This window comes from Pseudomonas fluorescens group sp. (genome assembly GCF_020093335.1).
Lineage (GTDB): Bacteria > Pseudomonadota > Gammaproteobacteria > Pseudomonadales > Pseudomonadaceae > Aquipseudomonas > Aquipseudomonas petroselini.
This window is the reverse complement of the sequence record NZ_JAIOKW010000006.1, coordinates 112,480-169,779: the sequence shown is the minus strand read 5'-3', so window position 1 is coordinate 169,779 and position 57,300 is coordinate 112,480. Positions and strand designations below refer to the sequence as shown.

Sequence of the window (57,300 nt, the reverse complement as noted above, 5' to 3'; positions counted from 1 at the left end):
GTGCTCAAGCAGTCCGGCTGCCAGTGGCTGGTGTGTGCCGGGTCGTTCAAGACTTCCGATTACCACGCGATGCTGCAGGCGCTGAAGCCGGACCTGCGCGGCATGATCAGCCTCGACCCCAACCCGCCACCGGGATTCCTGCCCTGGTCGCAGTTGGCAGCGCGCGGTGCAGGCATCCCGCTCGAGCAACTGCATGCCCGCCAGGCCGCTTTGCATTTCGATCAACCGGTGAATATCCAGTACACCTCCGGCACCACGGGCTTTCCCAAAGGTGCCACCCTCAGCCATCACAACATCCTCAATAACGGCTACATGGTCGGCGAAAGCCTGGGCCTCACCGCGCAGGACCGCCTGGTGATCCCGGTGCCGTTGTATCACTGCTTCGGCATGGTCATGGGCAACCTCGGTTGCATCACCCACGGCACCACCATGATCTACCCGAATGACGGCTTCGACCCGCTGCTGACCCTCGCCGCCGTCGCCGAGGAGCGCGCCACCGGCCTGTACGGCGTGCCCACCATGTTTATCGCCATGCTCGATCACCCCCGCCTGGGCGACTTTGACCTGTCCACCCTGCGCACCGGCATCATGGCCGGCGCCACGTGCCCCATCGAAGTGATGCGCCGGGTCATCAGCGAGATGCACATGAGCGAGGTGCAGATTGCCTACGGCATGACCGAGACCAGCCCGGTGTCCTTGCAAACCGGAGCGGATGACGACTTGGAACGCCGCGTGACCACCGTCGGGCGCACCCAGCCGCAGTTGGAAAACAAGATCATCGACGCCGATGGCAATACGATTGCGCGCGGCGAGATCGGCGAGTTGTGCACCCGTGGCTACAGCGTGATGCTCGGCTACTGGAACAACCCCGACGCCACCCGCGAGGCCATCGACGACGCCGGCTGGATGCACACCGGTGACCTGGCGAGCATGGACGCCCACGGCTACGTGTGCATCGCCGGGCGCAACAAAGACATGATCATTCGCGGCGGCGAGAACGTGTACCCGCGTGAGCTGGAGGAGTTTTTCTTCACCCACCCGGCGGTGGCGGATGTGCAGGTCATCGGCATTCCGGATGAGCGCTACGGTGAAGCCATCGTCGCCTGGATCAAGTTCCATCCCGGCCATGTGGCCAATGAGCTTGAGCTGCAAACTTGGTGCAAGGGCCGCATTGCGCACTTCAAGACGCCCAAGTACTTCAAGTTCGTGGAGGCATTCCCCATGACGGTCACGGGCAAGATCCAGAAATTCCGCATGCGCGAAATCACCATCGAAGAGCTGCGCACGCAGTCTCAATAACACCACAGAACCCATGAGGCAGGGGGCTTGCTCCCTCACATGTTGGCTGCGGTGAATCAACACATGAACGAAACGCAGAAAGCACAAAGGGGACCCGAGGGTCCCCTTTAATTTGTCGTTGCGTGCTCTTTTTTTATTATTGAGGGGCGGTCTATTGTTGTTTTTGGCAACCGTTACCCTTTACCGCTGTTTTGGGCGACCCCCATTCGGGGTCAAGAGCAAACGTATTTTTTTGAGCGCTGATCTGCTTCTTCGTTATCGATCCAACCAGTGGGTAGCTACCTGAGGTAGTTTTATTTTTCTCTAACCGGTTGCGGGTTTCGGCACGCCGTACCCTGCGAAGCACATCTTCTCCAAAAAAATCTGTTAGCTGCGTCTCTGCCGTGTTGTTTTTGTTATGTCAGAGTCGTTTCGTCTTATTTTTATTAGGCTTGGTGCTTTTTATTCTTGTTATGCCATAGAGATAGCAGAAGCCGTGCCAACTTTTAAAAAGCCTTTAAAATCAGTGGCTTGATTTTTTGGTGGGAAATGTCCTGCGGCAAATACGACAAAATATGTTCCCGTGTTACTCGATGTGTAGACGTGCGGTAACACATTGTCACGGCTACGCTACTCAACCGGTGTTACGCGCCTTGGCCACGCGTGACCCGGTGGGTCGGCCCAACACGTTGCTGATTTGCTGGCCCGCGCCAATCAATGCCTGCAGGTCGATTCCGGTCTCGATGCCCAGGCCGTTGAGCAGGTACAGCACATCTTCGGTGGCGACGTTACCGCTGGCGCCCTTGGCGTAGGGGCAGCCGCCGAGGCCCGCGATAGAGCTGTCGAACACCGCGATGCCCTCCAGCAGGCTGGCGTAGATATTCGCGATAGCCTGGCCATACGTATCGTGGAAGTGCCCCGCCAGCTTGTCTCGTGGCACCTGCGCGCCGACCACCTCGAACAGCCGCCGCGTGGCGCCCGCCGTGCCGGTGCCGATGGTGTCGCCCAGGGACACTTCATAGCAGCCCATGGCATACAACTCCCGCGCGACCGCCGCCACTTGCGCCGGCGCAATCTCGCCTTCATACGGGCAGCCCAGCACGCACGACACATAACCACGCACGCTGATTCCGTGCTGCCTGGCCGCCGCCATGATCGGCGCAAAGCGTTCCAGGCTTTCGCTGATGGAACAGTTGATATTGCGCTGGGAAAACGCCTCGGACGCCGCCGCAAACACCGCCACTTCCTTCACGCCGGCTGCCAATGCGTCCTCGAAACCGCGCAGGTTCGGCGCCAGGGCACCGTAGGTCACGCCGGGCCTGCGCTGGATCTGCGCGAATACCTCGGCCGAGCCGGCCATCTGCGGCACCCACTTGGGCGAGACGAAACTGCCGACTTCGATATAGCTCAAGCCGGCAGCGCTGAGTGCGTCCACCAACCGGACTTTGTCCGCCACGCTGATAGGTTGGGCTTCGTTCTGCAGGCCGTCGCGCGGGCCGACTTCCACCAGGCGTACGTGTGAGGGGAGGGACATGGCAGTTACCTTCTGATCAATGGCCGGCCTGGCGCAGGGTGGTGGCCAGGGCTTGGGTGCAGCGCTCTTCGGCGGTGTCCAGTTCCAGCTTCATCTGTTCGATATCCAGCAGTTGCTGTTCCAACTGCTCACGGCGCTCGGCGATTTTTGCCAGCATGCTGTTGAGTTGCACATGGTTGCCGCTGGCGGGGTCGTAGAGTTCGATCAGCTCGCGGCATTCCGCCAGGGAAAAGCCGATGCGTTTGCCGCGCAGGATCAGCTTGAGGCTGACCTTGTCGCGGGCCGAGTAGATACGCTCCTGGCCCCGGCGTTCCGGGGCCAGCAGCCCTTGTTCTTCATAGAAGCGAATGGCGCGCGTGGTGATGTCGAGCTCGCGGGCGAGGTCGGAGATGCTGTAGGTCGTGCTCATGGTAGTGCCCGAGAAGATGTCTTGGGCGCTAAGCTAATGGCTGCTTGACGTTAACGTCAAGGGTCGCGCTCTTGTAGTGAGTGGGCTTGCCCCGCGCTGGGCGGCGAAGCCGCCCCAAACCAGGCGACCTGGGTTTATCTGGGACTCGGTGGTGTCTTTTCTAGGGCGGCTTCGCCACCCAGCGCGGGGCAAGCCCGCTCACTACAAGTTAGGGTTGTTTGCCGTCCAGTTTCTTTTCGTGCGCCGTGACCTGCTGACACAACTCAATCATCTGCTCGCGCATCCAGCGGTTGGCCGGGTCCTGGTCGGTGCTTTCGTGCCAGTACAGGTGGGTTTCCACCGGCGGCACATCGTTGACCGGCAGGTTGAACCAGTGCAGTTCGTGGCGGCGGGCGAAGCGTTCGGGCACGGTCATGACCATGTCGGTCTGCTGCAACACTTGTGAAGCCATCAGGTAATGCTGGGAGCGCAGGGCGATCTTGCGCTGGATGCCCATCTTGCCCAAGGCCAGGTCGACGTGGCCCAAGCCGTTGCGGCGGCTGGAGATATGGATATGGGTCAGCGACAGGTAGTCATCCAGGGTCAGCTTGTCCTTGCCGGCCATGGGATGGCCCTTGCGCATGGCGCACACGTAGCGGTCTTCCATCAGCTTGACGTGGCGCACCTGCGGATCGGTGTTCAACGGCGCATCCACGGCGAAGTCCAGGCGCCCGGCGGCGAGTTCCTTGGTGGTCTCGCGGCGTTTGGACAGGAAACTCTCGATCACCACGGTGGGCGCCAAGCGGCGCAGGCGCTGAAACAGCAGCGGCAGGATCACCGCCTCGGTGAGGTCGGTCATGCTGATGCGGTAGGTCTTGGCCGCCTGCTGTGGGTTGAAAATGCGGCTTTCCTGTACCGACACCCGCAGCAACGACAACGCATTGCGCACCGGGCCGATGATGTTCTGCGCCATCGGCGTGGGCACCATGCCTTGGGCGGTACGCACGAACAGCGGATCGTTGAAGGTCTCACGCAGACGGGCTAGCGCGTTGGACACCGCCGGCTGGGTGATGCCGACAATCTGCCCGGCGCGGGTCAGGTTGGCTTCGGTGTAGATCGCGTCAAAGACGATAAACAGGTTGAGGTCGACCTTGCTCAGATTCATTGCGTAGCGCTCTTATTGTTAGGTGGCCATACGTCGATCATATATCGGTGATGAATGTTAATACACGCCGAGAATAGGCTAGGTAAATTATCAACGCTGTTCTAGCATCGATTGCATGACCTAAACAACCTCTCAGAGAAGGGAGCTGCTCATGGATTTCGCCTATTCGCCCAAGGTTCAGGAACTGCGTGAACGCGTCACTGCGTTCATGGATGCTTACGTTTACCCGGCCGAGCCGGTGTTCGAGCGCCAAGTCAGCGAAGGCGACCGCTGGCAGCCCACCGCAATCATGGAAGAGCTGAAAGCCAAGGCCAAAGCTGAAGGCCTGTGGAACCTGTTCCTGCCGGAATCCGAATTGGGCGCCGGGCTGACCAACCTTGAATATGCGCCACTCGCCGAAATCATGGGCCGCTCCCTGCTGGGCCCGGAGCCGTTCAACTGCTCCGCCCCCGACACCGGCAACATGGAAGTGCTGGTGCGCTACGCCAACGAAGAGCAGAGACAACGCTGGCTGGAACCGCTGCTGCGCGGCGAGATCCGCTCGGCGTTCGCCATGACCGAGCCGGACGTGGCGTCCTCGGACGCAACCAACATGGCCGCCCGCGCCGAACGCCAGGGCGACGAATGGGTGATCAACGGCAAAAAATGGTGGACCTCCGGCGCCTGCGACCCGCGCTGCAAGATCCTGATCTTCATGGGCCTGAGCAACCCCGATGCACCGCGCCACCAGCAGCATTCGATGATCCTGGTGCCAGTGGACACGCCTGGCGTGAAAATCGTGCGCCCCCTGCCGGTGTTCGGCTACGACGATGCCCCCCACGGCCACGCCGAAGTGCTGTTCGACAACGTACGCGTGCCTTATGAGAACGTTCTGCTCGGCGAAGGCCGCGGCTTTGAAATCGCCCAAGGCCGTCTGGGCCCTGGCCGTATCCACCACTGCATGCGCTCCATCGGCATGGCCGAGCGCGCATTGGAATTGATGTGCAAGCGTTCCGTCAGCCGTACCGCGTTTGGCAAACCGCTGGCCCGCCTGGGCGGCAATATCGACAAGATCGCCGACTCACGGATGGAGATCGACATGGCGCGCCTGCTGACCCTGAAGGCGGCGTACATGATGGACACCGTGGGTAACAAAGTGGCGAAAAGTGAAATCGCCCAGATCAAGGTGGTGGCGCCGAACGTAGCGTTGAAGGTGATCGACCGCGCGATCCAGATCCATGGCGGAGCCGGGGTTTCCAACGACTTCCCGCTGGCCTACATGTATGCCATGCAACGCACCCTGCGCTTGGCCGATGGCCCGGACGAAGTGCATCGGGCGGCGATCGGCAAGTTCGAGATTGGCAAGTACGTGCCTAAAGAGCTGATGCGCAGCGGGCAGTAACGCGCGTCGCCTGCATCGGGGGCAAGCCCCCTCCCACACTTGGATGTGTTCACAGATCAAAATGTGGGAGGGGGCTTGCCCCCGATGAGGCCGGATCAGGCAATGAAGATCCATCAGTCCTCAGTAAACCCACACCTCCACCCGCCGATTCTTGATCCGGCCCTCATCCGCCGTATTCGCCGCCACCGGCATCTGCGCGCCAAACCCGCGAATCTCCCTCAGTACCACACCGCTCTTGACCAGCTCCCGGCGCACCGCCATCGCCCTGAGCTTGGACAGTAACGCGGCGCGCTGCGGGTCATTCTTCGCGTCACCAAACCCCACCAGCGTCACCTGCTTATCCAGCTTGTCGTGGCTTTTTATATAAGCCACCACCCGCTGCAAATCCTGGCGTGCTTTGTTGTCGAGGCTGGCGCTGCCTTCTTCGAAACGAAAATTCACCGTCAGGCGCTGTGCCTCGCGGGCGATGGTTTGATAGCCCTCGGGCATCGAGGCGCGCGGTTCGACGTCCATCGCCTGCACCTGTTGGGCGATAAACCCGCTCGCCGCGACAATCGCCTGGCCCTTGCTGCTCTGGGTAAAGTCCACTAGCGCCTTGGCCCACGGGTTGTGCCCCGACGGCGGCAGGTAAAAGAACAGCCGACGGGACAACGGGTAATCCTCGGTGGCGATCAGGCTATTGAGCGGCAACATCGGTTGTGAGTCGCCGTCCACAATTGCCACTGCCTTGGCCTGGCGCACGTAGGGCAAGCCGATAAAGCCGATGCCCTGCGGATCCTGGCTGACCGCATCGGACAACTGCTCACTGGACTCGAAACGCTTGGCGGAAGGCACGAGCGGTTTGCCGCGCAGGCGCAGTACCAGGTCCTTGAACGTGTCGTAGGTGCCGGACTGATCATCGCGCGCGTACACATGAATCGGCCCGCCGACGCCGCCCACGGTCTCCCAGGTACTGATCTCACCATTGAAGAGCTGCGCCAGTTGCTCGGTATTCAGGGTGTTCAACGGGTTTTGCGGGTGGAGGATGATGGCCAAGCCGTCGATGGCGATCACCTGTTCGGCTTCAGGGCTTTTCAGGTCGCCGAGGGGTTCGAGATCGACCAGTTCACTGTCCTTGATCGGACGGGAGGAGGCCGCCAGGTTGGCAGAGAGTTTTTTAAGCGCAGTGAAACCGGTGCTGGAACCGTGGGCGGCGACCTCAATGGTCACGGTCTTGCCCTGACGCGTCTTGCCGATCACGCGCTGTTCATTGGCACCTTCGGCCGGTTCAGTGTGCACTGCCTGCAGGCCCTGATGCTCCATCAAGCCCTTGACCAGCGCCGGGCCCAACGCAGCGCCAATGGTATTGGAACCCTGGATGCGCAGTGCAGGGCCTTGGTCGGGAACGGGAAGGGGAGCGCAAACAGCGAAGACGGGAAACAGGGTCAGCAGGAACAGAACGCGCAGCCTCATGCCGGCACCTTCTCAAGCCAAAGGGAGTGCCGCGAGAATAAGTCAGGCAGGTTGCATAAATATGACTGGCGCGCCGCAAGGCTAAATGTGTGAGGGGGCAAGCCCCCTGGCACATTTTGACCGAGTACGGTCCTTAGATCAGCTCAGTTCCAGCCAGATCGGCGCATGGTCCGACGGCTTTTCCAACCCGCGCAGGTCGTAGTCCACCCCGGCGTCCTTGACCCGCGGCAGCAGGCCATTGGACGCCATGATCACGTCAATCCGCAGGCCGCGCTTGGGCTCATCTTCGAACCCACGGCTACGGTAGTCGAACCAGCTGAAGCGGTCCACCACGTCCGGGTTCAAGTGGCGGAAGCTGTCCACCAGGCCCCAGTTTTTCAGGCGCGCCATCCATTCGCGTTCTTCCGGCAGGAAGCTGCACTTGCCGGTTTTCAGCCAACGCTTGGCGTTGTCGGCGCCGATGCCGATGTCGCAGTCTTCCGGGGAAATGTTCACGTCGCCCATCACCACCAGCGCCTGGTCATTGCTGAACTGGCTTTCCAGCAACTGTTGCAGGTCTTCGTAAAAGCGCTGCTTGGCCGGGAATTTGGTGGGGTGGTCGCGGCTTTCGCCTTGTGGGAAATAGCCGTTCATGATGGTCACTGGCTGGCCATGTTCGTCGGCGAAAGTGCCCCAGATAAACCGGCGCTGGGCGTCTTCTTCGTCACTGGCAAAGCCTTTGTGCAGGCTTAGCGCCGGCTGGCGCGAGAGCAGGGCCACACCGTAGTGGCCTTTCTGCCCGTGGTAGTACACGTGATAGCCCAGGGCTTGTACTTCGGCGAGGGGGAATTGGTCATCGTGGACCTTGGTTTCCTGCAGGCCGATCACGTCGGGCTGGTGCTTTTCAATCAGCGCCGCCAGCTGATGAGGGCGGGCGCGCAGCCCGTTGATATTGAAGGAGACGATTTTCATGGTCGGCAGTCCAGTCTGGCAAAAGGGCGATGCTAGCGGACAAGTCGGACGGGGGCCAGCATGGCGGTAGGGCAGATGCGCTGCTAATGTCTGGGAACGACTCGTGCTGCGTGGGTTCGTACCCATAAGAACGTCGCCTCCTGAGCGGCGCCCAGGGAGATTGACTGTATGCCGGACACTTCGATTGCCATTGCTGAAATTCGCCTGCTCAACAGCGGCTATTCCCGCGAGGCCCGTTCCCTGCTGTATCAGGCCTATCGTCATGAGCCGACCTTTGCCTATATCTTCGAAGCCGAGCGTCCGGGCTACGAGCAGCGCGTACGGGCCACCGTGCGCGAGTTGGTCAAACAGCATTTCTTTCAGAAACTGCCGGCGATTGGCCTGTTCGTCAACGACCGGCTGATCGGCATCGCCCTGATCGCGCCACCGCAACGGCGCCTGGGCATCACCGAGAGCTGGGCCTGGCAATTGCGCATGTGGTTGAGCACGGGTGTGCGCGGTACCCGGCGTTATCTCGACTACCACCACGCCGTGCTGGCGTGCCTGCCCAATGAGTCGGTGCACGTGTTACCGCTGCTGGGGATCCACCCGCAATTCCAGGGCAAACATTATGGCGAGCAGTTGCTGGAGGCCGTGCACAACTGGTGCGCCGAAGACCCGCATTCGTCCGGTGTGGTGCTCGACACGGGCAATTCACGCTACCTGGATTTCTATAAGCGTCAGGGCTATGAGGAAATTGGTGAGGTCGCTGTAGGACCGATCCTGGAGCACGTTTTTTTCCATCCCAACCCCCAGGCCTTACAGGCCGTAACGGTTTAGCACAGAATTTTTCAGAATTGTCTGAGTTCTAAGTTTCTCCCCAGCTCGTGTAGCATCCGCGCCTATGAAGTTTCCAGGAAGATTTACCAGCGGCTTGGTTCTGCTGTTCACAAGCTGCGGCGCCTTGGCGCAGAGCGAATTGGACGTGCGGATCAAGCCCTCAAACGACGCGTTGAAAGCCAACATCGAAGGCTATATCGGCGGGGTGGGCGATCGTGATGAAGAGGCCTTGCTGCGGTTCAGCCGCGGCGCCGAGGAGCAGGCGCGCAAGGCCGCCCAGGCGCTGGGTTTCTATCAGCCACAGATCGAAAGCGATGTGAAGGGCGGCAAGAATCCGCGCCTGATCCTCACCATCGACCCCGGCGAGCCGGTGCATCTGCGTAACGTGACCATTCGGGTCGACGGCCCTGCCGCCGACCTCAAGGCCTTTCGCGTGCCCGTCAGCGACGACCTCACCTCCGGCGCCGTGCTCAACCACGGCCATTACGAAGACGCCAAGCGTCTGATCCAGAACCAGGCGTCGCGCTACGGCTTTTTCAGCGGGCGCTTCACCCAACAGCAACTCGCGGTGGACCCGAAGGCGGGTGTCGCCGATATCGAACTCGTTTACGACAGCGGCCCGCGCTACACCCTGGGCAAGGTCAGCTTCGCCGGCGATACGCCGTTTGACGAAGAGCTGCTGCAACGCATGGTGCCGTTCAAAAGTGGCACGCCCTACGATTCCGAACTGATCGCCGAACTCAACCAGAACCTGCAAGCCAGCGGTTTTTTCGAAGGCGTGCGCGTGGACGCGGCCCCGGCCGCCTCGGCCAACGACATCATCCCGGTCGCCGTGCGCCTGGAGACCCGCAAGCCGCGCACCATGGGCCTGGGCCTGGGGTTCTCCACTGACGTCGGCCCACGCGGCAAAGCCAACTGGACCCGGCACTGGGTCAACCCCCAGGGTCATAGCTATGGCTGGGAAGCCGAGCTGTCGGCGCCACGCCAGAACGTCGGCCTGTGGTATGACATCCCGCTCGACCCTCCGCTCACCGACAAGCTGCGTTTCGCCGGTGGCTATCAGAATGAAGAAATCGCCAACACCGACACCCTGAGTAAATTGCTCACCCTCGGCCCCGAGTGGCACAGCAAATTGCCCAGCGGTTGGACCCGAGTGATCTCGCTCAAGTACCAGCGCGAAGAGTATCGCCTGGGTAATGACTCCGGCCTGAGCAACCTGGTGATGCCGGGGATCAGCTATTCCTACCTGCGCAGTGACAACCGCATCGACCCGCACCACGGCTATCGCCTGCAATTCGATAGCAAGGTGGCGAAAGAGGGCTTGGGCTCCGACACCAACCTGCTCTACGGCACGGCCATGGTCAAAGGCCTGACCACCTTGTGGGACAACCATCGCTTCCTGGCGCGTGCCCAGGTAGGCGGCAGTGCCACCAATGGCTACAAGTCGGTGCCGCCGTCGCTGCGCTTCTTTGCCGGTGGCGACCAGAGCGTGCGCGGCTACGAGTACCAGACGCTGTCACCCGAGAACGACCGTGGCGACCGCATCGGTGGCCGCTACATGGTGGCCCTGAGCGCCGAGTACCAGTATTCCATCGCCGAGAAATGGCGGGTCGCGACCTTTATCGACCAGGGCAACTCTTTCAATTCCCTGGAAATGCCCAGCCTCAAGACCGGCGTGGGCGTGGGTATCCGCTGGGTTTCGCCGGTCGGCCCGATCCGCCTTGACCTGGCCCATGCCCTCGAAGATCCGGGCGGCGTTCGATTGCACTTTTCCATGGGGCCTGAGCTGTGATGCGTGGTGTGAAAATAGCAGGGTTGGCCGTGATGGCCCTCCTTGGGGGGCTGTTGCTGGCACTGTGGGCGGTACTTGGCACTCAGGCGGGCAGCCGCTGGGCGTTGGGGCGTGTACCGGGGTTGAGCGTAGAGCATTTCCAGGGGCATCTGGGCGGCCAATGGAGCGCCGACCATGTGTTGTGGCAGCAGGACAGCAGTCGCGTCGAACTCCAGGCCCCCCAATGGGATTGGTCGCCGGCGTGCCTATTGCGCATGACCTTGTGTATCGACCGCTTGGACGTGGAACAGGTCAGCCTGCAATTCCCGCCAAGCACCGAGGAAAGCAGCGGGCCGATCGCACTGCCTGAGTTGAAACTGCCGCTGGCCATCCAGCTGGGCGACGTTCGCGTCGGTAGCCTGCTGTTTAACGGCAGCGAAGAACTCAAAGGCTTGCAACTGGCGGCGCATTGGACCGCCGCCGGCCTGCAGATCGACTCGGTGCATGTGCAGCGCGATGGCCTGGTGCTGGACCTCGCCGGCCTGCTGCAACCCATTGGCGACTGGCCGTTGAGCGCCAGCGGTAACCTGAGCCTGCCCTACGCGCCGGGCGGCGCACCGTGGCAGGTCGCTCTCAACGTCGACGGCGACCTGCTCAAGACCCTCAAGCTCAATGCTGACAGCAGCGGCTACCTGCCGGCCAAGCTCACCGGCGAGCTGCAACCGCTGGTGGAAAACCTCCCGGCCCAATTGCACCTCACTGCCGACGGCTTCAAGCCCAGCGCCGATCTGCCCGACACCTTGCAACTCAATCAACTCGACCTCACCGCCAAAGGCGACTTGAACAGCGGCTACCAATTACTGGGCAAGGCCGTGCTGCCGGCGGAAAAGGGCCCGGTGGACTTGCTGCTGCAGGGCAAGGTCGACGCCAAAGGCGCGCAGATTGCCGGCCTGGACCTGAATGCCGGTGACAAGCAAAGCCTTAAGCTGACCGCCCAACTCGATTGGCAGCAAGGCTTCAGCGCCGAGGCCAAGATCGATTGGCTGGATTTCCCCTGGCATCGCCTCTATCCGGTGATCGACGAGCCGCAAGTCGCGCTGCGTACGTTCAATGGTGAGATCTCCTACAAGGACGGCAACTACCTGGGCAACCTCAAGGCCGACCTCGATGGCCCGGCGGGCAAGTTCAATGTGGTCACGCCGTTCAGTGGCGACCTTAAACAAATTTTCCTGCCTGAACTGAAACTCACCGCTGGCCAAGGCAGGGCTGAAGGCCACCTGAACCTGCAATTCGCCGACGGCATTGCCTGGGACACGGCCCTCGACCTGTCGGCGCTGAACCCGGCTTACTGGGTGGCTGAATTGCCCGGCACCCTGGCCGGGCCGTTGCGCAGTAAAGGCGAGTTCAAGAACGAGCACCTCAAGCTGAATGCCGACCTCGACCTCAAGGGCCGCCTGCGCGGTCAAACCGCGGTGCTGGCGGCCAAGGCCGACGGGGCGGGCGAACAGTGGACGTTGGCTAACCTGGATATCCGCCTCGGCGACAACCGCATCAACGGCAGTGGCAGCCTGCAACAACGCTTGGCCGGGCAGATTGATATCAAGCTGGCGCGCCTGGCCCAGTTGTGGCCGCAACTGCGCGGGCAGGTCAACGGCCGACTTGACGTGGCCGGCAGTCTCAAGGCGCCCCAAGGCAAACTGGGCCTCAAGGGCCAGCAACTGGCGTTTGCCGACAATCGCCTGCAAAGCCTCACCCTCGATGCCAGCCTGGACAATGCCCAGCGCGCCAAGATCGACCTCAAGGGCAACGGCATCCAGTCCGGCGACACCCAGGTTGGTACCCTGACCGCCAGCGCCCAAGGCGATATCCAGCAGCAGAAGGTCCAGCTGGACTTGGTCGGCCCGCTGGTCAAGCTGGCCCTGGCCTTGGATGGCACTCTCGATAAAGGCAACTGGCGCGGGCGCTTGGCCAGCGGTGATGTACAAGCCGGCGGGCAGGACTGGAAGCTGCAGGCGCCGGCGAAGATCGAGCGCCTGGCCGATGGCAAGCTCACTTTTGCCGCGCACTGCTGGGTGTCCGGGCCCGCCAGCCTGTGCGGCGAAGACCAGCGCCTGATGCCGGAACCGAAACTGCGCTACCACCTCAAGCAATTCCCCATCGACAGCCTGGCGGCGTTCTTGCCCAAGGATTTTGCCTGGCAGGGCAAGCTCAACGCCGACCTGCAACTGGACCTGCCGGACAGCGGCCCTAAAGGCCTGGTCTCGGTGGACGCCAGTGGTGGCATCCTGCGCGTCAAGGACAAGGACCAGTGGCTGGATTTCCCTTACGACACCCTGAAGCTGGAAACCACCCTTAACCCTAAACGCATCGACACGCAGCTGAACTTCCGTGGCGGCAAGCTCGGTGAGTTGATGCTGCAGGCGCAGATCAACCCGTTGCCGAAGAACAAACCGATCATCGGCAACTTCAGCCTCGTCGGGCTGGACTTGGCGGTGGCGCGGCCGTTTGTACCGATGGTGGAAACCCTCAGCGGCAAGCTCAATGGCAATGGTCGTATTTCCGGTGGCTTGCTGGCACCGCAGGTCAACGGCAACGTGAACCTGGTGGGTGGCGAGATTGCCGGGCCGGAACTGCCCATCAGCCTCGAAGGCTTGAATGTGCAAGCGCTGATCGCGGGCGAAAGCGTGCAGCTCAACGGTGGCTGGCGCAGCGGCAAGGCGGGGCAGGGCAGCCTCAAGGGCCAGATCGACTGGGGCCAGGCGCTGGTCGTGGACCTCAGCCTGCAAGGCTCGCAACTGCCGGTCACGGTTGAACCGTACGCCGTGCTGGAGGTGGCGCCCGACCTGAAAATCAGCCTGAAGAACGACAAGCTGGCGGTGGCCGGTAAAGTGCACATCCCGCGTGGCGATATCACCGTGCGTGAGCTGCCGCCGTCCACCGTCAAAGTCTCGGATGACACGGTGATCATCGGCAGCCAGACCGAGGAGGGCAAGCCGCCGATGGCGATGGCCATGGATATCGACGTGGTGGTGGGCGAAGACAAGCTCAACTTCTCGGGCTTCGGCCTCACTGCCAAGGTGCAGGGCCAGGTGCATATCGGCGACAACCTCGACACCCGTGGCGAGCTGTGGCTCAACGATGGCCGCTACCGTGCCTACGGGCAGCGGCTGGATGTGCGACGAGCGCGCTTGTTGTTCGCCGGGCCCCTGGACCAGCCGTACCTGGACATCGAAGCGATCCGCAAGACCGATGATGTGGTCGCCGGTATCCGCCTGAGCGGCAGTGCCGAGCAGCCCACCACGCAAATCTTCTCGGAACCGGCCATGAGCCAGGAACAGGCGCTGTCGTATCTGGTGCTGGGGCGTCCGTTGAGCAGCACCGGCGAAGATAACAATATGCTCGCGCAAGCCGCATTGGGCCTGGGGTTGATGGGCAGCGCCGGGGTCACCTCGGACCTTGCAAACAAGTTGGGTATCCAGGACTTCGACCTCGACACCCAGGGCAGCGGTAACAACACCGCCGTGGTGGCCAGCGGCAAGATCACCGAGAAACTCAGCCTGCGTTACGGCGTGGGCGTGTTCGAGCCCGCCAGCACGATTGCCTTGCGCTACCTGTTGAGCAAGAAGGTGTATCTGGAAGTGGCAAGCGGCGTGGCCAGCTCCCTGGATATCTTCTACAAGCGCGATTTCTAACGCTTACGCGATTAAACATGTGGGAGGGGGCAAGCCCCCTCCCACATTAGCAAGCAAGCTAATTATTCCATTTGACATTTGCTGCCTAAGCAGTAACATCTCGTCACACATTCACTGCCTAGGCAGTAATAAGGTGACTTCCGATGAAACACTTCACCCCGGATAACTTCCACAACTGCCACCTCGGCCTCTTGCTCGGGCGTGCCGCAATCCTCAAAGACCGGATCATCGACACCCACATGGAACCCCACGGCATCACCGCCGCGCAGTTCAAGGTGTTGATCATCATGGCTCAGTTCGGCGTCGACACCCCGGCGGAGCTGTGCCGCAACCTGTCTTTGGACAGCGGTTCAATGACCCGCATGCTCGACCGCCTGGAGCAGAAGGGGCTGCTGGACCGCAAACGTTCAGCGCTGGATCGACGCCAAGTGCAGCTTGTACTCACCCCGGAGGGCCAGCGTCTGGCAGACATGCTGCCGTTCATCGGCGCCGATGCATTGAACCAGCTGGCCGGCGCACTGGAGCCGGGTGAGTTGGAAACCCTGGAAAAGATCCTAAAGAAAATTCTGATAGCTGCGGGTGATCCCATCACTATCCAGCGGGTAGGTAACCAATGAACACACGTGCCCTTTGCCTGGCGCTGGTGGCCATGAGCATGGCCGGTTGCGCCAACTACAGCGGCCTCGACACCCAAGGCAAACGCCTCGACGCGAGCACCCTGCAAAGCGGAAAAACCCTGAGCGGTGCGACCTTGTCGAGCGCCGCCTGGCCCAGCGCCGACTGGTGGAAAAGCCTCGGCGACCCACAACTCGACGGCCTGATCCAGGAAGCCCTGCAAAACAGCCCCGACATGCAAGTGGCCAGCGCCCGTGCCCACCAGGCCGAAGCCGCCGCCTACGCCGCCAACGCCGAGCGCATGCCGACCCTGGATGCCAGCGCCGGCGTGAGCCGTTCGCGCCTGGCCAAAGACCAGGACCCACGCGGCGAAGGCGATGCCTATTCGACCGTGCGCAACATCGGCGCCAGCTTCAATTACAACTTCGACCTCTGGGGCGGCCAGCGCGCTGCCTGGGAAGCCGCGTTGGGCGAGGCGCGTGCCGCCCAAGTCGACCAGCAGGCGGCGCGCCTGACGCTGGCCGCCAATGTGGCCAAGGCTTACAGCGACTTGGGCCAGGCCCATATCGTGCGGGACCTGGCCAATGACGACCTCAAGCGCACCCGGCAGATGCTCGACCTGGGCAAGCGCCGCCTGAACTCGGGCATCGACAGCCAGTACCAGTACCAGCAGACCGAAAGCCTCGAAGCCAGCGCCCAGTCGCAGCTGATCGACGCGGAAAAACAACTGCAGAGCGCCAAGATTGCGTTGGCGGTGTTGCTCGGCAAAGGCCCGGACCGTGGCAGTGAACTGGCCCGGCCCGCCGTGCTGAAACCCAGCGCCGTTGCCGTGCCATCGGTGCTGCCGGCCGAGCTGTTGGGCCGTCGCCCGGACCTGATCGCCGCGCGCTGGCGCGTCGAGGCGGCGGGCAAGAACATCGATGCGAGCAAGACCCGCTTCTACCCCAACCTCAACCTGAGCGCGAGCGCTGGGGCCGAGTCGTTGCTGGGCGATGCGATGTTCGGTTCAGCCAGCCGCTTCTTCAATATTGCACCGACGGTCTCGCTGCCGATCTTCGACGGCGGCCGCCTGCGCGCCGACCTCGATGCCCGCGACGCCGACTACGACCTGGCGGTGGCGCAGTACAACAAGACCCTGGTGCAAGCCCTGGGCGATATCGGTAACACCCTTTCGCAACTGCGCGACACCGGCCGGCAGATCCAGGCCCAGCGACACGCCGCGGACATTGCCCAGCAGTCCTACGACACCGGCGTGCAGCGCTACAGCTCCGGGATCGGTAACTACCTGGATGTACTCAGCATCGAACAGCAATTGCTGCAGGCCCAGCGCCAGTTGGCAACGCTGAATGCTGCGCAGATCGATCTGTCGATTCAATTGATGCAGGCCCTGGGCGGCGGCTACAGCGCCGACAACGTGGCTGCGACCACCCCAGCCACCCGCACGGAATAATTTGAGGTATTTGTCATGGCCACTGCCGAAAACACCCCTGCAAGCGAACAACCCAAGCAAGACAACAACCCCCGCAAACGCAAAGTGATGCTGATCGGCCTGACGCTGATCGTCATCCTCGCCGTGGTCGGCGTGTGGGGCTGGTATGAGCTCTACGGCCGCTTCAGCGAAAGCACCGACGACGCCTACGTGAACGGCAACGTGGTGGAAATCACCCCGCTGGTCACCGGCACCGTGGTCAGCATCGGCGCCGACGACGGCGACCTGGTCCACGAAGGCCAGGTGCTGATCAACTTCGACCCGAACGACGCCGCCGTCGGCCTGCAAAGCGCCCAGGCCAACTTGGCCCGCACCGTGCGCCAGGTGCGCGGTTTGTACAGCAACGTCGATGGCATGAAGGCCCAGGTCAATGCGCAGAAAGCCGATGTGCAAACGGCCCAGGACAACTTCAACCGCCGTAAAACCCTGGCCCAGGGCGGGGCGATTTCCCAGGAAGAACTGTCCCACGCCCGTGACAGCCTGACCGCCGCCAAGAACGCGTTGACCAACCTTGAACAGCAACTGAAAACCAGCAACGCGTTGGTGGACGACACGGTGATCAGCTCCCATCCGGATGTGCAGGCCGCCGCCGCGCAATTGCGCCAAGCCTACCTGGCCAATGCGCGCAGCACCCTGATCGCACCGGTCACCGGCTACGTCGCCAAGCGCACCGTGCAACTGGGCCAGCGCGTTCAGCCCGGCACAGCGTTGATGGCAGTGATCCCGCTGAACCAGCTGTGGATCGACGCCAACTTCAAGGAAACCCAACTGCGCGATATGCGCATTGGCCAACCGGTGGACATTGAGTCGGACATCTACGGCAGCGACGTGAAGTACAGCGGCACCGTGGACAGTTTGGGCGCCGGTACCGGCAGCGCATTTGCCCTGTTGCCGGCGCAGAACGCCACCGGTAACTGGATCAAGATCGTGCAACGGGTGCCGGTGCGCATCCATATCAACGCCGAGGAGCTGGCCAAGCACCCACTGCGCGTGGGCTTGAGCACCGTGGTCAATGTGGACCTGCACGACCAAAGCGGCCCGGTGCTGGCGCAACAGGCGCCGCAAAAGGCCTCGTTCACCACCAACGTGTATGACCGCCAATTGGCCGAAGCTGACGCCATGATCACCCAGTTGATCCATGACAACAGCCTCGCCGCTCCCAAGGCTGCGCAACGCTGATGAGCAATAACGCCTCCTTCACGCCACCCAGCCTGTTGATGGCCACTATTGGCCTGTCGCTGGCGACCTTTATGCAGGTGCTCGACACCACCATCGCCAACGTGGCGTTGCCGACCATTTCCGGCAACCTCGGCGTGAGTTCGGAGCAGGGCACCTGGGTGATCACCTCGTTTGCGGTGAGCAACGCCATCGCGTTGCCACTCACCGGTTGGCTGAGCCGCCGGTTTGGCGAGGTGAAGCTGTTTTTGTGGGCGACCATGCTGTTTGTGCTGGCGTCGTTCCTCTGTGGCATTTCCACGTCGATGCCTGAACTGATCGCCTTTCGGGTCGTGCAAGGCCTGGTGGCCGGGCCGCTGTACCCGATGACGCAGACGCTGCTGATTGCGGTCTACCCGCCGGCGAGGCGGGGAATGGCCCTGGCGCTGCTGGCGATGGTCACGGTGGTGGCGCCGATTGCGGGGCCGATCCTCGGCGGTTGGATCACCGACAGCTACAGCTGGCCGTGGATCTTCTTTATCAACGTGCCGATCGGCATCTTTGCGGTGATGGTGGTGCGTTCGCAACTGAAGAAACGCCCGGTGGAGACCAGCTACCAACCCATGGACTACGTGGGACTGCTGAGCCTGATCGTGGGGGTTGGCGCCTTGCAGATCATCCTCGACAAGGGCAATGACCTGGATTGGTTTGAATCCAACTTCATCATCATTGGCGCCGCGATTTCGGTGATTGCCCTGGCGGTGTTCATTATCTGGGAGATGACCGACAAGCACCCGGTGGTGAATCTGCGGCTGTTCGCCTACCGCAACTTCCGCATCGGCACCATCGTGTTGATCCTGGGTTACGCAGGCTTCTTCGGCATCAACCTGATCCTGCCGCAATGGCTGCAGACCCAGATGGGCTACACGGCCACGTGGGCGGGCCTGGCGGTGGCGCCGATCGGCATCCTGCCGGTGCTGATGTCGCCGTTCGTGGGCAAGTACGCGCACAAGTTCGACCTGCGCCTGTTGGCAGGCCTGGCGTTCCTGGCGATTGGCTTGAGCTGCTTTATGCGTGCGGGCTTCACCAATGAGGTGGACTTCACGCACATCGCGATGGTGCAGCTGTTCATGGGGATCGGCGTGGCGCTGTTCTTTATGCCGACCTTGAGCATCTTGATGTCCGACCTGCCGCCGCACCAGATTGCCGACGGCGCAGGTCTGGCGACGTTCCTGCGGACCCTGGGCGGTAGCTTTGCCGCTTCGCTGACCACCTGGATCTGGATCCGCCGCGCGGACCAGCACCATGCGTACATGAGCGAGAACATGACCACCTACGACTCCGCGACCCGCGATGCCTTGCAGGCGCTCGGCGGGGCAGGGCAGAAGGCCTACACGCAGCTGGACCAGATCCTCACCAGCCAGGCGTACATGATGTCCACCGTGGATTACTTCACGTTGCTGGGGTGGATGTTCATGGCGTTGATGTTGCTGGTGTGGTTGGCCAAGCCGCCGTTTGGCGCCAAGGCCGGGCCGGAAGCCTCAGGTCACTGATTCCGAAAACGTACAACATCCAAATGTGGGAGGGGGCTTGCCCCCGATGGCATTCTGTCAGTTGAGTATGAGCTGACTGACACACTGCTATCGGGGGCAAGCCCCCTCCCACATTTGGATCTTTGTTCACATTGGATTTGTGGTGTCTGAGGTTCAGGCGCCGGGCAACGCCAATTGCGGGTTGACGAAGTCAAACGCCGCCAATTGAAACCCTTGCTCATCCACCTGCAATGCCCAGCCTTGCTTATCCCAATCCCCCAGCACAATGCGCTTGGCCGCCTGGTCGCCAATCTGCAGCTTATGGATGGCCGGCCGGTGCGTGTGGCCGTGGACCAGGGTGCGCACGCCAAATTGCTGCATCACCCGTGGGACTTCCTCGGGGGTCACATCGACAATGTCGTTGGCCTTCATGCGCGTCTGCGCACGGCTTTCGCTGCGCAGCTTGCGCGCCAGCTTGTGCCGCGTGCGCAGCGGCAGATGCCGCAGGATAAACAGCACAATCGGGTTGCGCAGGATGCGCCGCAGCTTCATATAGCCGACGTCGCGGGTGCAGAGGCTGTCGCCGTGCATCAACAGCACGGGCTCGCCATGGAGCTGCACGACACTCGGGTCCTTGAGCAAGGTGGCACCTGCGGCTTTGCAGAACGCCTTGCCGATGAGGAAATCGCGGTTGCCGTGCATGATGAAAATCGGGGTGCCGCTGTCGCTCAGCTCGCGCAGGGCTGCGCAAATCGAACGCTGGAAGGGGGTCATCCCATCGTCGCCAATCCAGGCTTCAAAGAAGTCCCCCAGAATGTACAACGCCTGGGCGCCACGGGCGCGGTGGTGGAGCAGATCCAGAAACGCCCGGGTGATGTCCGGGCGCTCCTCTTCCAGATGCAAATCTGAAATCAGCAATATCACCCAACGATCTCGGCTTTCTCGACGATAACGTCTTCTACCGGAACGTCCTGGTGGCCGGCTTTACCGGTGGTTTGCACGCCTTTGATCTTGTCGACGACGTCCTGGCCTTCGGTCACTTTACCGAATACCGCGTAGCCCCAGCCCTGCACGTTCTTGCCGCTGTGGTTGAGGAAGGCGTTGTCGGCGACGTTGATGAAGAACTGCGCGGAGGCCGAATGCGGCTCCATGGTACGGGCCATCGCAACGGTGTACTTGTCGTTGGAAAGGCCGTTGTCCGCTTCGTTCTGGATGCTTGGACGCTTGTCTTTCTTTTCTTTCATGCCAGGCTCGAAACCGCCGCCCTGGACCATGAAGTTGCCGATGACACGGTGGAAAACGGTGTTTTCGTAGTGGCCGGCTTTAACGTACTCGATGAAGTTGGCGACGGTGATCGGCGCTTTCTCGGCGTTCAGCTCGATGACGATGTCACCGTGGTTGGTGGTCAGTTTGACTTGAGTCATGTTCACTACTCTTTTCAGGGAATTCGTGGGTTTGGACGCCTGCGCGCCTCGACCGGTCTGGCTAAACAGAGGCCAAGGGGCGCAGTTTAGCGTGACCTGCAGGAATTTCGAGGTGGTTTTTTACCGCCTATGCAATAAATGCTGCAGTTTTCGGTGCTGGCCTGTCAGGTGCTTGACAGCATCGGCTATGATATCGCCTTTGTTTTATCTGGCCTCACCCGGCCACGAACCTGTCTGTTCAAGGATCCTATGAGCAAGCCCACTGTCGACCCTACCTCGAATGCCAAGGCCGGACCTGCCGTCCCGGTCAATTTCCTGCGCCCGATCATCCAGGCGGACCTGGATTCGGGCAAGCACACGCAGATCGTCACCCGCTTCCCGCCAGAGCCCAACGGCTACCTGCACATCGGTCACGCCAAGTCGATCTGTGTGAACTTCGGCTTGGCCCAGGAGTTCGGTGGCGTCACGCACCTGCGTTTCGACGACACCAACCCGGCCAAGGAAGACCAGGAATACATCGACGCCATCGAAAGCGACATCAAGTGGCTGGGCTTCGAATGGTCCGGTGAAGTGCGCTATGCCTCGAAGTATTTCGACCAGTTGTTCGACTGGGCCGTCGAGCTGATCAAGGCCGGCAAGGCCTACGTCGACGACCTGACGCCTGAGCAAGCCAAGGAATACCGTGGCACCCTGACCGAGCCGGGTAAGAACAGCCCCTTCCGCGACCGTTCGGTGGAAGAGAACCTGGACCTGTTCAACCGCATGCGCGACGGTGAGTTCCCGGACGGCGCCCGCGTGCTGCGCGCCAAGATCGACATGGCCTCGCCGAACATGAACCTGCGCGACCCGATCATGTACCGCATCCGTCATGCCCACCACCACCAGACCGGTGACAAGTGGTGCATCTACCCCAACTACGACTTCACCCACGGTCAGTCGGACGCCATCGAAGGCATCACCCACTCCATCTGCACCCTGGAGTTCGAAAGCCATCGCCCGCTGTACGAATGGTTCCTCGACAGCCTGCCGGTACCGGCGCACCCGCGTCAGTACGAATTCAGCCGCCTGAACCTGAACTACACCATCACCAGCAAGCGCAAGCTCAAGCAACTGGTGGATGAAAAGCACGTGCACGGCTGGGACGACCCACGCATGTCGACGCTGTCGGGCTTCCGCCGTCGCGGCTACACCCCGGCATCGATCCGCAACTTCTGCGACATGGTCGGCACCAACCGTTCCGACGGCGTGGTCGACTTCGGCATGCTCGAATTCAGCATCCGCCAGGACCTCGACGCCAACGCGCCGCGTGCCATGTGCGTGCTGCGTCCGTTGAAAGTAGTGATCACCAACTACCCGGAAGACAAAGTCGACCACCTCGAGCTGCCGCGTCACCCGCAGAACGAAGCGCTCGGCGTGCGCAAGCTGCCGTTCGCGCGTGAAATCTACATCGACCGTGATGACTACATGGAAGAACCGCCGAAGGGCTACAAGCGCCTGGAGCCGAACGGCGAAGTACGTCTGCGTGGCAGCTACGTGATCCGTGCCGACGAAGCGATCAAGGACGCCGATGGCAACATCGTCGAACTGCGCTGCTCCTACGACCCGGAAACCCTGGGCAAGAACCCTGAAGGCCGCAAGGTCAAAGGCGTGATCCACTGGGTGCCGGCCGCTGCCAGCGTCGAGTGCGAAGTGCGCCTGTACGATCGCCTGTTCCGCTCGCCGAACCCTGAAAAGGCTGAAGACAGCGCCAGTTTCCTCGACAACATCAACCCTGACTCCCTGCAAGTGCTCACCGGTTGTCGTGCCGAGCCATCGCTTGGCGACGCACAGCCGGAAGACCGTTTCCAGTTCGAGCGCGAAGGTTACTTCTGCGCGGATATCAAGGACTCGAAACCCGGTCATCCGGTGTTCAACCGTACCGTGACCTTGCGTGATTCGTGGGGCCAGTGATTTAAGGGAAATGTCGTGTTAACGATCTACAACACACTCAGCAAGACCAAAGAAGTCTTCAAGCCGCTGGATGGCAACAAGGTGCGCATGTACGTGTGCGGCATGACCGTGTACGACTACTGCCACATCGGCCACGGCCGCAGCATGGTTGCCTTCGACTTGGTGACCCGCTGGTTGCGTTTCAGCGGCTATGACTTGACCTATGTGCGCAACATCACCGACATCGACGACAAGATCATCAACCGCGCCAATGAAAACGGCGAGTCGTTCGACGCGCTGACCGAGCGCATGATTGCCGCGATGCACGAGGACGAGGCGCGCCTCAACATCCTCAAGCCGGACATGGAGCCACGTGCCACGGACCACATCCCTGGCATGCACGCGATGATCCAGACCCTGATCGACAAGGGTTACGCCTACGCCCCGGGCAATGGCGACGTGTACTACCGCGTCGCCAAGTTCATGGGCTACGGCAAGCTGTCGCGCAAGAAAATCGAAGACCTGCGCATCGGCGCACGGATCGAAGTCGATGAAGCCAAGCAAGACCCGCTCGACTTCGTGCTGTGGAAAGGCACTAAGCCCGGCGAGCCGAGCTGGGAGTCGCCGTGGGGCGCCGGGCGTCCGGGCTGGCACATCGAATGCTCGGTGATGTCCACCTGCTGCCTGGGCGACACCTTCGACATTCATGGCGGCGGCAGCGACCTTGAGTTCCCGCACCACGAAAACGAAATCGCCCAGAGCGAAGCCGCCACTGGCAAGACCTACGCCAACGCCTGGATGCACTGCGGCATGATCCGCATCAATGGCGAGAAGATGTCCAAGTCCTTGAACAACTTCTTCACCATCCGCGACGTGCTGGAAAAGTACCACCCGGAAGTCGTGCGTTACCTGCTGGTGTCGAGCCACTACCGCAGCGCCATCAACTACTCGGAAGACAATCTCAAGGACGCCAAGGGCGCCCTGGAGCGTTTCTACCACGCGTTGAAAGGCCTGCCATCCGTGGCGCCTGCCGGCGGCGAAGCGTTCGTGGCACGCTTCACCGAAGTCATGAACGACGACTTCGGCACCCCGGAAGCCTGTGCCGTGCTGTTCGAGATGGTGCGCGAGATCAACCGCCTGCGTGAGAGCGATCTCGACGCGGCGGCCGGCCTGGCGGCACGCTTGAAAGAGCTGGCCAGCGTGCTGGGGGTTCTGCAAATGAAGCCTGAGGATTTCCTGCAAGCCGGCGCCGAAGGGCGTGTGGACGCGGCTGAAGTGGATGCGCTGATCCAGGCGCGTTTGGCTGCGCGGGCCAATAAGGACTGGGCGGAATCCGACCGTATCCGTGACCAACTGACCGCGATGGGGGTGGTGTTGGAAGACGGGAAGGGTGGGACGACGTGGCGGTTGGCTGATCAGGCTTGATCGGTAAACGCTGAATGAAAAACGCCCCGATTGGTTCGGGGCGTTTTTTTGCACACCGTTTTAGTGAGCGGCTCACCTGATCCAGTGTGGGAGGGGGCTTGCCCCCGATGACGGTGGTTCAGTCAACATATCTGCCAACAATGCCGCCGTCTTCGAAGCCTCGCTGAAGCTCGACATCTCCCACAGGGGATTAGCGATATCCATGAGATTTACAGCCGGGCTGTTTTCTCCCTGCCAACAGCGATCCAGTGTGGGAGGGGGCTTGCCCCCGATGACGGTGGTTCAGTCAACATATCTGCCAACAGTGCCGCCGCCTTCGAAGCCTCGCTAAAGCTCGACATCTCCCACATTTGGATCGTGCCTGTTTCATTCCCTCACTGCGCCGCGCCGAACGTAATCGACCCATTCATACGCTAGGCCCTCATGCTCCCTGACACCATGATGGCAGACCTCGATGAATTCATCCTCGAAGCTGGGAAACCGGGCTTCCCCTTCGTGATCGTCGTTGAACAGGGTAAGGTAGAGCCTGTCCACCCGATCTATCACCTGGTCATATAGCTCCGGGCCGCCACCGATATGAATTTCCTCGGGATGGTAGGAAGCCGCGCATTCCAGCGCTGATGCCAGCGAGCGGCAGACCACAGCCTGCTCGTGTTCAAAGGCCGGGTTGCGCGACAGCACGATATTGGGACGATCCGCCAGTGGTCGTCCACTGAGTGCGATCACCGATTCAAAGGTCTTGCGGCCCATGATCACGGGCTTTCCGATGGTTTTGGCGGCGAAGCGGCGCATGTCGTCCGGGACCATCCGTAAGAGTCCGCCCGCTTTGCCGATAGAGCGGTTACGGCGGCCCATTCCTGCCACGACTGCGATGGGTATAGCCATGATCTGTTCCTTCAGCGAAATGGCGGTGGCGGAGATGCCCTCCCACATTTTTGACCGTGCTCATTCAAGTAATCAGCGTCTGCTGCTGACCTCGGCGGGGACGTCATCACCGGCCATGCGCTTGCGGAACAGCGCAGTGCGAGCCAACAGCAATGTGGTCACCGGCACCGTGATCGACAATAAAATCGGAATCAACCACCCGTGCAACACCGGCCCGGACTTGAGCACCGAAAAGTAGATAATCGACGCCAACGCGACACACCAGGCCCCTAACGTTGAAGCCAGTGCCGGTGGGTGCATGCGTTGAAAAAAGTCCTTCATCCGCAGTAATCCGATCGCGCCAATCAACGCAAACACACTGCTCAGCACCAGCAGCACCGCCACGATCACTTCCACCCATAACGGCATCATTCAATCACCTCCCCACGCAGCAGGAATTTCGCCAGGGCAAACGAGCCGACGAAGCCAAACAGCGCGATCAGCAGCGCCGCTTCAAAGTAGGTGTCACTCGCATACCGAATGCCCAGCACCAGCATCATCAGCATCGCCAGGATGTACAGGTAGTCCAGCGCCAGTACGCGGTCTTGTGCCGACGGGCCTTTGAACAGGCGCACCAAGGTCAGCACCATGGCCAGCGAGAACAGGAACAGGCTGAACAGGATCGCATTGGAGAGCAGGGCGCTCATTCGAAGATCTCCATCAGGGGCCGCTCGTAGGTGGTCTTGAAGTGCTCGATAAACGGTGCTTCATCCTCCAAGTGGAACACGTGCAAGAGCAGGATGCTACGGTCCAGTGCCAGTTCCGACCAGATGGTGCCGGGCACCACGGTGGTGATCATCGACAGCGCGGCCAGGCCGTTGGCGTCGCGCAGGTCCATGGGGATCTTGACGAAGCGCGAGCGCGGCGGGCGCGAGCTGCATGTCAGCACGCCCCAGGCCACTTGCAGGTTGGAGACGATCACATCGCGTCCCACCAGGAAAAACAGGCGGATGATCACGCCGGGGCGGCGGATGCGGATCGGCAACGGGCGCAGCGGTGCCATCAGCAGCGGCGCAAGAAAGCCCAGCAGGGCGCCCAGCAGCAGGTTGCCGGGGCTGACCGAGAGGTTCAGCACCAGCCACAGCACCCACAACGCCAGCGACAGCCACGGGGCAGGGAACAGGCGCTTCATGGTTGCACCTCCAGCGCGGCGGTCTTGGCTTCAGGGCTGGGTACGGGACGCGTTGCCATCACCGCCATCACGTAGTTTTCCGGGTTGTTCAGGCTCTGGGCGGTGCCCAGGGTGTAGCGCATCAGCGGCTCTGCCTTGAAGGTCAGCAGAATGCTCAGGCCCAGCAGGAAGAAGATCGGCACGCACTCATAGCGGCGCAGCAACGGCGACGGGCGCTCTTCCGGGGTCCAGAAGCGCTGGATGCCCAAACGCGCAAAGGCGATCAGCGAGGCCAGGCCGGAGAGGATCAGCAGTGCGACCAGGCCCCAGGCAGCCGGGCGGATCGGCTTCTCGACACTGACCCCCAGGCCCAGCGGGTTGACCAGCGCGCTCAACAGGCTGAGCTTGCCGATAAACCCGGACAACGGCGGCATGCCGATAATCAGCAGGGCGCAGGCGACAAAACTCAAGCCCAGAAAGGCCATGGTCCAGGGAATCACCTGGCCGACCACGGCTTTCTGTTCGTCATCGAGGTTGACGCCAGGGCGCGGATGCAGGGACTCCATGGCCTTGGGCAGTGCATCGATCTCTTCATCCAGCGGCAGGTCGTTGGCCGAGCGCGAACGCTCGATCAATTCGGCCAGCAGGAACAGCGCGCTCAAGGCCAAGGTGGAACTGACCAGATAGAACAGCGCGCCGGCGGTGAGGCTCGGCTGGGCGAAGCCCACCGACGACAGCAGGATCCCGGCCGAGACCAGGATGCTCAAGCTGGCCATGCGCTCCAGGCGCTGCGCCGCCACCATCGCCAGACCGGCGCAGACAATGGTGGCCATGCCGCCGTACACCAGCCAATCGCCGCCAAACAGTGCCGACGCACCGGCCTGGCCGGAGAACAACAGGGTCCACAGGCGCAACACGGTGTACACGCCGACCTTGGTCATGATCGCAAACATCGCCGCCACCGGCGCGCTGGCCGATGAGTAGGCGGGGGCCAGCCAGAAGTTCAGCGGCCACATGCCGGCTTTCGCCAGGAACGCCGTCGCAAGGATCGCCGCACCCGCGTGCAGCAGGCCGCGATCGGCTTCCGGCACCAGCGGGATCTTCAGCGCCAGGTCGGCAAAGTTCAGCGTGCCGGTGACGCCATAGATCATCGCCGCACCAATCAGGAACAGTGACGAGGCCAGCAGGTTGATCGCGATGTAATGCAGCCCCGATGACACCCGCGCACGGCCGGAACCGTGCAGCATCAAGCCATAGGACGCCGCCAGCAGCACCTCGAAGAACACGAACAGGTTAAACAGGTCGGCCGTGAGGAAGGCGCCGTAGAGGCCCATCATCTGGATCTGGAACAGCGCATGGAAGCTGGTGCCGGCACGGTCCCAGCGGGCCATGGCGAACAGCAGCGCGCTCACGCCGATGATCCCGGTGAGCACCAGCATCAAGGCTGATAGTTGGTCCACCACCAGCACAATGCCGAACGGCACCTGCCAGTTGCCCGGCAGGTACACGCCAATCGAGCCGGGGCCGCCTTTTTGCGTCCAGTACAGCAGCAGAATGGCGATGCCCAGGCCGATCATGCTCGAGAACAGGTTGATGCGCGCTTTCAGCGGCCGATGCTTCTCGCCGAGCATCAGCATCAAGGCGGCGGTAAGCAACGGCAGCAGGATCGGTGCGACGATCAGTTGATTCATCCACGTCATTCCTTGGGCTCCCGGCCGTCCACATGGTCAGTGCCGGTCAGGCCCCGTGACGCCAGCAACACCACCAGGAACAAGGCGGTCATGGCGAAGCTGATCACGATGGCCGTGAGCACCAGCGCCTGGGGCAGCGGGTCGGTGTAGTGGAGCAGGTCTTGCGGCACACCGTCCTTGATGATCGGCTCCTTGCCGATAAACAGGCTGCCCATGCTGAAAATGAACAGGTTGACCCCGTACGACAGCAGGCACAGGCCCATCACCACCTGGAACGTCCGTGGCCGCAGGATCAGCCAGACCCCGGAGGCGGCCAGGACGCCAATGGCAATTGCAATGACTTCTTCCATCAGGCGGCTCCTTCCGTAGCGGCAACCACTTTGGCCTGGTTGCTCGGTTTATGGGCCCGCACGGACTGGTGACCGAGGGCGGTGAGCATCAGCAGCGTCGAGCCGACGACCATGGCGTACACGCCGACGTCGAAGAACAGCGCGCTGGCGACATGAATGTCGCCGAGCACCGGCAGGCTGAAATGCCAGGTGTGGGTGGTGAGGAACGGGTAGCCGGCAAACAAGGCGCCAAGCCCGGTCAGGGTCGCGGAGAACAGCCCGAAGCCCATCCAGCGCATCGGCCGCAGGCTCATTTGTGCCTCGACCCATTGGGTGCCGGCGACCATGTATTGCAGGATAAACGCGACCGACATCACCAGCCCGGCGACAAACCCGCCGCCCGGCTGGTTGTGGCCGCGCATGAACAGGTAGAACGACACCACCAGCGCAATCGGCAGCAGCAGGCGCACCAGCACCGCCGGCACCATCATGAAGCCCAGCGCGGTGTCGCTGGCCTGGCGTGGGTTGACCAGGTCGGTGGCCACGTCCGGCGCCAACTGGCGCTGTTGCGCGGGCAGTTGCATGCTTTCCTTGGAAGGGCGGAAGCGGCGCAGCAGGGCGTACACCGTCAGCGCCACGGCGCCGAGCACGGTGATTTCGCCGAGGGTATCAAAGCCCCGGAAGTCGACGAGCATCACGTTCACCACATTGCTGCCGCCGCTTCGGGCAGGGCACGGCTGAGGTAGAACGAAGAGATATCGTTGGGGGTCTGGCGCGTCAACATCGCGTAGGACAACAGCGCCATGCCGCCGCCCACTACGGTGGACAGCAGGAAGTCGCGCACCCGGCGAATCCGCGCCTTGCGCAAGGTGTTCGGCAGCGGCGAGACCTCCTCGATCCGCCGCGGCAGCCAGCGCAGGCCCAGCAGGATCAGCACGGTGGTCACCACTTCGACCACCAATTGCGTCAACGCCAGGTCCGGCGCCGAGAACCACACAAAGGTGATGCAGGTCATCAGGCCGCACACGCTGACCATGGTCAGGGCCGCCAGCCGGTGGTACTTGGCTTGCCAGGCGGCGCCAAGGGCGCAGGCGATCGCCAGCACCCACAGGGTGACGAACACGATGGACCCCGGGATTTTCGGGCGGTCGCCCCAGCTCAAGCCACTGTTGAGCATCGGGATCATGCCGCCGATCACCGCCACCAGCACCAGCAGGAACAACTGAGTCTGCAGGCGCTTGGTACTGATGCGTTTCTCGATCCTGCGCACGCCGCGCATCATCACCACCAGGCTGCGCTCGAAACCACGCTTGCCGTTGAAATAGCTGATGATCGGCGGGTACTTGAAGCGCCCCAGCTTGAGTTGCTTGCGCAGCAGCAGGTACAGCACCACGCCGCCGGACATGGCCACCAGGCTCATGATCATCGGCGCGTTCCAGCCGTGCCAGATCGCCAGGCTGTACTCCGGCAGCACGCCGCCCACCACCGGCAGCGCAGCGGCGGCAAGGATCGAGCCGACCACCTGGGCCGGGAAAATCCCTACCAGCAGGCACGTGAACACCAGCAACTCAACCGGTGCGCGCATCCAGCGCGGTGGTTCGTGAGGCGTGTGCGGCAGGTTGGTCGCCGGCGGGCCGAAGAACACGTCCACGGTGAAACGCAGCGCATAGGCCACGCTGAATGTCCCGGCAATGGTCGCGATCAACGGCAGGGCGAACTCCACCCAGGCCGTCGAGGTGATGAACACGGTCTCGGCAAAGAACATTTCTTTGGACAGGAAGCCGTTGAGCAACGGCACGCCCGCCATGGACGCACTGGCCACCATCGCCAGGGTCGCGGTAAACGGGATCAGCTTGACCAGCCCGCTGAGCTTGCGGATGTCCCGCGTGCCGCTTTCGTGGTCGATGATGCCCGCGGCCATGAACAGCGAGGCTTTGAAGGTGGCGTGGTTGAGGATATGGAACACCGCCGCGACGGCGGCCAGCGGGCTGTTGAGGCCCAGCAGCAAGGTGATCAGCCCGAGGTGGCTGATGGTGGAATAGGCCAGCAGGCCCTTCAGATCATTCTGGAACATGGCGCAGTACGCGCCGAGGAGGAGGGTGAGGGCGCCGGCGCCGCCGACGATCCAGAACCATTCTTCGCTGCCCGACAGCGACGGCCACAGGCGGGCCAGCAGGAACACGCCGGCCTTCACCATCGTTGCCGAATGCAGGTACGCCGACACCGGCGTGGGGGCCGCCATCGCATGGGGCAGCCAGAAGTGGAAGGGGAATTGCGCGCTTTTGCTCAAGGCGCCTATCAGCACCAGGGCCAGCATGACCGGGTACAGCGAGTGCGAACGAATCTGATCGCCCGCCGCCAGCACCTGGTCGAGGTCATAGCTGCCGACGATATGCCCCAGCAGCATCACGCCGGCCAGCAGGCACAAGCCGCCGGCGCCGGTGACCATCAACGCCATGTACGCACCGCGGCGCGCGTCGGCGCGGTGGTGCCAATAGCCGATCAGCAGGAACGAGAACAGGCTGGTCAGTTCCCAGAAGAACACGATCTGGATGAGGTTGCCGGAGATCACCAGGCCGAGCATGGCGCCCATAAAGGCCAGGAAAAACGCGAAGAATCGCGGCACCGGATCATCCGGCGACATGTAGTAACGCGCATACAACGCCACCAGCGAACCGATGCCGAGCACCAGCATCGAGAACAGCCAGGCAAACCCGTCCATGCGCAACACGAAGTTCAGCCCGAGGCTGGGCAACCACATGAATTCTTCGCGGATCACGCCACCGTGGGCGATCTGGGGGTAGAGCAGGGCGACTTGAATAGTGCCGACCAGGGCCACAAGGCCGGCCAGCAGGGATTCGGTGTTACGTGCATTGTGCGGCAGCAAGGCCGCCAGACAGCTGCCAATAAAAGGCAGAAGCAGTAGAACTATCAGGGACATAGGCTTCTAATCTGCGGGAGTTTGGGATGCATCATACGTGCCGCTTTCACGATCACCAAACGGCAAGATGTGGCAGGATCCTACAAGATAGGTCGAATAATCCCATTTGGCAGTGTTTAGGACCCTGTGGCGAGGGAGCTTGCTCCCGCTGGGCTGCGCAGCCGCCCCACAACCGGCACCTCAGTTCTGACGCTCTTGCTCCAGCTCTTCTTCCAACGCCAGCGCCTTCTGCCCCTTAGTCTTCATTTCACTGACAATCACCGCCACCACAATCAACGCCGCCCCCACCATCGCAATCGGCGGGAAGCGCTCCCCGGCAATCCGCCCCACCACGCCTGCCCATACCGGCTCACCGGCATAGATCAACGTGGCCCGGGTCGGCGAAACACTTTGCTGCGCCCAGTTCATCGCCACCTGGATCACCGCACTGGTCAAGCCCAGGCCCACCGCACTGAACAGCAGCAGCCACGAAAACCCCGGCAACGCCTCGCCCATCGGCACCACCATCAGGAACGACAACAGCGACGCCGTGGCCAGTTGCACCACGGTCACCCGGCGCACATCCACCTGCCCGGCAAACGCGCTGATCAGGATGATCTCCGCCGCAATCGCCACCGCGCCAATCAACGTGGCGATTTCGCCGGCGCTGAAGTTCAGCGAAGCGCCCGCCGGCCCGGTCAGCAGCATCAACCCGGCAAACGCCAGCATGATGCCGATGCTCGGCATCAAGCCCGGACGACGCCCAAGTACCAGCCATTGCAGTAGCGGCACGAACGGCACATATAAAGCCGTGATAAACGCCGACTGGCTGCTCAAGATCGTCTGCAGGCCAATGGTCTGCAAACCGTATCCAAACATGATTGCCACACCGATAAACACCCCGGCCTTCAACTCGAACAGGGTCAGGTCGCGCAGGGTGCGCAGGGAAAAGAACCCCACCACGATCGCCGCCGCCGCAAAGCGCAGGCCGACGAAAAACATCGGCCCACTGACGGTCATCGCGTGCTGCACCAGCAGAAACGTGCCGCCCCAGATCATGGTGATCACCACCAGGATGCATTCGGCTTTGCTGAAACGGCTGAAACGAGGGGAGGCGTTTGGGGTGGTCATGGCGGCTCGGTCTTGCAAGGGAAAGGCACGGACCGCACAATGCGCCGCACGCTGGGCAGTATACTGCGCACACCCACCCATTGAGCAATATAGTGCACAAAGAAAATCCACATCGGGCTTCGGTCCTGCAGCACGTCAGCCAGAACGTCCGTCGCCTGCGCCACGCCGCCGACCTGAGCCAGACCGCGCTCTCGGAAAAGTCCGGGGTCAGCCGGCGCATGCTGGTGGCCATCGAAGCGGGCGAAAAGAACGTCAGCCTGTCCACCCTCGACCGGGTGGCCGAAGCGTTAAACGTGGCCTTCAGCGACCTCATCCAGGCGCCGGACGCCCCCGACCACAGCCGCATCAATGAGCTGGCGTGGGCCGGTGAGATTCCGGGCAGCAAGGCGGTGCTACTGGCCAAAGCCAATGCCCGGCGCGAAGTGGAATTGTGGGAGATGCGCCTGGAACCTGGTGATCGCTACAGCCCCGAGCCCGATCCGGATGGCTGGAGCGTGCAGCTGTTCGTGTATGAGGGCGCACTGACCCTGATCCTCGACGACGAAGAAAAACACGTCGTGGCGGGTGAGTTCTATATGTTCGCCAGCCGCCAATCCCACGGCTATCGCAATGAGGGTGACGTGGCGGTGTGCTTCGTACGGACCGTGGTGATCTAACTGTTCACCCGGCAACAGTGGATGGACACTTTGCTGGTTTGAAACGCGCTCTATTGCGCTGATTTGACAGCAACTCGCTGATTTTATTGGCAATTACTTTCAGGCACGACTCCTGCAATCACCCAGGTCATCCCCTCGGAGCCTGGAGTCGGCCCATGTCAGCCCACCCTCAACACCCTGCCCATATCATCCGCTCGGACGCGGAAGCCATCGAGGTGGCCACGCGCCTGGCCGCACGTTTTGCCGTCGACGCCAGCGCGCGCGACCGTGATCGGATCCTGCCTTTCGCCGAACTCGAAGCGTTCTCTGCCAGCGGCCTGTGGGGCATCACCATTCCCAAAGAGTACGGCGGCGCTGGAGTGTCCTATGTGACGGTCGCTGAGGTGATCAAGCTGATCTCCGCCGCCGACCCGTCCCTGGGGCAGATCCCGCAGAACCACCTGGGCGTGGTGGACATCCTGCTGCAAACCGCGACCGAGGCACAAAAACGTCATTACTTCGGCAAGGTGCTGGCCGGCTACCGTTTCGGCAATGCCTTCTCCGAAGCCAAGAGCAAGAATGCCGGCACCTTCGATACCCAGATTCGCGTCCACGGCGACACCGCGTACATCAACGGCGAGAAGTTCTACTGCACCGGCGCGCTGTTCGCCCACATCGTGCCTACGGTCGGCAACAACGAACACGGCCAGGCGTTTATCGCCTTTGTCGAACGCGATGCGCCGGGCCTTAGCGTGATCGACAGCTGGGACGGCTTCGGCCAGCGCACCACCGCCAGCGGCGGCGTGACCCTCGACGGGGTAACGGTGCCCCTGACAGCGGTGATCCCCGCCCATCAAGCCTTCGACCAACCCACCGCCAACGGCCCGATCTCGCAGATCATCCAGGCCGCCGTCGACACCGGTATCGCCCTTGGTGCCCTCGAACAGGCGAAGATCTACGCCCGCCAGGCGCGACCGTGGATCGACAGCCAGCAGGAGCACGGCTGGCAAGACCCCTTCACCATCGCCGCCATCGGCGACTTGGAATGGCGCGTCCACGGCACCGAAGCCATCCTCGCCAAAGCAGGTTTGGCGGTTGACCGCGCCCTAGCCGAGCCCAGCGAAGACACCGTCGCCCACGCCTCGCTGGTGGTTGCCCAGGCCAAAGTCCTCTCGGCTGAAACCGCCTTGCTCGCCAGCAGCAAACTCTTCGAACTGGCCGGCACGCGCTCGGTCACCGGCAAACATAACCTTGATCGCTTCTGGCGCAACGCGCGTACCCACACCCTGCACGACCCGGCCCGCTGGAAATACCACCTGATCGGCAACTTCGTGCTTAACGGCGTGAAGCCCGCGCGCCACGCCTGGAACTGAGGAGCCGTATTCCATGACCACACTGAAGCTTGCGCGCCAACTGTTGGACAGCACCCGCCGCCATGTCGAGAAAAGCGATGACCCCTATGTGATCAGCCGCTTCGGCGATCTGCAGATCCGCGTCGACGTGGCCGCCGCCTTGCTTGAGCGCGCCGAAACCCATCCCAGCCCGGTTGCTGCGACCGAAGCGCAGATCGCGGCCGCCGAAGCCTTGATCGCTGCCAGCAACGCCGAATTCGAACTCACCGGCCAACGCACCGCACTGCCGCCGACCCTCGATGACCCCCTGCGCTGGAAATACCAGGTTGTCGGTAACTACCACCTCAACGGAGTGCTTTGATGTCCCGTGAAATCCGCTTGAACGCCTTCGACATGAACTGTGTCGGCCACCAATCCCCGGGCCTGTGGGCGCACCCGCGTGACCGTTCGTGGCAGTACAAGGACCTGGAATACTGGACCGACCTCGCCAGGATCCTTGAGCGCGGCAAGTTCGATGGCCTGTTTATCGCCGATGTGCTGGGCATCTATGACGTCTACAACGGCAATGGCGAGGCGGCGATTCGCCAGGCGACCCAAGTGCCGGTCAATGACCCGCTGTCGTTGATCGCGCCGATGGCCTTGGTTACCGAACACTTGGGCTTCGGTCTGACCGCTTCGTTGTCCTTCGAACATCCGTACCCGTTCGCCCGCCGACTCTCCACCCTCGACCACCTGACCAAGGGCCGCATCGGCTGGAACATCGTCACCTCCTACCTGGAAAGCGGCGCCAAGAACCTTGGCCAGAAAGCCCAGACCGAACACGACGCGCGCTACGACTACGCCGAGGAATACCTGGAGGTCTGCTACAAACTCTGGGAGGGCAGTTGGGAGGAGGGTGCGGTGTTGCGCGACCGCGAGCGCCGGATTTTCAGCGACCCGAGCAAGATCCACGAGATCCGCCATGTCGGCAAACACTTCCAGGTGCCTGGCATTCATTTGTGCGAGCCGTCGCCGCAGCGCACGCCGGTGCTCTACCAGGCCGGTGCGTCCAGCCGTGGCAAGCAGTTTGCGGCGGAGCAGGCCGAGTGCGTATTCGTTGCAGCGCCGTCCAAGGTGCTGCTGAAAAAGATCGTCGCCGACATCCGCCGCCGTGCCGCCGAAGCCGGGCGCGATCCGAAGAAAATCCTGATCTTCAACTTGCAGACGGTGATCGTCGGCGAGACCGATGCCAAGGCCAAAGCCAAGTTTGATGAATACAAATCCTACGTCAGCTACGAAGGTGCAATGGCGCTGATCTCCGGCTGGACCGGCATCGATTTCAGCCAGTTCAAACCGGATGAACCGCTCAAGCACGTGCACACCAACGCCATCCAGTCGGCGGTGGAAGCCTTCTCCACGGCGGACCCGAACAAGGTCTGGACCCCAAACGAACTGGCCGATTGGGTCGGCATCGGCGGCTTTGGCCCGCTGTTTGTCGGCGGCCCGGAAACCGTGGCGGACCTGTTGCAGGAATGGGTCGAAGAGACCGATGTCGACGGCTTCAACCTGGCCTACGCGCTGACCCATGAAACTTTCATCGACGCCGTGGACCTGCTGGTGCCGGAGTTGCAGAAGCGCGGCGTGTACAAGACCGAATACGCCCAGGGTACGTTGCGCGAGAAGTTGTTTGGCGACGGCGCAAGGTTGGCCTCCAACCACCCTGGTGCCGGTTACCGCAATTTATCTGACGCGCACATAACCAATGTGGGAGGGGGCTTGCCCCCGATAGCGGCAGTCCAGTCAAGGCACTTGTGACTGACACACCGCCATCGGGGGCAAGCCCCCTCCCACAGTAGATCGGTGTTGATCCAAATAATCCCGCCAGCGGACCACCGCACGCACACCACCCAATAGGAGCACTACCCCTATGAGCGTGCACGCACTCAAACGCCCACTGGCCCTGGAATGGCCCGCCGAACAGCTCGGCAACCTGCCCAAGGCGCTGGAACAGTTGCGCCACTGGGCGCAGATCACGCCGCTGCACACCGCCCTGCGCCACAAGCGCCAGGGGCAGTGGTATGCGTGGCGCTGGATCGACGCCTTGCGTGACGTGGAACGCCTGGCCGACGGGTTACGCCATCAGGGTTTCAGCGAGCAGTCGCGGCTGGCCCTCAGCGGTGCGTTTGAACCGAACCTGTTGCTGCTGGCGCTGGCGGCGCACGCCATCGGTGGACAGGTCTTGACCCTGGCCGATGGCCTGGATCCCGAGGCGCTCCAGCACCACCTGTGGCGCATTCGCCCCACTCACTCTTATGTGCAAGGCCGCAAGCACGTACGGGATTGGCAGTCGGCGAATCTACTGGATTTCGCTCAATTGCTCGGCCCGCTGGACCCCGCGCAACACCTCGCACGCTGGTGGCAGCCCACGGGCGAAACCGCGTTGTGGAGCGAAGAGGGCACCCACTGGCAGGGCGGTCTCGCGGTGGTGCTGGAGCAATGGCTGAACAGCGGTCACGGCCTGGCCTTCCCGGAAAGCCTGGCCTCGGCGCGGCGCGATCGCAGCGAAGTCGCCCCCACCGGCCTGCTGTTGTCGCCCGTGCGTTTGCAGCATCTGGCCGATGAGATCGAAAGTCGCCTGGCGCCTCACGGCACCTGGCGCCGACGTTTGTGCGACTGGGCCATCGCCCACCCGCAGAGCGGCGTGCGTCGCCTGCTGAAAAACCGCGTGCGCAAGCTGCTGGGTTTCCAACGCCTGGCCTACATCTGGCAACCGCTTAAACCGACGGCCGAACCGACCTGGCTGGCTGAGTTCACACGGGACATCGCATGAGCCAGGCCATTTTGCAGGTGCGGGATATCTCGCTGTCGTTCAAGGGCGTCAAAGCGATCAATGCCTTGTCCTTCGAGGTGGCGCGCGGCGAAATCTGCGCGCTGATCGGGCCGAATGGCGCAGGTAAAAGTTCGCTGCTCAACGTGCTCAATGGTGTGTATCGCTTCGATGCCGGCGAGATTGTCTTCGAAGACCAACATTTCCACCGCATCGACCCCTTGGGGGCTGCGCGTCGCGGCATTGGTCGCACCTTCCAGAACAACGCGCTGTTCAAAAAGATGAGCGTGCTCGACAACATTCTCACCGGCCTGTCACGGCACATGCGCAGCAATTTTATCGAACAGGCCCTCGGCTTACCCCGCGCACGCCGCGAAGCCGAAGCGTTCCGGCTGCGGGCCCAGGGCATTCTCGAATTCCTTGAACTGCAAGCTCACCGGGAGGTGTTGGTGGGCAACCTTTCCTACGGCCTGCAAAAACGCGTGGAACTCGGCCGGGCGTTGATCGCAGGGCCGAGCTTGTTGTTGCTGGATGAGCCCATGGCCGGCATGAACGCCGAAGAAAAGCAGGAAATGGCGCGCTTCGTCGCCGACGTAAACCGCGACCTCGGCACCACCGTGGTGTTGATCGAACACGACATGGGCGTGGTGATGGGCCTGTCCGACCACGTGGTGGTGCTTGATTACGGGCGCAAGGTCGGTGACGGCACGCCTGCCGATGTGCAGGCCAATCCCGAGGTGATCGCGGCCTACCTGGGAGTGGTAAACGGATGACGTTCTTCTTTGAAACCCTGCTCGGCGGCCTGCTCGCCGGCACCATGTACTCGCTGGTCGCCATCGGTTTCGTGCTGATCTACAAGGCCAGTGGCGTGTTCAATTTCGCCCAGGGCTCGATGCTGCTGTTTGCCGCGCTGACCTTTGTCAGCCTGCATGATCAGGGCGTGCCGTTTGCCCTGGCACTGCTGCTGACGGTGATCGTAATGATCGTCGGCGCCTTGTTCATCGAGCGTCTGGTCTTGAGGCCGTTGGTGAACCGTTCGCAGATCACCTTGTTCATGGCGACGCTGGGCCTGTCGTTCATGATCGAAGGCCTGGCCCAGGGACTGATGGGCGCTCAGGTGCGCGCCCTCGACTTGGGCATCGACGACGTACCGCTGTTCGTCGGCCCGCTGATGCTCAGCCAGTTCGACCTGATCGCTGCCGCCGCCGCCGTGGTGCTGGTGACAGTGCTGGCGTTGCTGTTCAACAAGACCCGCATCGGCGTGTCGCTGCGCGCGGTGGCGGATGACACCACGGCGGCGCTGTCCATCGGCATCAACCTCAACCGCATCTGGCAGATTGTCTGGGCGGTGGCCGGGATCGTCGGGCTGGTGGCCGGGCTGCTGTGGGGCGCGCGTCAAGGCGTGCAATTCTCGTTGTCGCTGGTGGTGCTCAAGGCCTTGCCGGTGTTGATTATCGGCGGCTTTACCTCGATTGGCGGGGCGATTGTCGGCGGGCTGATTGTCGGCGCGGCGGAGAACCTCGCCGAGGTGTACATCGGCCCGTTGATCGGCGGCGGTATCACGCCGTGGTTCGCCTACGTATTGGCCCTGGCCTTCCTGTATATCCGTCCCGCCGGCCTGTTCGGCGAGCGCGCCATCGAGCGAGTCTGAAACCATGTCGATCCCCCTTGCGCAAGAAACCGCGCCGTTGCTGCTGATTCAGCGGCGCATCCCCTGGGCCCTGATCGGCCTGTTGGCGCTGGCCTTTATCGCGGTGCCGCTGTGGGGCAATGACTATTGGCTGAATGCGATCCTGATCCCGTTCCTGGTGCTGTCGCTGGCCGGGCTGGGCCTTAACCTGCTCACCGGCTACACCGGACAGACATCGGTGGGGGCGGCCGGCTTCATGGCCGTCGGCGCGTTTGCCACCTATGGATTTCTGTTGCGCCTGCCTGAGTTGGGTTTGCCGGTGGCGCTGCTCGGCGGTGGGGTCATCAGCGCCTTGGTCGGCCTGTTGTTCGGCCTGCCCAGTTCGCGGATCAAGGGCTTCTACCTGATGGTCACCACCCTGGCCGCACAGTTTTTCCTGGAGTGGCTGTTCGTCAAATTTCCGTGGTTCTACAACTACGGTTCGTCCGGGACTATCTCCGCGCCGAAGCTGGCGCTGTTCGGTCACGACCTCAACACGCCGTTGGGCCGCTACCTGCTGACCCTGGTCACCGTGCTGCTGCTGACCTGGACCGCGATCAACCTGGTGCGCAGCCAGGTCGGGCGCAACTGGATGGCGATCCGCGACATGGACACCGCCGCCGCCGTGGTCGGCATTCCGGTGGTGCGCTACAAACGCCTGGCGTTCGCGGTCAGCTCGTTCTACCTGGGCATCGCCGGCGCGCTGTGGGCCTTTGCCTACCTGGGAACGGCCAGCGCCAGCAGCTTCGATATCAATCGTTCGTTCCAGATCCTGTTCATCATCATTATCGGCGGCATGGGCAGTATCGCCGGCAACTTTGTCGGCGCGGCCTTTATCAGCCTGCTGCCGATCTTTCTCAGCCACGCCGGGCAGGCGCTGTTTGGTGGCGCGGTGGATGCGGGGCAGTTGCAGAACCTGCAGAAAATCATCTTTGGCGTGTTGATCATCGTGTTCCTGATCAAGGAACCCGAGGGCTTGATTCGCCTGTTGCACAACCTTCGCGATCGGCTGCGTCAATGGCCCCTACGTTTCTGACTGACTAAGAGAACCCAAATGCGTGCATCCTTGAAACGTTCCCTGGCCGGCGCCGCCTTCGCGCTGGCTGCCCTGGCCGGTGCTGTGCCTCAGGCGGTGGCCTCGCCCGACCAGCAATTCTTTCCCCTCGCGACTTACCGTGTCGGTGCCTATGCGTCCAGTGGCGTGCAGGTGTGGGCGGGGATGATCGATTACCTGCGTTACATCAACGAGGTCGAAGGCGGTATCAACGGCGTCAAACTGGTGTGGCAGGAATGCGAGACCGAATGGACGGCGGAGAAGGGCATCGAGTGCTACGAGCGCTTCAAGAATGGCCTGGATGGCGCCCCGGTCGCGGTGTACCAGCCCAACGGCGCCCCGGCGGCGTACGCGCTGAGCGAGCGGGCGGAAGTCGACAAGATCCCGCTGATCACCCTCGGCTACGGCCGCACCGAAGCCACCGACGGCACGGTGTTCCCCTACAATTTCCCAGTGATGCTGACCTTCTACAGCGAGGCGTCGACGCTGGTGAACTACATCGCGCAGCGCGAAGGCGGTTTCGACAAACTCAAGGGCAAGAAGATCGCCACGGTCTACCACGACTCGGCCTACGGTCGTGAAACCCTGGGCCCGCTGAAACTGCTCGCCGAAAAATACGGCTTCGAAAACATCCAGATTCCGGTCGCCGACCCTGGCAACGAACAATCTGCGCAATGGCGCCAGGTGCGCCAGGCCAACCCGGACTGGGTGTTCCTGCGCACCTGGGGCGTGTCCACGCCGGTCGCGGTGAAGACCGCCGCGCGCTTCGGCTTCCCGGTGGACCACATCATCGGCGATATCTGGGCCAGCTCCAGCGAAGACGTATTGCCCGCCGGTGCCGCCGCCAAAGGCTACCTGGCGCTCACGCCGTACCCAGCCGGTGCCGACTTTGAGATCCACAAGCGCCTCAAGCGCTACATCCTCGACAAAGGCCACAGTGACCTGAAGGACCTGAAGAACTTCGGCAGCGTCTACTACAACTCCGGCCTGGTGAACGCCGCCGTGGCGGTTGAAGCGATCCGCACCGGCCAGGCCAAGTTCGGCAAGCGCCCGCTTAATGGCGAAGAAGGCCGCTGGGGCCTGGAGCACTTGAACATCGACGATGCGCGCTTGCAGGACATGGGTTACCTGGGCCTGATGCAGAACCTCAAGCTGTCGTGCCGCGACCACGAAGGCGGCGGCTCGGCGCGCGTGCAGCAGTGGGATGGCGCTCACTGGACGCTGATCAGCGACTGGATCGCCGCCGACCGCGCCCTGTTGCGCCCGCTGATCGATGAAAAGTCGGCAGCGTTCGCCAAGGAAAAAGGCCTGACGCCACGTACCTGCACCGGGGATGAATAAACCATGAGCCAGCCCGCCACCGACACCACACGCCCGTTGCTGCTGACGGTCAACGATATTGAAGTGATCTACGACGGCGCCATCCTTGCGGTCGCCGGGGTGTCGCTGAGCGTGCCCAAGGGCGCCATCGTCGCCTTGCTCGGTGCCAATGGCGCCGGCAAGAGCACCACGCTCAAGGCCATCTCCGGGTTGGTGCGTGCCGAGCGGGCCGAGGTCAGCCGGGGCACGATCGAATACGCCGGCGCCGACCTGGCCGGCATCGACCCCAGCCAGCGCGTGCGCCAGGGCATGGTCCACGTGCTGGAAGGCCGCCATGTGTTCGGCCAGTTGAGCGTGGAAGACAACCTGCGCAGCGGCGGCTTCGTGCGGCGCCTGAGCCGCAAGGACATGGCGCAGGACCTGGAGCGCATCTACGCCTGGTTCCCACGGCTCAAGACCAAGCGCCACACCCGCGCCGGCCTCACCTCCGGCGGCGAGCAGCAGATGGTCGCCATCGGCCGGGCGTTGATGACCCGTCCTACGCTGGTACTGCTCGACGAGCCGTCCATGGGATTGGCGCCTATGATCGTGCAGGAGATCTTCGCGATCATCGCGCAGCTCAACCGTGAGCAGCAGGTGAGCTTCCTGATCGCCGAGCAGAACATCAACGTCGCGCTGAACTATGCGTCCCACGGCTACGTATTGGATACTGGCCGCGTGGCCTTGAGTGGCAGCGCCGCTGAACTGCTGGCGCGGGGCGACTTGCATGACATTTATCTGGGCAAACAGTAAGGGCGACTCCGCATGACTGAATCCATCCGCAACGCTGATGTACTGATCATCGGCGGCGGCCTGAGCGGCACGATGCTGGCCGTGCAACTGTTGCGCCTGCCTGGCCAGCGCCAGATCCTGGTGATCGAGCCGCGCGCGGAACTCGGCCGGGGCGAGGCCTACAGCGCCGTCGAACTGGGCCACACCCTGAACGGCAATGCGGCGCGCATGAGTGTCGACCCGGACAATGCCGACGACCTGACCGAATGGCTGACCGATTTTATCGGCGCTGGCGGCTGGCCTGAGTCGGATCAGCAGCACGTACCGATCAGCGAACTGTTCCCCCCGCGCGGGATTTTCGGCGTGTACGCCCAGCAACGCTTGGCCGAGGCGAAGGCGCAGTCAGCGTCCAGCGTCGAGCATGTGCGCGGTGAAGTGGTCGACCTGCGCGTGGAGGAAGCCGCAACGCTGCTGACCCTCGACAACGGCCAGCAACTGCGCGGCGCGTTCGCGGTACTGGCCACCGGCATGTTCCCGGCGGCGCGTACGCCACAGACCGAGTCCAGCGGGTTGAACGCGGCGGCGGTGGACCCCTGGGATGTGAGCGCGATGACCGAGATTGACCCGCAAGCGACGGTGCTGATCATCGGTTCCGGGCTGACCATGGTAGACGCCGTGGTTTCCCTCGAGCAGGCCGGGCATCGCGGGCCAATCGAAATTTTCTCGCGCCACGGCCTGCTGCCCCATGTGCGCCGGCAACCGCCGAGTTGGGTGGATTTCCTCGGCGAGGATCACCGCCTGCGCAGCCCCCGGCAATTGCTGCGTGAGGTGCGTCGGCAATGCGCTATTGCGCACGCGCAGGGCATCGATTGGCAAGCACCGCTGGACACCGTGCGTGCGCACATCGGCCGTCTATGGAGCCAGGCCAGCGAGGGCGAGAAACGCCAGTTCGTGAGGCATGTGCGGCCGTGGTGGGAGAGCCATCACCACCGCTCGCCGCCGTTGAGCGCGCAGTTGGTGGCGCGCTTGCAAGAGGAAGGGCGGTTGCGGATCCGGGCGGCGTCGTTCAAAGGCCTGGAGCCTTCGGCGCAAGGGGTGACCATTCGCTTGCGTTATCGCGGCGAGCACGCGGTGACCCAGGTGTCGGGCGCAGCGCTGATCAACTCCAGCGGCATCGAATACGATTGGCGCCGCGTGGCCCGGCCGCTCCCGCAGCAGTTGCTCAAGCGTGGGCTGATCCAGCCTGGGCCGCTGGCGTTGGGGATTGCGGCTGATGCGTCGGGGGCGGTGGTGGATGCGCAGGGGCAGGTCAGCCAGCGGTTGTTCGCCATGGGGCCGCCGTTGCGGGGGATGTGGTGGGAGAGTACGGCGGTAACGGATGTAGCGCTGCAAGCCAAGGCGCTGGCCTCAAAGCTCACACAAATCTGAAGGTGGGAGCTGGCTTGCCAGCTCCCACAGTTTGAACCGTGTTCAGCTTCCGACTTTTACGAAACCCGGCCTAAGCCCAAACACCTCAACCCCCTGCGCCGTCGACTGCCCGGTCGTCACCTTCACCCGCTCCACCGGCTTATCCATCGCCTCGCGGTACTCAACGGTTTTGTCCGCCTGGATCGCCTGGCTCGGAACCACAATCGCCTGCGCATTGTTGTAGGTCACGATGGTCAATCGCGCACTCATCCCCAGCCGCACCCGCTGCAACTGCTGCGGCGTGAGCTTGGGAATCGATAACGTCACCGGAAACTGCGCGCTGCCCTGACTGTCACTGGTAATCGCCAAGCCACTGACCACGCTCACCGAACCGGTCAGCCGCTCGCCATCAAACCCATCCCCCAGTACTTCAACCGCCTGGCCCTGGTGCAGTTGGTTGATATCCAGCTCCGACACCTTGGCGACGATTTTCAGCCGTTCGATATTCGCCAGTCCAAACAGCACCTGGCCCTGGCTGACCTTGCTGCCGGCCTGCACCGGGGCCGTGTTGTTGCCACCGCCTTGGGGTGACGGATTGCCGGGCGGTGGCACCACGATGCCGGCGAACGGCGCCTTGATGTCCTTGCCTTCGAGCAACGTGTGCAGGGCCTCGTATTTCACCGTGGCATTGGTCAGTTCCATATCGGCGATCTGGCGGTATTCGCCTTTGCCCTGGTCGATGGCCTGTTGCAGTTCGCTGCGCGCGGAAGCGAGGTCCAGTTGTTGCTGCTGGGTCTGTTGCTTCAGGTCGTCCAGCTCATTGCGCGGGATGATGCCGCGCTTGAACAGGTTTTCGCTTTCAGTGAGTTTGCGCTGGGTGTTGCCGGCGATCATTTCGGCGGTGCGCAGGCTGCGGCGCGCGCGGCTGACGGTAGGGCCGTTGTTCCAGTCCTGCATCTCTTGCACGGTGCGCCGGGCCTTGAGCTGCGTGGAGAGGGCTTCACGCAGCTGCACTTCGAGGGTCGCCGGGTCCATGCGCAACAGCACTTGGCCGGCCTCGACCCGCTGGCCTTGTTCCACCAGGTTGGCCTGTACGTTGCCGTCGAAGGGCGCGGTGAGGGTGATGGTGGTGTCGGGTTCGATCCTGCCCACCAGGCCGATCTGGTGCACCAGCGCGTCGGCTTTCACCTCCTGCCAGTGCTCGGCGGTGGTCGCCGGATCGGACGCAGGGCTGCGCAGGGCCAGGCCTGCGCCCGCCAGCAGCACGATCAATACAGCGCCCAGCAGGCGTTTCTGATTAGTAGTCATTGAGGGCGATTTCCCAACTTTCCAGCGTCATGCCCAGGGTCAAGTCGAGCTGGGTCTGGGCGTTCAAATAAGCGATCAGCGCATTGAGGCGCGCATTTTCGGCGTTGCGCAGGTCGGTCTCGAAACTCAGCACCTGGAAGTTAGTGGAGCGCCCGGCGCTGAGTTTTTCCCGCTCGATCTCGATCTTGCGCCGCGACAACTCCACCGCGCGCTGGGAAATTTCATACTGGCGCCAGCGCGTGCCAAGGTCGCGCACCACATCGTTGACGCTGCGTTCCAGTTCCTGGCGTGCATCGGTGATGCGGATCTCCTGGTCCTCCACATTCACCCGCGCGCGCACTTCGGCCTGGCGCGTGCTGATATCGCCGATGGGGATTTGCACCTGCACCCCAGCGTAGCTGTCCCAGGTGCGGTTGTTAGAGCGGCCTGTGTCGTTGTCGTAGGCGTCGCGTACCTGGTTGGCGCCGGCCACCAGGTCCACCTGCCAACGCCCGGAGTCCTTGGCGATCACCAGGTTGAGGTCAGCCTGTTGGCTGCCAAGCAGGGCGGCGAGGTATTCCGGCTGCTGGGTCTGCGCCAGGTTGAACGCCTGGCGCTTGTCGATCTGCATGGGCCTGGCCTCGAGGGCTTCGGTGGCGCGAATCGGCGTGGACAGGTCGAGGGCCAGCAGGCGCAGCAGCGACAGGCGGTTGGTGTCCAGTTGGTTTTGCGCCTCTTCCACCCCCAGTTGCTGGGTGGCGATATCGGCTTCGGTCTGTACGATTTCGAACTCGGCCATGCGCCCGGCACTGATCAACGCCTTGTTCACTTCCAGCAAGGTACCGGAACGCTTGAGGGCGTCCTGGACGATACTCAGTTGTTCCTGGGCGCGCAGCAGTTCGCGGTAGGTGGCGATGATCTGGCTGATGGTCTGCGCCACCGTGGCCTTGAGGTTCAGGCGGTTGGCCTGCTCCGACAGGCGCGACAGGCGCAGCGGCGCGGTGGTGGCGTCCCAGCCGGCGCCACGCAGCAGCGGTTGGATGATCGCCAGGTCCAGGCCGTCGCTGCGGTAGCGGCCGGCGCGGTCGGCGGTGTTCAGCTGCTGGGTCCAGGCCATGCTCAAGCGCGTACCGTACTCGCCGAGCAGGCTGGTGGCCGGCGCCACGTTGGCATTGCGCGCATTGTCGGCGGAGCCGCGGGTGCTGCGGTACGCGCTGTTGAGCGTGAGTTTGGGGTTGAACACGTCTTCGGCCACGCGCAGGTCGAATTTCTGGGCCACCCGTTGCAGGTACGCGCTGCGGATCGCCGGGTTGTTGCGCAGGCCCAGGTACACCGCATCGCCCAGGGTCAGGGTGGTGAGCTGGGCATTCAGCGAGACGCTGCGCTCATAGCCGCTGCGCGTCGTGCTCGGTGCCGACGGCTTGATCACCACGTCGGCCGCCACGCCCGGCAGGCTGAACAGGGCAAGCCACAGCAGCCACTTATTCATCGCGCAGGGCCTCCACTGGCTGCAGCCGTGAGGCCGAGATCGCCGGGTAGAGGCCGAAGAACAACCCCACCAGTAGCGTACTGCCCACGCCCAGCGGGAGGGCGGCGACGGCCAGGGCAAACGCCCAGCCTGACAGCCAGGCATACAGCCAGGCAGCGGTCATGCCCAGCACCGCACCACACAGGGCGCCGACGGCGGTAAGGGTTACGGCTTCAAGCAGGAACAGGTTACGGATATCTCGCTGGCGCGCGCCGAGGGCCATGCGAATGCCGATCTCGCGACGGCGCTCCGAGACGTTCATCAACATCACGTTCATCACCCCCACGCCGCCGCCGACCAGGGAGATCGCGCCGAGGGCCAGCAGCAGGTAGGCAAAGGTGCGGCTTTGCCGGGTCATGCCGTCGATCATTTGCTGGGGCACCTGGATGTCCACATCGTGGTCGGGCAGTTGTGGTTTCAAGGCTGTGGCGGCCTCTTGGGCAAGGCGTTCCATGTCTTGGCCGGGCGCGGCGCGGATGATCACGTTGCCGATCTGCGGCATGGCGTAGATACGGCGCATGCCTTCGGCAGGAATGAACAGCGACTCATTGGCCTGCACCGGCATCAGCATCGCGCGTGGCTGGCTGCGCAGGATGCCCACGATCAGGAACAGGTAGTCGTTGATGCGCACGCGGTCGCCCAGTTGCAGGGGGTCGCCCGGCGAACCCAGGGCCTCGGCCAACGGGTCACCGATCACGGCGTAGGTTTCGTTGGCATCGAAGCTCGACAGAAAACGTCCCTGTTGCACCACCAGGCGCATCGCGTCCTTGATGTCCGGCGTGCTGCCGACGAAGTTGGCGTTGACGGTCCGGCCGTGGAACACGATGGGCCCGCTGAACAAGGTGAGGGCGCCGATGTGGGTAATGCCCGGTACCGCTTGGCGCACGGCGTCCAGGTCGAGGCGAGCGGGCGTGGCGATATTGCCGCCGTTCTTGGCCGGGAACTGGGCGACCAGGGTGTCGGTGCCCATGTCCTTGAAAATCATTGCGGCGTCCACCGCCGCGTTGTGCCCGATATTGATCAACGCCACCACCGATGAACTGCCGATGACGATACCCAGCAACGCCAGGATCGAGCGCTTGCCCAGGGTGCGCAGGCTGACGAACGCTTCATGCAGCAGTTGGCTGAGGCTCTGTTCGACCCGCAGGCTGCTCTCTACCTGCGGGGTCATAGGCGCCCAACCTCTTGCACCACGCCATTGCGTACCAGGATCTTACGTTCCAGGCGCTCGGCAATATGCGGGTCGTGGGTGACGATGATCAGGGTGACTTGTTGCTCGCGGTTCAGGGCCAGCAGCAGGTCCATGATGTCCTGGGCCGTGGTGCTGTCGAGGTTGCCGGTGGGTTCATCGGCCAATATGACCGAGGGCTTGCCCACCAGCGCGCGTGCAATGGCGACGCGTTGGCGTTGGCCGCCGGAGAGGTCGGCGGGGCGATGGTGGGCGCGGTCGGCCAGGCCGACCTGTTCGAGCATGCGCAGGGCCTGCTCCACCGATTCCTGGCGCGATACGCCGCGATAGCTCAAGGGCAGGGCGACGTTATCCAGGGCACTGAGGCGTGGCAGCAGGTTGAAGCTCTGGAACACGAAGCCGATCTGCTGGTTGCGGATGGCCGCCAACTGATCAGGGGTAGCGTTGAAAATGTCGTGGCCGGCAAAGTGGTACTGGCCGCCGTTGGGCAGGTCCAACAGGCCAAGGATATTGAGCAGGGTACTTTTGCCGGAACCCGAGGCGCCGAGGATGCCGCAGCTGTCGCCACGGGCGATGCAAAGGCATACATCATTGAGAATGGACAGGTGTTGCCCGGCCAGCTGATAGTGCTTGCCGATGCCTTGCAGGGAGATCAAGCCTGGGTGCGCGGGGGTGTCTGTCATGAATACGCCTTCAGTCTCGACGCTGCCGTCCTCTTCCCCTGGTAAAGCCTTGTAACAAGTTAGGGGGTCGCCTCGGCGCGCGCCATGGACCTGTTTTGTTTCTTGTTTTTAAAATATTGTTTGAATACTAACCGCGTTCCAGCCGCTTCGCCAGCCATCGATGTAGAGCCGTTTCAGCTTGGGAAAAGGCTTACTTCAGGGGGCCGGAAGGCGGATCAAAACACGCTTGCCTCGCTCCGGGGAACCCGTCGGCCAAGGCTTTCGATCATATGGCGCAGTGTCACTACTTGCTTTCGAGCGACGGCACCGGTATAAAAAATCAAATTATTTTTTAAAACAATATTTCCCACGTGGAACTTCTATGGTCGCGAAGAAAGTCAGCGCTCCAAACATCACCAAGACTCGACTGCTGGATGCGACAGAGGCTCTCTTCATCAAATACGGCTATGACGCGGTTTTGTTGCGGCAGATTACCGAGCGTGCCCAGGTCAACCTGGCGGCGGTGAACTACCACTTCGGGGACAAGGATTCCCTGATGCAAACCCTGCTGAAGCAGCGTCTGGAGCCGCTCAACGAGCAGCGCCTGGAACTGTTGGCCCGCTGTGAAGCCGAGTCCGACGGGCCGCTGGATTGCGACACGTTGCTCGGCGTGCTGTTCGCCCCGGCCATGGGCCTGGAGCGCAGCGACCCGGCCAGCGCCAGTGGGGAAGGGCGTTCGTTCATCCGTTTCCTGGGCCGGGTGTACAGCGATACGTCGCCGTTTATCCAGGAATACCTCAAGGTGCATTACCAGCCGGTGTTCCAGCGTTTCTTCGAAGCCTTCGCCCTGGCGTTGCCGGACCTGCCGCGCAATGAATTGGGGGTGCGTTTGCAGTTTGCCCTGAAGGCCATTTCCGGCGTGATGGCCGGCACCGAGCTGCGCTTGTTGATGAACTCCATGAGCCTGGGCCGTCCGGCGACGGATGCCGAGGTGATGGCCAAGTTGATCACCCTGGTGTCGGCGGCGATTCGCGTCCCGCAGCAGAGCCCGGAAGCGGAACATGCGTTGGCCAAGGTGCTGGACACTCAGCGCGCCATCCGTGAACACGCCGCAGCGCCTGTCGCCAAGGCTTCTCGCTGAGCGGTTTTTCAGGCAAAAAAAAGCCCGCTGGGGCGGCGGGCTTGATGTACAACGTTTGTAACGGATGAGGCTTCACCCTACGTTCCGCGATGTGAATAAAACGTGAAAACTTTGTAAGGCAAAGTGTGAAAACCTTGAAATCCGTAAATGTTTGGGAATTTTCCTATTTCGGCGAGCGGATTCAGATTTTCCAACGACCCGCACTTTTGGCCAGCCGCTGGCGCATCGCATCCACATTCTGCGCCAGCTGCAACGTCAGCAGCCGATAGCCATCCAACGCGCTATACACCGGCACGTCCAGCGCAGGCTCAGCACCGCTGGCGTGACTCGGCCGCTCCAATCGCTCCGTTACGCCAGACTTCAAGGCCCGCGCCATCCCCACCAATTGCACTCGAATCTGCCGGTGCTCGGCCTTCAACATCACCTGCATCCGTGCCGTCGCCTGTTCATCCCGCGGATCCGGGCGCGTATTGCCGAGAATCTCCAGGGTGCTGATGCACATGCGCAAATGCCGCTGGAGGGCGTCCAGTTCGGTCATCGATATCCGCACTTCCTTGGACACCGACGGCATCAACGAACGCAACTGCAACATCGCCGCATTCAGCCGGTTAAGCAGCTTCAGGTGTTGATCGTCGGTGACTGACTCGCCATTAATGATCCGGCTGTAAATCTCGGCGCAATCGCGCAGCGCGCTGGCCAGGTTGTAGCGCCAGGAGTACACGGCGTACAGCGGCAGGGCGAAGGAGAACGCCAGGGCCAGGACGATGCCGATCAGGATATCGACCGTGCGCCACAGGCCGTCCGAGATCGGGTTGTCTCCATGGCCCGCGACGATAAACACGGTGATTGCCGACAGCAGCGCTATATAGCCGCCCTTGCCAATGGCGTGATACGAAAAGAACCCGCACACCGCCGACATCAACAGGTAGGTCAAAAACGGCTGGCCGAAATAAGCCTGCTGCACCACCAGCACCAAACCGACGCTGGCGCCGATCAAGGTGCCGTAGGCGCGCTCCACGGCTTTCTTGCCGATATTGCCGTGGTGCTGCAAGCCGCCGATCACGATCAGCATGGTCACCGAGGCCCACTCACCGTGGGGCAGGTTGATGCCGGTGGTCAGCAGGATGGTGGCCAGCAAGCCGATTGACACGCGCACGGCGTGGATCAGCTTGGCATGGCGATAACGGCGGTACGGGTCGAGCAAGGGGCGCAGCAGGCGCCGGGCGAAGAAGGGCAGGTTCATCGGTCTTAAAGTGGCCTCAAAATTCAGGTGTGTGTTGTTTTCAGAAGATGTAGTCGGTGGTCAGGAAGCTTGAGTCACGGTTGCGCAGGATGTCGCTGACCAGTGCCTTGTTGCTCTCTTGGAACTTGGTCGCCACCAGCGTGCGGATGGAGAACACGCGCAAGGCGTCATGCACTGACAACGTGCCTTCGGCCGAGTTCTTGCGCCCATTGAACGGGAAGGTGTCCGGGCCGCGCTGGCACTGGGCGTTGATGTTGATACGGCCGACCTGGTTCGCGAAGGCATCCACCAGGCGCCCGACCTCCACGGCATTGGTGCCGAAGAGGCTCAGTTGCTGGCCGAAATCCGAGTCCAGCACGTACTCGATCACGGTCTCCAGGTCACGGTAAGGCACGATCGGCACCACCGGGCCGAACTGTTCCTCATGGTAAACGCGCATGTGCGGGTTCACCGGGTACAGCACCGCCGGGTAGAAGAACGTGCCGCGACTTTCACCGCCGTGTTCATTCACCACCTTGGCGCCGTGTTGCGCGGCATCGGCTACCAGGCTGTTGAGATAATCCACCTTGCCTGCTTCGGGCAATGGCGTCAGCGCCACACCGTCTTCCCACGGCATGCCGGGCTTGAGCGTGGCGACTTTTTTATTGAATTTGTCGATAAAACTGTCGACGACATCTTCATGCACGAACAGGATTTTCAACGCGGTGCAGCGCTGGCCATTGAACGACAACGAACCGGTGACGGCTTCACTGACGGCATTGTCCAGGTCCACTTCAGGCAGCACGATGCCGGGGTTTTTCGCATCCAGGCCCAGCGCCGCACGTAGGCGGTGCGGCTTGGGGTGCAGCTTTTTCAAATCGCTGGCGGCTTTGTTGGTGCCGATAAACGCAAAGATATCGATCTTGCCGCTGGCCATCAGCGCGCTGACCGTTTCGCGGCCGCTGCCGTAGATCACGTTGATCACCCCGGCCGGGAAACTGTCGCGGAAAGCCTCCAGCAACGGACGGATCAGCAGCACACCGAGCTTGGCCGGCTTGAACACCACGGTGTTGCCCATGATCAGCGCCGGGATCAGCGTGGTGAAGGTTTCATTCAGCGGGTAATTGTAGGGGCCCATGCACAGCGCCACGCCCAGTGGTACGCGGCGGATCTGGCCGAGGGTGTCCTGTTCCAGCTCGAAGCGGCTGGAGCGACGGTCGAGTTCCTTTAGGGCATTGATGGTGTCGGTGATGTAGTCGCAGGTGCGGTCGAATTCTTTCTGCGAATCCTTGAGGTTCTTGCCGATTTCCCACATCAGCAGCTTGACCACCGCATCACGCTGTTCACGCATGCGCCGCAAGAACGCTTCGACATGCTGGATGCGGTCTGCCACGCGCATCGTCGGCCATTCGCCCTGGCCACGGTCATAAGCGCGCACGGCGGCGTCGAGGGCGGTGAGGGCGGTGTCGGCATCCAGCAATGGCGTGCTGCCGATGTGCACGCGTGCATCGCCCAGTTGCACCGGGCTGAGGACTTGGGCCAAGGGGCCGCTCCATACCTGCAACTGGCCGTCGACCAAGTAATCACGCTGTTCGATAGGCGCCGCCAGGCGGAACTGTTCGGGAATATCGGCGGCGGAGGTGGGAAACAGCTGGGTGAGCAGGTTGCTGGTGGTCATGTCGCTACCCCTGGAATAGTTGCAAAACATGACTAGAGAGTCACCCAACACGGGGCTCTATGGCAAGGCTTGTGCGCTTTGCAGTACGCACAGGGGCGCTCGCCGGGTAAACTGCGCGGCTTTCTTGAAGGAGTTCACATGAGTCAGTACCAGCCGGGCATTCTTGCCGCACCGGTGCCGTTGCAGGCACGTCATCTGTTTTTTGCCGTGGACTCCCTGGCCGCTGTGCCCGCTGCGCTGGACGCACTGGTGCAGTGGGCCGATTCGGCGGCAGTGATCGGGGTGGGTGAGCCGCTGGTCACCGCACTCGGCGCCCGGATTGAAGGCCTGCGCGCCTTCCCGATGGTCAGCGGGCCGGGCGCGCATAACCCGTCCACCCAACAGGCGTTGTGGGTGTGGCTGCATGGCGTGGATCGCGGTGAGCTACTGTTGCGCAGCCGCACCGTTGAAAAGGCCCTGGCCCCGGCGTTTCGGCTGGTGCAGATGATCGAAGGCTTCCGCTACAAGACGGGCTTCGACCTCACCGACTACGAAGACGGCACCGAAAACCCCCACGACGACGCGGCGGTTGAAGCCGCCCTGACCGACAGCGGCGCCAGCTTCGCCGCCCTCCAGCAATGGCAGCACGACCTCGACGGCTTCGCCGCCTTGCCTGCACAAGAGCGTGATCACATCATCGGCCGCCGCCATGGTGACAACGAAGAACTCGAAGACGCCCCCGAATCCGCCCACACCAAGCGCACCGCCCAGGAAAGCTTCACCCCGGAAGCCTTCGTGGTACGCCGCTCGATGCCCTGGGCCGAGAACGGCCAGGCCGGGTTGATGTTCCTCGCGTTCGGCCATTCCTTCGATGCGTTCGAGGCGCAACTGCGCCGCATGAGCGGCCTGGAAGACGGGATTGTCGATGGCCTGTACCGCATCAGCACGCCCTTGACCGGCGGTTACTACTGGTGCCCGCCGTTGAAGGATGGCCATTTGGACCTGAGTGCGATCCTCCCGGCAGCAAACCTCTAGACGGTGAGCGCTGGCTTGCGTGGGATAGTTTCAGCACGATCCGCCTGATTCGCGCAGGTGCCTGCCTCGCAGGCACGCTGGAACCGTCTCAGCACACGCCGCCACACACTCGCTACTTGCCGGGTGTCTGTCATACGGGATGCAAGGCGCAATCGTCGAACCGTCCAGGAGCGCTCACACATGCTGATTTCACGTATTTCCATATCGCACGCCTCACCGCCGCCAAGTCCGGCGTCCACGCCCTTTTCGAAGATGTCGGATTCGGACCTGGCCAAAGCCTTTGGTGACAATTTCCAAGCGTTCAAACACCCCACGACGCCGAATGCAACGACGGATAAAATCCGCGAAGTGGCCGGTCGTTCGCTGACGGGCGACGCGCAAAAAGATAAAGAAACGCAACTGGCCCGGGAACTGCTCAAGCCCAATCGCGACAACGTGATGGCCGCACTGGACTCAGTGGATGACAAGGGCAAGCGCGACGGTGTCATCGGGCCGTGGAACCCCCAGATGGCGGCTGACCAGTTGGCCTGCAATCGCTGCATGACGGTGCAAGGGCCCACCCTGCAGATTACCTATTGATCGTGACCTGTTTTCCACCTCCTGGGGCGAGGGTCGGTTTTCAGCACTGTGTCAGTGACTGTGTATCGAACTGTATCCCCGCACCCTCCTGATACACCCGCATGACGTTCTATCGCGTTCGCGACACAGACCGGATACACGCCTGGCGTTAACTCTGTTCACCAGTTGGCGCAGGCGGTCATCGACCCCCAAGGCGCCCTGGCCACACTCAGTCAAGCCAGGAGACTCACCCCATGAAGCGTCCTTACGCAGCCCTCGCGGCAACCCTCGCCCTGTCCCTCAGCGCTTTCGCCACCGTGGCCCATGCCGATGAGCCCAAGCCCCAGGAAAAATGCTTCGGCGTGTCCCTTGCCGGTGCCAACGACTGCGCCGTAGGCAAAGGCACCTGGCGTGAGCAGGATGACGCCGTGCTCGGCCAGGATGTGCTGGAACTGATGAATGCCCTGCATATCCCCGAGGCGGTGTTGGCAGGCGTGGAAGTGGGCGGGCGGGTGGCCACGCGTGCAGCGGTGTTGAGGCCGAGCCGTTGTGTGGGGCTTGTCACGCTGAATACGGCGCCCCAAGCCGGTTTTGCCGAAGCCGTGGGCGTGATGGCGAGGACCGGGCACTGGCGAACATGAAAATACTGACAGCCACCCAATCCAGCACTGAAAAAAATCGCCGCAGCCCTTAATCTAAAGGCCTTTGTCACCTGCGCGGATTGTTCATGTCTTCTGTTGCCGATGGGTTGCCCCTCAATAAACGCCTGCCTGCCGTGATCGCGATCTCCCTGGGGATCGGCATGGCGACCCTGGACACGGCCATCGTCAACACGGCGTTGCCGACCCTGGCTGAGGGCATCGGCACTGATTCCGCGTCGGTGATCTGGGTGGTCAACGCCTACCAGTTGGCGATCATTGCCACGGTGCTGCCGTTTGCGTCGCTCAGTGATGTGCTGGGGCACCGCCGGGTGTATCTCGGCGGGCTGCTGCTGTTTATCGTGTCGTCGTTGTTTTGCGGCCTGGCCGGGTCGCTGCTGACGTTGACTGCCGCGCGGGTGGCGCAAGGTCTGGGGGCGGCGGCGATCATGAGTGTCAACACGGCGCTGCTGCGGCATATCTACCCGTCAAAAATGCTCGGGCGCGGCTTGGGCTATAACTCGTTGGTGGTGGGGCTGGCATTTACGTTAGGGCCGACTGCTGCGTCGGCGATCCTGTCGGTGGCGACCTGGCACTGGCTGTACCTGATCAACGTGCCGCTGGGCTTGCTTGCCTTGGCACTGGGCCTGCGTTCATTACCCACGTTGCCGATGACCGGGCATGCCTTTGACCGACTCGCAGCGTTGTTGTGCGCTGGGCTGTTCGCCCTGCTGGTGCTGGGGCTCGGCACGGCCGTGCACGGTGCTCAGGGCGCGCTGACGTTGGGCCTGATCACCGTGGCGCTGGTGTGCGGCGCCTTGCTGCTGCGGCGCCAGGCCGGGCACCCGGCGCCGATGCTGGCACTGGACCTGTTCAAGCGCCCGGTGTTTGCCTTGTCTTCCCTGACCGCTATTTGTGCCTTCAGCGCCCAGGGCCTGGCCTTTGTGTCGCTGCCCTTCTTGTTGCAGGCGGTGCTGGGCCATAGCCAGGTGGAAACCGGTTTCCTGATGACGCCCTGGCCGGCGGTGGTCGCGGTGATGGCGCTGGTGGCGGGGCGCCTCGCCGACCGGGTGTCCCTGGGTTTGCTGTGCGGCATCGGCCTGTTGATGCTCAGCGTGGGGATGGCCGCATTGGCCAGCCTGGACAGCGGCGCCTCGGCGTTTGATATCGGCTGGCGCATGGCGCTGTGCGGCGCCGGGTTTGGATTCTTCCAGTCACCCAACCTCAAGGCGTTGATGACCAGTGCGCCGTTGGCCCGCAGCGGTGGGGCGAGCGGTATTGTGGCGATTTCGCGCTTGCTGGGGCAAACGCTGGGGGCGTCGCTGGTGGCCTTGTGTTTCCACCTGTCCCTGGCCAGCGGCCCGCACTCTGCGCTGTGGCTGGGCTGCGGGTTTGCAGCGGTGGGGGCCGTGGCGAGTGGCTTGCGTCTGTTGCCCTATGGGAAAAAGCCATGATTGGGCGTTGTAAAACACCGGTGTGGAAGGCTACCGTGGCGACCTGAATATTTCGGGATGTTTCAGATTTATGTCCAGCCTGGCCCTCCGTACCGCTGATACGAACTCCCGCCGCGCTGCGCTGACCCTGGCTTTATGCTTGCCCAGTGATGTGCTGCTTTACCTGCTGCTGCCGATGGAATCCCAGGCGTTCGGCATCACCCTGGCCCAGGCCGGGTTGCTGCTGGCGGCTAACCGCCTGGTGCGGATTTTCGGCTACCGGCATGTGCTCAATTTCTACGCGCGCAACGGCGACCGCCTGACCTGCATGATTGCCGCCGGTGCGGCGACCCTGTGCGCCGTGGGCAACTCGCTGTTGTCGGGTTTCGCTGCGTTGTTGGGGCTGCGGCTGGTGTGGGGCCTGTGTTTTGCCGCGTTGAACCTGTCCACCCAAGTATTGGCCACCTCGGAACCGGCCGGCGCCGCACGCCGGGCCGGGCGTTCCCGTGCGCTGATCGCCCTCGGGCCGATGCTGGCGCTGCCGTTGGGCGGCTGGTTGACGCTGTGGGCCGGGCCGCGTCCGATCTTTCTGATTCTGGCCGGGTGCTGCCTGGTGGGCGTGTGGATGGCGCGCGGCTTGCCGACGGTGGGGCATGATTTGCACAGCACGCCGGGGCGGCGCTTCAAGTGGCCGGACAGCGTGGCGGTGTGGTCGTTTATCGAAGGGGTGGCGTTGGATGGCCTGTTTATCTTCGGCCTGTCGATCCAGGCGCAGAAGCTGCTGGGCGGTGATGCGGTATTGATCGCCGGTGGCCTGATGGCGCTGCGCTATGTCTCGGAAATGCTCCTGAGCCCGCTGGGCGGCCGTGCGGCCCAGCGCTTTGGCGCCACCTCGATGCTGCTGCTGTTTTCGTTCCTGAGTGCGCTGGCCCTGACCGCATTCGGCAGTTACTGGGTGATCGTCGGTGCGGCGGCGGTGCTGGTGCTGCGCGCGCTGCAACTGCCGCTGGTGACCACCTTGGTGGCCGAGCGCAACCCCGGTTCGATGCGCGTGTCGGCCCTGGCCTCGAATGCCGTGTGGCGGGATATCGGCGCCGGCCTCGGGCCCTTGCTCGCCGGCCTGCTGCTGCCGATTGCCTCGGCACCCTGGGTGTTCGGTCTGGCGGGCTTGGCGATTGCGGTGAGCGCGGTGTTCTGCTGGCGGGCAAAGCTTTCCAACTGACGCCGTGAGGTGGTGTGTGTCCGTTCAATAGCATTTCGTAAGCGTGCGAGTCCTTCAGGTTTAAGCGCGTTTAAGCGCTTGCAGCCAGGCGGGGTCGAAACGGGTTTGCTCGATATGGATCCCCAGCGCCTGCATCTTGGCTTTATGTGCCTCGACCTCGGCGACCAACTGCACCTGGGCGCTGGAGTTGGCATCCAGTTCATGCATCTGCGTGAGGCCCAGGTGATAGAAACGCAGCACTTTGATCGCCGTCGGGTCATTGGCCTGGACCTGCTCGGTGACCTTGTGCATCACATTGGTCACGCTCATCAGGCAGCGCTTGAGTTGCCAGCCATACACCGCCGGCGCCAGCCACGGCTGAGTCCAGAAGGGGCCACGCACCAGCGCCACGGTGATCAGCACCCCGGCGAAAACGCCGCCGACATTGAAACGTAAATTGTCACCGCCGGGCTCGCCGAACAGCATCACCGCCAGGCTCGACAGCAACATGGCCAGGGCCAGGAACAGCACCGCGACAATCAGCGTGCTGCGCCGGGTCTGCTGGCGGAAGGTGACAGGGTCGCAGGGTTTGAGCTCGAACATCCGGGTCGTATCTCCAGAAGGGGCCA

General features: G+C 62.5%; 49 protein-coding genes and 1 pseudogene (1 of these 50 only partly in view). 28 read left to right on the top strand and 22 right to left on the bottom strand.

Features of this window, described 5'->3' with window-relative positions; all coding sequences use genetic code 11:
* Positions 1–1,299, top strand: partial view of an AMP-binding protein gene (locus K7431_RS09525; RefSeq protein ID WP_012725009.1) — the 3' portion only. It extends 339 nt beyond the left edge of the window; 1,299 of the gene's 1,638 nt are visible here — the last part of the coding sequence; its start codon lies off the left edge, out of view; its stop codon occupies positions 1,297–1,299.
* A 613-nt stretch (positions 1,300–1,912) separates the two neighbouring features.
* Here K7431_RS09525 and K7431_RS09520 read toward each other — a convergent pair.
* The 3 genes from K7431_RS09520 to K7431_RS09510 form a co-directional block, all read right to left on the bottom strand.
* Positions 1,913–2,812, bottom strand: coding sequence for a hydroxymethylglutaryl-CoA lyase (locus K7431_RS09520; protein WP_012725008.1), 900 nt, complete (start codon positions 2,810–2,812; stop codon positions 1,913–1,915).
* 16 nt (positions 2,813–2,828) lie between these two features.
* On the bottom strand, positions 2,829–3,221 hold the full coding sequence (locus K7431_RS09515; protein WP_012725007.1) for a MerR family transcriptional regulator: 393 nt from the start codon (positions 3,219–3,221) through the stop codon (positions 2,829–2,831).
* 208 nt (positions 3,222–3,429) lie between these two features.
* Positions 3,430–4,365, bottom strand: coding sequence for a LysR family transcriptional regulator (locus tag K7431_RS09510; protein WP_012725006.1), 936 nt, complete (start codon positions 4,363–4,365; stop codon positions 3,430–3,432).
* 151 nt (positions 4,366–4,516) lie between these two features.
* On the opposite strand from K7431_RS09510, the gene K7431_RS09505 reads away from it, so the two are divergent.
* A complete protein-coding gene (locus K7431_RS09505) occupies positions 4,517–5,746 on the top strand; it encodes an acyl-CoA dehydrogenase (protein WP_012725005.1) in 1,230 nt (409 codons plus the stop codon).
* A 120-nt stretch (positions 5,747–5,866) separates the two neighbouring features.
* Here K7431_RS09505 and K7431_RS09500 read toward each other — a convergent pair whose 3' ends face one another.
* On the bottom strand, positions 5,867–7,198 hold the full coding sequence (locus K7431_RS09500; protein WP_012725004.1) for a substrate-binding domain-containing protein: 1,332 nt from the start codon (positions 7,196–7,198) through the stop codon (positions 5,867–5,869).
* Positions 7,199–7,336: 138 nt separating this feature from the next.
* Positions 7,337–8,149 (bottom strand): exodeoxyribonuclease III, encoded by an 813-nt coding sequence (gene xthA / locus K7431_RS09495; protein ID WP_012725003.1) that lies wholly within the window; start codon positions 8,147–8,149, stop codon positions 7,337–7,339.
* A 168-nt stretch (positions 8,150–8,317) separates the two neighbouring features.
* On the opposite strand from xthA, the gene K7431_RS09490 reads away from it, so the two are divergent.
* From K7431_RS09490 to K7431_RS09460, 7 genes are all read left to right on the top strand, one after another.
* Positions 8,318–8,968, top strand: coding sequence for a GNAT family N-acetyltransferase (locus K7431_RS09490; RefSeq protein ID WP_012725002.1), 651 nt, complete (start codon positions 8,318–8,320; stop codon positions 8,966–8,968).
* Positions 8,969–9,032: 64 nt separating this feature from the next.
* Positions 9,033–10,760, top strand: a complete 1,728-nt coding sequence (locus tag K7431_RS09485) for an autotransporter assembly complex protein TamA (protein WP_012725001.1) — start codon at positions 9,033–9,035, stop codon at positions 10,758–10,760.
* Entirely contained in the window at positions 10,760–14,431 is a 3,672-nt protein-coding gene (locus tag K7431_RS09480; protein WP_080567201.1) for a translocation/assembly module TamB domain-containing protein, read from the top strand. The genes K7431_RS09485 and K7431_RS09480 overlap by 1 nt, the downstream gene beginning before the upstream one ends.
* A 143-nt stretch (positions 14,432–14,574) precedes the next feature.
* Positions 14,575–15,048 carry a MarR family winged helix-turn-helix transcriptional regulator gene (locus tag K7431_RS09475; RefSeq protein ID WP_012724999.1) on the top strand — a complete coding sequence of 158 codons (474 nt, stop codon included), beginning with the start codon at positions 14,575–14,577 and terminating at the stop codon, positions 15,046–15,048.
* Positions 15,045–16,496: an efflux transporter outer membrane subunit gene (locus K7431_RS09470; RefSeq protein WP_012724998.1), complete on the top strand. Its 1,452-nt coding sequence runs from the start codon at positions 15,045–15,047 to the stop codon at positions 16,494–16,496. The genes K7431_RS09475 and K7431_RS09470 overlap by 4 nt, the downstream gene beginning before the upstream one ends.
* A gap of 15 nt (positions 16,497–16,511) precedes the next feature.
* Complete coding sequence (locus tag K7431_RS09465; protein WP_012724997.1) at positions 16,512–17,714, top strand: HlyD family secretion protein; 1,203 nt, start codon at positions 16,512–16,514, stop codon at positions 17,712–17,714.
* The gene (locus K7431_RS09460) at positions 17,714–19,243 is read left to right on the top strand and encodes a DHA2 family efflux MFS transporter permease subunit (RefSeq protein ID WP_012724996.1); all 1,530 of its coding nucleotides are present in this window, start codon (positions 17,714–17,716) and stop codon (positions 19,241–19,243) included. The genes K7431_RS09465 and K7431_RS09460 overlap by 1 nt, the downstream gene beginning before the upstream one ends.
* Before the next feature lie 153 nt (positions 19,244–19,396).
* Here the strand turns inward: K7431_RS09460 and lpxH are convergent, their stop codons facing one another.
* On the bottom strand, positions 19,397–20,146 hold the full coding sequence (gene lpxH, locus K7431_RS09455; protein WP_012724995.1) for a UDP-2,3-diacylglucosamine diphosphatase: 750 nt from the start codon (positions 20,144–20,146) through the stop codon (positions 19,397–19,399).
* Complete coding sequence (locus tag K7431_RS09450) at positions 20,143–20,646, bottom strand: peptidylprolyl isomerase (protein ID WP_043205556.1); 504 nt, start codon at positions 20,644–20,646, stop codon at positions 20,143–20,145. Before K7431_RS09450 ends, lpxH begins: the two co-directional genes overlap by 4 nt.
* A gap of 249 nt (positions 20,647–20,895) precedes the next feature.
* On the opposite strand from K7431_RS09450, the gene K7431_RS09445 reads away from it, so the two are divergent.
* Together K7431_RS09445 and cysS are read left to right on the top strand one after the other, a co-directional pair.
* Positions 20,896–22,596, top strand: coding sequence for a glutamine--tRNA ligase/YqeY domain fusion protein (locus K7431_RS09445; protein ID WP_012724993.1), 1,701 nt, complete (start codon positions 20,896–20,898; stop codon positions 22,594–22,596).
* 15 nt (positions 22,597–22,611) lie between these two features.
* Positions 22,612–24,000: a cysteine--tRNA ligase gene (gene cysS, locus K7431_RS09440; protein ID WP_012724992.1), complete on the top strand. Its 1,389-nt coding sequence runs from the start codon at positions 22,612–22,614 to the stop codon at positions 23,998–24,000.
* Positions 24,001–24,366: 366 nt separating this feature from the next.
* Here cysS and K7431_RS09435 read toward each other — a convergent pair whose 3' ends face one another.
* From K7431_RS09435 to K7431_RS09400, 8 genes and pseudogenes are all read right to left on the bottom strand, one after another.
* Entirely contained in the window at positions 24,367–24,933 is a 567-nt protein-coding gene (locus tag K7431_RS09435) for a dihydrofolate reductase (protein WP_052308679.1), read from the bottom strand.
* Positions 24,934–24,957: 24 nt separating this feature from the next.
* Positions 24,958–25,296 carry a Na+/H+ antiporter subunit G gene (locus tag K7431_RS09430; protein WP_043205555.1) on the bottom strand — a complete coding sequence of 113 codons (339 nt, stop codon included), beginning with the start codon at positions 25,294–25,296 and terminating at the stop codon, positions 24,958–24,960.
* Positions 25,293–25,571, bottom strand: a complete 279-nt coding sequence (locus tag K7431_RS09425; RefSeq protein ID WP_003211751.1) for a K+/H+ antiporter subunit F — start codon at positions 25,569–25,571, stop codon at positions 25,293–25,295. Before K7431_RS09425 ends, K7431_RS09430 begins: the two co-directional genes overlap by 4 nt.
* Positions 25,568–26,056 (bottom strand): Na+/H+ antiporter subunit E, encoded by a 489-nt coding sequence (locus tag K7431_RS09420; RefSeq protein ID WP_012724989.1) that lies wholly within the window; start codon positions 26,054–26,056, stop codon positions 25,568–25,570. Before K7431_RS09420 ends, K7431_RS09425 begins: the two co-directional genes overlap by 4 nt.
* Complete coding sequence (locus K7431_RS09415) at positions 26,053–27,735, bottom strand: monovalent cation/H+ antiporter subunit D (protein ID WP_043205554.1); 1,683 nt, start codon at positions 27,733–27,735, stop codon at positions 26,053–26,055. The genes K7431_RS09420 and K7431_RS09415 overlap by 4 nt, the downstream gene beginning before the upstream one ends.
* On the bottom strand, positions 27,732–28,076 hold the full coding sequence (locus tag K7431_RS09410; protein ID WP_007986256.1) for a Na+/H+ antiporter subunit C: 345 nt from the start codon (positions 28,074–28,076) through the stop codon (positions 27,732–27,734). Before K7431_RS09410 ends, K7431_RS09415 begins: the two co-directional genes overlap by 4 nt.
* A pseudogene (locus K7431_RS09405) lies at positions 28,076–30,996 on the bottom strand (monovalent cation/H+ antiporter subunit A). Before K7431_RS09405 ends, K7431_RS09410 begins: the two are co-directional and overlap by 1 nt.
* A gap of 180 nt (positions 30,997–31,176) precedes the next feature.
* Positions 31,177–32,106, bottom strand: coding sequence for a DMT family transporter (locus tag K7431_RS09400; RefSeq protein WP_012724987.1), 930 nt, complete (start codon positions 32,104–32,106; stop codon positions 31,177–31,179).
* Positions 32,107–32,198: 92 nt separating this feature from the next.
* Between K7431_RS09400 and K7431_RS09395 the strand changes: the two genes are divergently transcribed.
* The 11 genes from K7431_RS09395 to K7431_RS09345 all read left to right on the top strand — a co-directional run bounded on the left by K7431_RS09395 (position 32,199) and on the right by K7431_RS09345 (position 43,141).
* Positions 32,199–32,762 carry a helix-turn-helix domain-containing protein gene (locus tag K7431_RS09395; RefSeq protein ID WP_043205553.1) on the top strand — a complete coding sequence of 188 codons (564 nt, stop codon included), beginning with the start codon at positions 32,199–32,201 and terminating at the stop codon, positions 32,760–32,762.
* 155 nt (positions 32,763–32,917) lie between these two features.
* Positions 32,918–34,114: an SfnB family sulfur acquisition oxidoreductase gene (locus tag K7431_RS09390; RefSeq protein ID WP_043205552.1), complete on the top strand. Its 1,197-nt coding sequence runs from the start codon at positions 32,918–32,920 to the stop codon at positions 34,112–34,114.
* Between the two features lie 13 nt (positions 34,115–34,127).
* The gene (locus K7431_RS09385) at positions 34,128–34,454 is read left to right on the top strand and encodes an acyl-CoA dehydrogenase (RefSeq protein ID WP_012724984.1); all 327 of its coding nucleotides are present in this window, start codon (positions 34,128–34,130) and stop codon (positions 34,452–34,454) included.
* The gene (locus K7431_RS09380) at positions 34,454–35,887 is read left to right on the top strand and encodes an LLM class flavin-dependent oxidoreductase (protein WP_043205551.1); all 1,434 of its coding nucleotides are present in this window, start codon (positions 34,454–34,456) and stop codon (positions 35,885–35,887) included. Before K7431_RS09385 ends, K7431_RS09380 begins: the two co-directional genes overlap by 1 nt.
* A gap of 112 nt (positions 35,888–35,999) precedes the next feature.
* Positions 36,000–36,902: an AMP-binding protein gene (locus tag K7431_RS09375; protein ID WP_012724982.1), complete on the top strand. Its 903-nt coding sequence runs from the start codon at positions 36,000–36,002 to the stop codon at positions 36,900–36,902.
* Positions 36,899–37,672, top strand: a complete 774-nt coding sequence (locus tag K7431_RS09370; RefSeq protein ID WP_012724981.1) for an ABC transporter ATP-binding protein — start codon at positions 36,899–36,901, stop codon at positions 37,670–37,672. The genes K7431_RS09375 and K7431_RS09370 overlap by 4 nt, the downstream gene beginning before the upstream one ends.
* A complete protein-coding gene (locus tag K7431_RS09365; protein WP_012724980.1) occupies positions 37,669–38,550 on the top strand; it encodes a branched-chain amino acid ABC transporter permease in 882 nt (293 codons plus the stop codon). The genes K7431_RS09370 and K7431_RS09365 overlap by 4 nt, the downstream gene beginning before the upstream one ends.
* Positions 38,551–38,554: 4 nt before the next feature.
* Positions 38,555–39,604, top strand: coding sequence for a branched-chain amino acid ABC transporter permease (locus K7431_RS09360; RefSeq protein WP_012724979.1), 1,050 nt, complete (start codon positions 38,555–38,557; stop codon positions 39,602–39,604).
* 18 nt (positions 39,605–39,622) lie between these two features.
* A complete protein-coding gene (locus tag K7431_RS09355) occupies positions 39,623–40,963 on the top strand; it encodes an ABC transporter substrate-binding protein (protein WP_012724978.1) in 1,341 nt (446 codons plus the stop codon).
* Positions 40,964–40,966: 3 nt separating this feature from the next.
* Positions 40,967–41,734, top strand: a complete 768-nt coding sequence (locus K7431_RS09350) for an ABC transporter ATP-binding protein (RefSeq protein WP_012724977.1) — start codon at positions 40,967–40,969, stop codon at positions 41,732–41,734.
* 12 nt (positions 41,735–41,746) lie between these two features.
* Complete coding sequence (locus K7431_RS09345) at positions 41,747–43,141, top strand: FAD/NAD(P)-binding protein (protein WP_012724976.1); 1,395 nt, start codon at positions 41,747–41,749, stop codon at positions 43,139–43,141.
* Positions 43,142–43,183: 42 nt separating this feature from the next.
* Here the strand turns inward: K7431_RS09345 and K7431_RS09340 are convergent, their stop codons facing one another.
* From K7431_RS09340 to K7431_RS09325, 4 genes are read right to left on the bottom strand one after another with little or no spacing between them, the layout of a single operon-like run.
* The gene (locus K7431_RS09340; RefSeq protein ID WP_012724975.1) at positions 43,184–44,428 is read right to left on the bottom strand and encodes an efflux RND transporter periplasmic adaptor subunit; all 1,245 of its coding nucleotides are present in this window, start codon (positions 44,426–44,428) and stop codon (positions 43,184–43,186) included.
* Positions 44,418–45,896 carry a TolC family protein gene (locus tag K7431_RS09335; protein WP_012724974.1) on the bottom strand — a complete coding sequence of 493 codons (1,479 nt, stop codon included), beginning with the start codon at positions 45,894–45,896 and terminating at the stop codon, positions 44,418–44,420. Before K7431_RS09335 ends, K7431_RS09340 begins: the two co-directional genes overlap by 11 nt.
* A complete protein-coding gene (locus tag K7431_RS09330; protein ID WP_012724973.1) occupies positions 45,889–47,106 on the bottom strand; it encodes an ABC transporter permease in 1,218 nt (405 codons plus the stop codon). The genes K7431_RS09335 and K7431_RS09330 overlap by 8 nt, the downstream gene beginning before the upstream one ends.
* Complete coding sequence (locus K7431_RS09325; protein ID WP_043205548.1) at positions 47,103–47,807, bottom strand: ABC transporter ATP-binding protein; 705 nt, start codon at positions 47,805–47,807, stop codon at positions 47,103–47,105. The genes K7431_RS09330 and K7431_RS09325 overlap by 4 nt, the downstream gene beginning before the upstream one ends.
* A 361-nt stretch (positions 47,808–48,168) precedes the next feature.
* Between K7431_RS09325 and K7431_RS09320 the strand changes: the two genes are divergently transcribed.
* Positions 48,169–48,927, top strand: a complete 759-nt coding sequence (locus K7431_RS09320; RefSeq protein WP_012724971.1) for a TetR/AcrR family transcriptional regulator — start codon at positions 48,169–48,171, stop codon at positions 48,925–48,927.
* A gap of 181 nt (positions 48,928–49,108) precedes the next feature.
* Here the strand turns inward: K7431_RS09320 and K7431_RS09315 are convergent, their stop codons facing one another.
* The gene (locus K7431_RS09315; protein WP_012724970.1) at positions 49,109–50,170 is read right to left on the bottom strand and encodes an FUSC family protein; all 1,062 of its coding nucleotides are present in this window, start codon (positions 50,168–50,170) and stop codon (positions 49,109–49,111) included.
* A gap of 40 nt (positions 50,171–50,210) precedes the next feature.
* Positions 50,211–51,827, bottom strand: a complete 1,617-nt coding sequence (locus K7431_RS09310; RefSeq protein WP_012724969.1) for an NADP-dependent glyceraldehyde-3-phosphate dehydrogenase — start codon at positions 51,825–51,827, stop codon at positions 50,211–50,213.
* Positions 51,828–51,965: 138 nt separating this feature from the next.
* Here K7431_RS09310 and K7431_RS09305 point away from each other — a divergent pair, with 138 nt between their 5' ends.
* The 5 genes from K7431_RS09305 (at position 51,966) to K7431_RS09285 (ending at position 56,692) form a co-directional block, all read left to right on the top strand.
* The gene (locus K7431_RS09305) at positions 51,966–52,841 is read left to right on the top strand and encodes a Dyp-type peroxidase (RefSeq protein WP_012724968.1); all 876 of its coding nucleotides are present in this window, start codon (positions 51,966–51,968) and stop codon (positions 52,839–52,841) included.
* A 180-nt stretch (positions 52,842–53,021) separates the two neighbouring features.
* Positions 53,022–53,420: a hypothetical protein gene (locus K7431_RS09300; protein ID WP_043205546.1), complete on the top strand. Its 399-nt coding sequence runs from the start codon at positions 53,022–53,024 to the stop codon at positions 53,418–53,420.
* 233 nt (positions 53,421–53,653) lie between these two features.
* The gene (bufA1, locus tag K7431_RS31090; RefSeq protein ID WP_012724966.1) at positions 53,654–54,040 is read left to right on the top strand and encodes a BufA1 family periplasmic bufferin-type metallophore; all 387 of its coding nucleotides are present in this window, start codon (positions 53,654–53,656) and stop codon (positions 54,038–54,040) included.
* Positions 54,041–54,126: 86 nt separating this feature from the next.
* Positions 54,127–55,491, top strand: coding sequence for an MFS transporter (locus K7431_RS09290; RefSeq protein WP_012724965.1), 1,365 nt, complete (start codon positions 54,127–54,129; stop codon positions 55,489–55,491).
* A 70-nt stretch (positions 55,492–55,561) separates the two neighbouring features.
* Positions 55,562–56,692 (top strand): MFS transporter, encoded by a 1,131-nt coding sequence (locus K7431_RS09285; protein ID WP_012724964.1) that lies wholly within the window; start codon positions 55,562–55,564, stop codon positions 56,690–56,692.
* A 60-nt stretch (positions 56,693–56,752) separates the two neighbouring features.
* Here K7431_RS09285 and K7431_RS09280 read toward each other — a convergent pair whose 3' ends face one another.
* Complete coding sequence (locus tag K7431_RS09280; protein ID WP_043205544.1) at positions 56,753–57,274, bottom strand: DUF3087 family protein; 522 nt, start codon at positions 57,272–57,274, stop codon at positions 56,753–56,755.
* Between the last annotated feature and the right edge of the window lie 26 nt (positions 57,275–57,300).

What these genes read in the sequence shown, in the direction of transcription:
- K7431_RS09520 (WP_012725008.1), bottom strand. Translation starts at nt 2,812, where the DNA reads ATGTCCCTCCCCTCACACGTACGCCTGGTGGAAGTCGGCCCGCGCGAC.
- K7431_RS09515 (WP_012725007.1), bottom strand. Translation starts at nt 3,221, where the DNA reads ATGAGCACGACCTACAGCATCTCCGACCTCGCCCGCGAGCTCGACATC.
- K7431_RS09510 (WP_012725006.1), bottom strand. Translation starts at nt 4,365, where the DNA reads ATGAATCTGAGCAAGGTCGACCTCAACCTGTTTATCGTCTTTGACGCG.
- K7431_RS09505 (WP_012725005.1), top strand. Translation starts at nt 4,517, where the DNA reads ATGGATTTCGCCTATTCGCCCAAGGTTCAGGAACTGCGTGAACGCGTC.
- K7431_RS09500 (WP_012725004.1), bottom strand. Translation starts at nt 7,198, where the DNA reads ATGAGGCTGCGCGTTCTGTTCCTGCTGACCCTGTTTCCCGTCTTCGCT.
- xthA (WP_012725003.1), bottom strand. Translation starts at nt 8,149, where the DNA reads ATGAAAATCGTCTCCTTCAATATCAACGGGCTGCGCGCCCGCCCTCAT.
- K7431_RS09490 (WP_012725002.1), top strand. Translation starts at nt 8,318, where the DNA reads ATGCCGGACACTTCGATTGCCATTGCTGAAATTCGCCTGCTCAACAGC.
- K7431_RS09485 (WP_012725001.1), top strand. Translation starts at nt 9,033, where the DNA reads ATGAAGTTTCCAGGAAGATTTACCAGCGGCTTGGTTCTGCTGTTCACA.
- K7431_RS09480 (WP_080567201.1), top strand. Translation starts at nt 10,760, where the DNA reads ATGCGTGGTGTGAAAATAGCAGGGTTGGCCGTGATGGCCCTCCTTGGG.
- K7431_RS09475 (WP_012724999.1), top strand. Translation starts at nt 14,575, where the DNA reads ATGAAACACTTCACCCCGGATAACTTCCACAACTGCCACCTCGGCCTC.
- K7431_RS09470 (WP_012724998.1), top strand. Translation starts at nt 15,045, where the DNA reads ATGAACACACGTGCCCTTTGCCTGGCGCTGGTGGCCATGAGCATGGCC.
- K7431_RS09465 (WP_012724997.1), top strand. Translation starts at nt 16,512, where the DNA reads ATGGCCACTGCCGAAAACACCCCTGCAAGCGAACAACCCAAGCAAGAC.
- K7431_RS09460 (WP_012724996.1), top strand. Translation starts at nt 17,714, where the DNA reads ATGAGCAATAACGCCTCCTTCACGCCACCCAGCCTGTTGATGGCCACT.
- K7431_RS09450 (WP_043205556.1), bottom strand. Translation starts at nt 20,646, where the DNA reads ATGACTCAAGTCAAACTGACCACCAACCACGGTGACATCGTCATCGAG.
- K7431_RS09445 (WP_012724993.1), top strand. Translation starts at nt 20,896, where the DNA reads ATGAGCAAGCCCACTGTCGACCCTACCTCGAATGCCAAGGCCGGACCT.
- K7431_RS09435 (WP_052308679.1), bottom strand. Translation starts at nt 24,933, where the DNA reads ATGTGGGAGGGCATCTCCGCCACCGCCATTTCGCTGAAGGAACAGATC.
- K7431_RS09430 (WP_043205555.1), bottom strand. Translation starts at nt 25,296, where the DNA reads ATGATGCCGTTATGGGTGGAAGTGATCGTGGCGGTGCTGCTGGTGCTG.
- K7431_RS09425 (WP_003211751.1), bottom strand. Translation starts at nt 25,571, where the DNA reads ATGAGCGCCCTGCTCTCCAATGCGATCCTGTTCAGCCTGTTCCTGTTC.
- K7431_RS09420 (WP_012724989.1), bottom strand. Translation starts at nt 26,056, where the DNA reads ATGAAGCGCCTGTTCCCTGCCCCGTGGCTGTCGCTGGCGTTGTGGGTG.
- K7431_RS09415 (WP_043205554.1), bottom strand. Translation starts at nt 27,735, where the DNA reads ATGACGTGGATGAATCAACTGATCGTCGCACCGATCCTGCTGCCGTTG.
- K7431_RS09410 (WP_007986256.1), bottom strand. Translation starts at nt 28,076, where the DNA reads ATGGAAGAAGTCATTGCAATTGCCATTGGCGTCCTGGCCGCCTCCGGG.
- K7431_RS09400 (WP_012724987.1), bottom strand. Translation starts at nt 32,106, where the DNA reads ATGACCACCCCAAACGCCTCCCCTCGTTTCAGCCGTTTCAGCAAAGCC.
- K7431_RS09390 (WP_043205552.1), top strand. Translation starts at nt 32,918, where the DNA reads ATGTCAGCCCACCCTCAACACCCTGCCCATATCATCCGCTCGGACGCG.
- K7431_RS09385 (WP_012724984.1), top strand. Translation starts at nt 34,128, where the DNA reads ATGACCACACTGAAGCTTGCGCGCCAACTGTTGGACAGCACCCGCCGC.
- K7431_RS09380 (WP_043205551.1), top strand. Translation starts at nt 34,454, where the DNA reads ATGTCCCGTGAAATCCGCTTGAACGCCTTCGACATGAACTGTGTCGGC.
- K7431_RS09375 (WP_012724982.1), top strand. Translation starts at nt 36,000, where the DNA reads ATGAGCGTGCACGCACTCAAACGCCCACTGGCCCTGGAATGGCCCGCC.
- K7431_RS09370 (WP_012724981.1), top strand. Translation starts at nt 36,899, where the DNA reads ATGAGCCAGGCCATTTTGCAGGTGCGGGATATCTCGCTGTCGTTCAAG.
- K7431_RS09365 (WP_012724980.1), top strand. Translation starts at nt 37,669, where the DNA reads ATGACGTTCTTCTTTGAAACCCTGCTCGGCGGCCTGCTCGCCGGCACC.
- K7431_RS09360 (WP_012724979.1), top strand. Translation starts at nt 38,555, where the DNA reads ATGTCGATCCCCCTTGCGCAAGAAACCGCGCCGTTGCTGCTGATTCAG.
- K7431_RS09355 (WP_012724978.1), top strand. Translation starts at nt 39,623, where the DNA reads ATGCGTGCATCCTTGAAACGTTCCCTGGCCGGCGCCGCCTTCGCGCTG.
- K7431_RS09350 (WP_012724977.1), top strand. Translation starts at nt 40,967, where the DNA reads ATGAGCCAGCCCGCCACCGACACCACACGCCCGTTGCTGCTGACGGTC.
- K7431_RS09345 (WP_012724976.1), top strand. Translation starts at nt 41,747, where the DNA reads ATGACTGAATCCATCCGCAACGCTGATGTACTGATCATCGGCGGCGGC.
- K7431_RS09340 (WP_012724975.1), bottom strand. Translation starts at nt 44,428, where the DNA reads ATGACTACTAATCAGAAACGCCTGCTGGGCGCTGTATTGATCGTGCTG.
- K7431_RS09335 (WP_012724974.1), bottom strand. Translation starts at nt 45,896, where the DNA reads ATGAATAAGTGGCTGCTGTGGCTTGCCCTGTTCAGCCTGCCGGGCGTG.
- K7431_RS09330 (WP_012724973.1), bottom strand. Translation starts at nt 47,106, where the DNA reads ATGACCCCGCAGGTAGAGAGCAGCCTGCGGGTCGAACAGAGCCTCAGC.
- K7431_RS09325 (WP_043205548.1), bottom strand. Translation starts at nt 47,807, where the DNA reads ATGACAGACACCCCCGCGCACCCAGGCTTGATCTCCCTGCAAGGCATC.
- K7431_RS09320 (WP_012724971.1), top strand. Translation starts at nt 48,169, where the DNA reads ATGGTCGCGAAGAAAGTCAGCGCTCCAAACATCACCAAGACTCGACTG.
- K7431_RS09315 (WP_012724970.1), bottom strand. Translation starts at nt 50,170, where the DNA reads ATGAACCTGCCCTTCTTCGCCCGGCGCCTGCTGCGCCCCTTGCTCGAC.
- K7431_RS09310 (WP_012724969.1), bottom strand. Translation starts at nt 51,827, where the DNA reads ATGACCACCAGCAACCTGCTCACCCAGCTGTTTCCCACCTCCGCCGCC.
- K7431_RS09305 (WP_012724968.1), top strand. Translation starts at nt 51,966, where the DNA reads ATGAGTCAGTACCAGCCGGGCATTCTTGCCGCACCGGTGCCGTTGCAG.
- K7431_RS09300 (WP_043205546.1), top strand. Translation starts at nt 53,022, where the DNA reads ATGCTGATTTCACGTATTTCCATATCGCACGCCTCACCGCCGCCAAGT.
- bufA1 (WP_012724966.1), top strand. Translation starts at nt 53,654, where the DNA reads ATGAAGCGTCCTTACGCAGCCCTCGCGGCAACCCTCGCCCTGTCCCTC.
- K7431_RS09290 (WP_012724965.1), top strand. Translation starts at nt 54,127, where the DNA reads ATGTCTTCTGTTGCCGATGGGTTGCCCCTCAATAAACGCCTGCCTGCC.
- K7431_RS09285 (WP_012724964.1), top strand. Translation starts at nt 55,562, where the DNA reads ATGTCCAGCCTGGCCCTCCGTACCGCTGATACGAACTCCCGCCGCGCT.
- K7431_RS09280 (WP_043205544.1), bottom strand. Translation starts at nt 57,274, where the DNA reads ATGTTCGAGCTCAAACCCTGCGACCCTGTCACCTTCCGCCAGCAGACC.